Source organism: Kitasatospora sp. NPDC093679 (assembly GCF_040683455.1).
Lineage (GTDB): Bacteria > Actinomycetota > Actinomycetes > Streptomycetales > Streptomycetaceae > Kitasatospora > Kitasatospora arboriphila.
Window position 1 is genome coordinate 1 of the sequence record NZ_JBFBDW010000030.1, and the last position, 53,455, is coordinate 53,455.

At 75.9% G+C, this 53,455-nt stretch carries 56 protein-coding genes, 1 tRNA gene and 2 pseudogenes (1 of these 59 cut by a window edge); 28 read left to right on the forward strand and 31 right to left on the reverse strand.

Going from position 1 to position 53,455, the window contains the following annotated elements:
- Positions 1 to 276: 276 nt before the first annotated feature.
- Positions 277 to 744, forward strand: coding sequence for a nuclear transport factor 2 family protein (locus AB0O09_RS23510; RefSeq protein ID WP_363544111.1), 468 nt, complete (start codon positions 277 to 279; stop codon positions 742 to 744).
- A gap of 19 nt (positions 745 to 763) precedes the next feature.
- Here AB0O09_RS23510 and AB0O09_RS23515 read toward each other — a convergent pair whose 3' ends face one another.
- Entirely contained in the window at positions 764 to 1,330 is a 567-nt protein-coding gene (locus AB0O09_RS23515) for a TetR/AcrR family transcriptional regulator (RefSeq protein WP_363544113.1), read from the reverse strand.
- A gap of 175 nt (positions 1,331 to 1,505) precedes the next feature.
- Between AB0O09_RS23515 and AB0O09_RS23520 the strand changes: the two genes are divergently transcribed.
- Positions 1,506 to 2,228: a (2Fe-2S)-binding protein gene (locus AB0O09_RS23520; protein ID WP_363544115.1), complete on the forward strand. Its 723-nt coding sequence runs from the start codon at positions 1,506 to 1,508 to the stop codon at positions 2,226 to 2,228.
- 24 nt (positions 2,229 to 2,252) lie between these two features.
- Here AB0O09_RS23520 and AB0O09_RS23525 read toward each other — a convergent pair whose 3' ends face one another.
- The gene (locus AB0O09_RS23525; protein WP_363544116.1) at positions 2,253 to 3,047 is read right to left on the reverse strand and encodes a helical backbone metal receptor; all 795 of its coding nucleotides are present in this window, start codon (positions 3,045 to 3,047) and stop codon (positions 2,253 to 2,255) included.
- Positions 3,048 to 3,130: 83 nt separating this feature from the next.
- The gene (locus tag AB0O09_RS23530) at positions 3,131 to 3,775 is read right to left on the reverse strand and encodes a TetR/AcrR family transcriptional regulator (protein WP_363544118.1); all 645 of its coding nucleotides are present in this window, start codon (positions 3,773 to 3,775) and stop codon (positions 3,131 to 3,133) included.
- Positions 3,776 to 3,867: 92 nt separating this feature from the next.
- Between AB0O09_RS23530 and AB0O09_RS23535 the strand changes: the two genes are divergently transcribed.
- The 3 genes from AB0O09_RS23535 (at position 3,868) to AB0O09_RS23545 (ending at position 5,729) form a co-directional block, all read left to right on the forward strand.
- Positions 3,868 to 4,812, forward strand: coding sequence for a beta-ketoacyl-ACP synthase III (locus tag AB0O09_RS23535; protein WP_363544120.1), 945 nt, complete (start codon positions 3,868 to 3,870; stop codon positions 4,810 to 4,812).
- Between the two features lie 73 nt (positions 4,813 to 4,885).
- Positions 4,886 to 4,962 (forward strand) — tRNA-Met (locus tag AB0O09_RS23540).
- 92 nt (positions 4,963 to 5,054) lie between these two features.
- Positions 5,055 to 5,729 carry an SUMF1/EgtB/PvdO family nonheme iron enzyme gene (locus tag AB0O09_RS23545; RefSeq protein WP_363544122.1) on the forward strand — a complete coding sequence of 225 codons (675 nt, stop codon included), beginning with the start codon at positions 5,055 to 5,057 and terminating at the stop codon, positions 5,727 to 5,729.
- A 38-nt stretch (positions 5,730 to 5,767) separates the two neighbouring features.
- On the opposite strand, the gene AB0O09_RS23550 is transcribed toward AB0O09_RS23545, so the two are convergent.
- The gene (locus AB0O09_RS23550) at positions 5,768 to 6,358 is read right to left on the reverse strand and encodes a MarR family transcriptional regulator (RefSeq protein WP_363544123.1); all 591 of its coding nucleotides are present in this window, start codon (positions 6,356 to 6,358) and stop codon (positions 5,768 to 5,770) included.
- Between the two features lie 110 nt (positions 6,359 to 6,468).
- Here AB0O09_RS23550 and AB0O09_RS23555 point away from each other — a divergent pair, with 110 nt between their 5' ends.
- The 3 genes from AB0O09_RS23555 (at position 6,469) to AB0O09_RS23565 (ending at position 9,047) form a co-directional block, all read left to right on the forward strand.
- Positions 6,469 to 7,362 carry a DUF1028 domain-containing protein gene (locus AB0O09_RS23555; protein WP_363544125.1) on the forward strand — a complete coding sequence of 298 codons (894 nt, stop codon included), beginning with the start codon at positions 6,469 to 6,471 and terminating at the stop codon, positions 7,360 to 7,362.
- 298 nt (positions 7,363 to 7,660) lie between these two features.
- Positions 7,661 to 8,440 (forward strand): phosphatase PAP2 family protein, encoded by a 780-nt coding sequence (locus tag AB0O09_RS23560; RefSeq protein WP_363544127.1) that lies wholly within the window; start codon positions 7,661 to 7,663, stop codon positions 8,438 to 8,440.
- Positions 8,441 to 8,480: 40 nt separating this feature from the next.
- On the forward strand, positions 8,481 to 9,047 hold the full coding sequence (locus tag AB0O09_RS23565; RefSeq protein ID WP_363544129.1) for a hypothetical protein: 567 nt from the start codon (positions 8,481 to 8,483) through the stop codon (positions 9,045 to 9,047).
- A 160-nt stretch (positions 9,048 to 9,207) separates the two neighbouring features.
- On the opposite strand, the gene AB0O09_RS23570 is transcribed toward AB0O09_RS23565, so the two are convergent.
- Complete coding sequence (locus tag AB0O09_RS23570; protein ID WP_363544131.1) at positions 9,208 to 9,852, reverse strand: TetR/AcrR family transcriptional regulator; 645 nt, start codon at positions 9,850 to 9,852, stop codon at positions 9,208 to 9,210.
- Positions 9,853 to 9,936: 84 nt separating this feature from the next.
- Here AB0O09_RS23570 and AB0O09_RS23575 point away from each other — a divergent pair, with 84 nt between their 5' ends.
- Together AB0O09_RS23575 and AB0O09_RS23580 are read left to right on the forward strand one after the other, a co-directional pair.
- Positions 9,937 to 10,602, forward strand: a complete 666-nt coding sequence (locus AB0O09_RS23575; RefSeq protein ID WP_363544133.1) for a methyltransferase domain-containing protein — start codon at positions 9,937 to 9,939, stop codon at positions 10,600 to 10,602.
- Positions 10,599 to 10,823, forward strand: coding sequence for a hypothetical protein (locus tag AB0O09_RS23580; protein ID WP_363544135.1), 225 nt, complete (start codon positions 10,599 to 10,601; stop codon positions 10,821 to 10,823). Before AB0O09_RS23575 ends, AB0O09_RS23580 begins: the two co-directional genes overlap by 4 nt.
- Before the next feature lie 39 nt (positions 10,824 to 10,862).
- Here the strand turns inward: AB0O09_RS23580 and AB0O09_RS23585 are convergent, their stop codons facing one another.
- The 4 genes from AB0O09_RS23585 to AB0O09_RS23600 all read right to left on the reverse strand — a co-directional run bounded on the left by AB0O09_RS23585 (position 10,863) and on the right by AB0O09_RS23600 (position 13,682).
- The gene (locus AB0O09_RS23585) at positions 10,863 to 11,090 is read right to left on the reverse strand and encodes a hypothetical protein (protein ID WP_363544137.1); all 228 of its coding nucleotides are present in this window, start codon (positions 11,088 to 11,090) and stop codon (positions 10,863 to 10,865) included.
- 170 nt (positions 11,091 to 11,260) lie between these two features.
- Positions 11,261 to 12,217 (reverse strand): M56 family metallopeptidase, encoded by a 957-nt coding sequence (locus AB0O09_RS23590; protein WP_363544139.1) that lies wholly within the window; start codon positions 12,215 to 12,217, stop codon positions 11,261 to 11,263.
- Positions 12,214 to 12,600 carry a BlaI/MecI/CopY family transcriptional regulator gene (locus AB0O09_RS23595; RefSeq protein WP_344628152.1) on the reverse strand — a complete coding sequence of 129 codons (387 nt, stop codon included), beginning with the start codon at positions 12,598 to 12,600 and terminating at the stop codon, positions 12,214 to 12,216. The genes AB0O09_RS23590 and AB0O09_RS23595 overlap by 4 nt, the downstream gene beginning before the upstream one ends.
- Before the next feature lie 245 nt (positions 12,601 to 12,845).
- Positions 12,846 to 13,682 carry an undecaprenyl-diphosphate phosphatase gene (locus AB0O09_RS23600; protein ID WP_363544140.1) on the reverse strand — a complete coding sequence of 279 codons (837 nt, stop codon included), beginning with the start codon at positions 13,680 to 13,682 and terminating at the stop codon, positions 12,846 to 12,848.
- A gap of 477 nt (positions 13,683 to 14,159) precedes the next feature.
- Here AB0O09_RS23600 and AB0O09_RS23605 point away from each other — a divergent pair, with 477 nt between their 5' ends.
- A complete protein-coding gene (locus AB0O09_RS23605) occupies positions 14,160 to 15,401 on the forward strand; it encodes a geranylgeranyl reductase family protein (protein ID WP_363544261.1) in 1,242 nt (413 codons plus the stop codon).
- 115 nt (positions 15,402 to 15,516) lie between these two features.
- On the opposite strand, the gene AB0O09_RS23610 is transcribed toward AB0O09_RS23605, so the two are convergent.
- The 3 genes from AB0O09_RS23610 to AB0O09_RS23620 all read right to left on the reverse strand — a co-directional run bounded on the left by AB0O09_RS23610 (position 15,517) and on the right by AB0O09_RS23620 (position 17,631).
- Positions 15,517 to 16,422, reverse strand: coding sequence for a squalene/phytoene synthase family protein (locus tag AB0O09_RS23610; protein ID WP_363544142.1), 906 nt, complete (start codon positions 16,420 to 16,422; stop codon positions 15,517 to 15,519).
- Positions 16,423 to 16,630: 208 nt separating this feature from the next.
- Positions 16,631 to 16,831 carry a hypothetical protein gene (locus tag AB0O09_RS23615; RefSeq protein WP_363544144.1) on the reverse strand — a complete coding sequence of 67 codons (201 nt, stop codon included), beginning with the start codon at positions 16,829 to 16,831 and terminating at the stop codon, positions 16,631 to 16,633.
- 104 nt (positions 16,832 to 16,935) lie between these two features.
- The gene (locus AB0O09_RS23620) at positions 16,936 to 17,631 is read right to left on the reverse strand and encodes a ribonuclease H (protein ID WP_363544146.1); all 696 of its coding nucleotides are present in this window, start codon (positions 17,629 to 17,631) and stop codon (positions 16,936 to 16,938) included.
- A gap of 576 nt (positions 17,632 to 18,207) precedes the next feature.
- Between AB0O09_RS23620 and AB0O09_RS23625 the strand changes: the two are divergent.
- Together AB0O09_RS23625 and AB0O09_RS23630 are read left to right on the forward strand one after the other, a co-directional pair.
- Positions 18,208 to 18,645, forward strand: a pseudogene (locus tag AB0O09_RS23625) (serine protease); the annotation flags it as partial.
- Between the two features lie 210 nt (positions 18,646 to 18,855).
- A pseudogene (locus AB0O09_RS23630) lies at positions 18,856 to 19,575 on the forward strand (putative Ig domain-containing protein); the annotation flags it as partial.
- Between the two features lie 133 nt (positions 19,576 to 19,708).
- Here the strand turns inward: AB0O09_RS23630 and AB0O09_RS23635 are convergent.
- Positions 19,709 to 21,274, reverse strand: coding sequence for a PEP/pyruvate-binding domain-containing protein (locus tag AB0O09_RS23635; RefSeq protein WP_363544148.1), 1,566 nt, complete (start codon positions 21,272 to 21,274; stop codon positions 19,709 to 19,711).
- A 17-nt stretch (positions 21,275 to 21,291) separates the two neighbouring features.
- Here AB0O09_RS23635 and AB0O09_RS23640 point away from each other — a divergent pair, with 17 nt between their 5' ends.
- Positions 21,292 to 21,918, forward strand: a complete 627-nt coding sequence (locus AB0O09_RS23640; RefSeq protein ID WP_363544150.1) for a transcriptional regulator — start codon at positions 21,292 to 21,294, stop codon at positions 21,916 to 21,918.
- Between the two features lie 25 nt (positions 21,919 to 21,943).
- Here AB0O09_RS23640 and AB0O09_RS23645 read toward each other — a convergent pair whose 3' ends face one another.
- The 3 genes from AB0O09_RS23645 to AB0O09_RS23655 all read right to left on the reverse strand — a co-directional run bounded on the left by AB0O09_RS23645 (position 21,944) and on the right by AB0O09_RS23655 (position 26,207).
- Entirely contained in the window at positions 21,944 to 22,318 is a 375-nt protein-coding gene (locus AB0O09_RS23645) for a hypothetical protein (RefSeq protein ID WP_344626293.1), read from the reverse strand.
- Between the two features lie 147 nt (positions 22,319 to 22,465).
- A complete protein-coding gene (locus AB0O09_RS23650; protein WP_363544151.1) occupies positions 22,466 to 24,955 on the reverse strand; it encodes an RICIN domain-containing protein in 2,490 nt (829 codons plus the stop codon).
- 325 nt (positions 24,956 to 25,280) lie between these two features.
- Entirely contained in the window at positions 25,281 to 26,207 is a 927-nt protein-coding gene (locus AB0O09_RS23655; RefSeq protein ID WP_363544153.1) for an SDR family oxidoreductase, read from the reverse strand.
- 285 nt (positions 26,208 to 26,492) lie between these two features.
- On the opposite strand from AB0O09_RS23655, the gene AB0O09_RS23660 reads away from it, so the two are divergent.
- Together AB0O09_RS23660 and AB0O09_RS23665 are read left to right on the forward strand one after the other, a co-directional pair.
- A complete protein-coding gene (locus tag AB0O09_RS23660) occupies positions 26,493 to 26,888 on the forward strand; it encodes a VOC family protein (protein WP_363544154.1) in 396 nt (131 codons plus the stop codon).
- Between the two features lie 179 nt (positions 26,889 to 27,067).
- A complete protein-coding gene (locus AB0O09_RS23665; RefSeq protein ID WP_363544155.1) occupies positions 27,068 to 28,450 on the forward strand; it encodes a diaminopimelate decarboxylase in 1,383 nt (460 codons plus the stop codon).
- A gap of 13 nt (positions 28,451 to 28,463) precedes the next feature.
- On the opposite strand, the gene AB0O09_RS23670 is transcribed toward AB0O09_RS23665, so the two are convergent.
- On the reverse strand, positions 28,464 to 28,955 hold the full coding sequence (locus tag AB0O09_RS23670) for a DUF1269 domain-containing protein (RefSeq protein ID WP_363544157.1): 492 nt from the start codon (positions 28,953 to 28,955) through the stop codon (positions 28,464 to 28,466).
- A gap of 200 nt (positions 28,956 to 29,155) precedes the next feature.
- On the opposite strand from AB0O09_RS23670, the gene AB0O09_RS23675 reads away from it, so the two are divergent.
- Entirely contained in the window at positions 29,156 to 29,563 is a 408-nt protein-coding gene (locus AB0O09_RS23675) for a hypothetical protein (RefSeq protein ID WP_363544159.1), read from the forward strand.
- A gap of 81 nt (positions 29,564 to 29,644) precedes the next feature.
- Complete coding sequence (locus AB0O09_RS23680; RefSeq protein WP_363544161.1) at positions 29,645 to 30,409, forward strand: dienelactone hydrolase family protein; 765 nt, start codon at positions 29,645 to 29,647, stop codon at positions 30,407 to 30,409.
- A gap of 18 nt (positions 30,410 to 30,427) precedes the next feature.
- Here the strand turns inward: AB0O09_RS23680 and AB0O09_RS23685 are convergent, their stop codons facing one another.
- From AB0O09_RS23685 to AB0O09_RS23695, 3 genes are all read right to left on the reverse strand, one after another.
- The gene (locus AB0O09_RS23685; RefSeq protein ID WP_363544162.1) at positions 30,428 to 30,691 is read right to left on the reverse strand and encodes a hypothetical protein; all 264 of its coding nucleotides are present in this window, start codon (positions 30,689 to 30,691) and stop codon (positions 30,428 to 30,430) included.
- Between the two features lie 89 nt (positions 30,692 to 30,780).
- Entirely contained in the window at positions 30,781 to 31,191 is a 411-nt protein-coding gene (locus tag AB0O09_RS23690; RefSeq protein ID WP_363544164.1) for a GNAT family protein, read from the reverse strand.
- 243 nt (positions 31,192 to 31,434) lie between these two features.
- Positions 31,435 to 32,382, reverse strand: a complete 948-nt coding sequence (locus AB0O09_RS23695; protein WP_363544166.1) for an EamA family transporter — start codon at positions 32,380 to 32,382, stop codon at positions 31,435 to 31,437.
- Positions 32,383 to 32,427: 45 nt separating this feature from the next.
- Here AB0O09_RS23695 and AB0O09_RS23700 point away from each other — a divergent pair, with 45 nt between their 5' ends.
- A complete protein-coding gene (locus AB0O09_RS23700; protein ID WP_363544168.1) occupies positions 32,428 to 32,925 on the forward strand; it encodes a MarR family transcriptional regulator in 498 nt (165 codons plus the stop codon).
- 234 nt (positions 32,926 to 33,159) lie between these two features.
- Positions 33,160 to 34,350: a hypothetical protein gene (locus AB0O09_RS23705; RefSeq protein ID WP_363544170.1), complete on the forward strand. Its 1,191-nt coding sequence runs from the start codon at positions 33,160 to 33,162 to the stop codon at positions 34,348 to 34,350.
- 106 nt (positions 34,351 to 34,456) lie between these two features.
- On the opposite strand, the gene AB0O09_RS23710 is transcribed toward AB0O09_RS23705, so the two are convergent.
- From AB0O09_RS23710 to AB0O09_RS23730, 5 genes are all read right to left on the reverse strand, one after another.
- Complete coding sequence (locus AB0O09_RS23710; protein WP_363544171.1) at positions 34,457 to 35,185, reverse strand: VOC family protein; 729 nt, start codon at positions 35,183 to 35,185, stop codon at positions 34,457 to 34,459.
- A gap of 118 nt (positions 35,186 to 35,303) precedes the next feature.
- Positions 35,304 to 36,068: a maleylpyruvate isomerase family mycothiol-dependent enzyme gene (locus AB0O09_RS23715; protein WP_363544173.1), complete on the reverse strand. Its 765-nt coding sequence runs from the start codon at positions 36,066 to 36,068 to the stop codon at positions 35,304 to 35,306.
- 46 nt (positions 36,069 to 36,114) lie between these two features.
- The gene (locus AB0O09_RS23720; protein ID WP_363544174.1) at positions 36,115 to 36,888 is read right to left on the reverse strand and encodes an alpha/beta hydrolase; all 774 of its coding nucleotides are present in this window, start codon (positions 36,886 to 36,888) and stop codon (positions 36,115 to 36,117) included.
- A gap of 84 nt (positions 36,889 to 36,972) precedes the next feature.
- A complete protein-coding gene (locus AB0O09_RS23725; RefSeq protein ID WP_363544176.1) occupies positions 36,973 to 37,425 on the reverse strand; it encodes an SRPBCC domain-containing protein in 453 nt (150 codons plus the stop codon).
- The gene (locus AB0O09_RS23730; RefSeq protein WP_344626274.1) at positions 37,422 to 37,790 is read right to left on the reverse strand and encodes a metalloregulator ArsR/SmtB family transcription factor; all 369 of its coding nucleotides are present in this window, start codon (positions 37,788 to 37,790) and stop codon (positions 37,422 to 37,424) included. The genes AB0O09_RS23725 and AB0O09_RS23730 overlap by 4 nt, the downstream gene beginning before the upstream one ends.
- Positions 37,791 to 37,900: 110 nt before the next feature.
- Between AB0O09_RS23730 and AB0O09_RS23735 the strand changes: the two genes are divergently transcribed.
- The 3 genes from AB0O09_RS23735 to AB0O09_RS23745 all read left to right on the forward strand — a co-directional run bounded on the left by AB0O09_RS23735 (position 37,901) and on the right by AB0O09_RS23745 (position 42,550).
- A complete protein-coding gene (locus tag AB0O09_RS23735; protein ID WP_363544178.1) occupies positions 37,901 to 39,748 on the forward strand; it encodes a GDSL-type esterase/lipase family protein in 1,848 nt (615 codons plus the stop codon).
- A 46-nt stretch (positions 39,749 to 39,794) separates the two neighbouring features.
- Positions 39,795 to 40,316, forward strand: a complete 522-nt coding sequence (locus tag AB0O09_RS23740) for a nucleoside 2-deoxyribosyltransferase domain-containing protein (protein ID WP_363544180.1) — start codon at positions 39,795 to 39,797, stop codon at positions 40,314 to 40,316.
- Positions 40,317 to 40,477: 161 nt separating this feature from the next.
- The gene (locus tag AB0O09_RS23745) at positions 40,478 to 42,550 is read left to right on the forward strand and encodes a family 20 glycosylhydrolase (RefSeq protein ID WP_363544182.1); all 2,073 of its coding nucleotides are present in this window, start codon (positions 40,478 to 40,480) and stop codon (positions 42,548 to 42,550) included.
- On the opposite strand, the gene AB0O09_RS23750 is transcribed toward AB0O09_RS23745, so the two are convergent.
- On the reverse strand, positions 42,505 to 42,957 hold the full coding sequence (locus AB0O09_RS23750; RefSeq protein ID WP_363544184.1) for a DUF4253 domain-containing protein: 453 nt from the start codon (positions 42,955 to 42,957) through the stop codon (positions 42,505 to 42,507). The genes AB0O09_RS23745 and AB0O09_RS23750 overlap by 46 nt on opposite strands.
- 142 nt (positions 42,958 to 43,099) lie before the next feature.
- Here AB0O09_RS23750 and AB0O09_RS23755 point away from each other — a divergent pair, with 142 nt between their 5' ends.
- The 3 genes from AB0O09_RS23755 (at position 43,100) to AB0O09_RS23765 (ending at position 46,583) form a co-directional block, all read left to right on the forward strand.
- Positions 43,100 to 43,807, forward strand: coding sequence for an N-acyl homoserine lactonase family protein (locus AB0O09_RS23755; protein WP_363544185.1), 708 nt, complete (start codon positions 43,100 to 43,102; stop codon positions 43,805 to 43,807).
- Between the two features lie 64 nt (positions 43,808 to 43,871).
- Positions 43,872 to 44,036 (forward strand): hypothetical protein, encoded by a 165-nt coding sequence (locus tag AB0O09_RS23760; protein WP_363544186.1) that lies wholly within the window; start codon positions 43,872 to 43,874, stop codon positions 44,034 to 44,036.
- Between the two features lie 141 nt (positions 44,037 to 44,177).
- Positions 44,178 to 46,583, forward strand: coding sequence for a SpoIIE family protein phosphatase (locus AB0O09_RS23765; RefSeq protein ID WP_363544187.1), 2,406 nt, complete (start codon positions 44,178 to 44,180; stop codon positions 46,581 to 46,583).
- Between the two features lie 107 nt (positions 46,584 to 46,690).
- Here AB0O09_RS23765 and AB0O09_RS23770 read toward each other — a convergent pair whose 3' ends face one another.
- A complete protein-coding gene (locus tag AB0O09_RS23770; RefSeq protein WP_363544189.1) occupies positions 46,691 to 48,046 on the reverse strand; it encodes a PHB depolymerase family esterase in 1,356 nt (451 codons plus the stop codon).
- 523 nt (positions 48,047 to 48,569) lie between these two features.
- On the opposite strand from AB0O09_RS23770, the gene AB0O09_RS23775 reads away from it, so the two are divergent.
- Positions 48,570 to 49,262, forward strand: coding sequence for a helix-turn-helix domain-containing protein (locus AB0O09_RS23775; RefSeq protein ID WP_363544191.1), 693 nt, complete (start codon positions 48,570 to 48,572; stop codon positions 49,260 to 49,262).
- Positions 49,263 to 49,371: 109 nt separating this feature from the next.
- Here AB0O09_RS23775 and AB0O09_RS23780 read toward each other — a convergent pair whose 3' ends face one another.
- The gene (locus AB0O09_RS23780; RefSeq protein ID WP_363544193.1) at positions 49,372 to 50,328 is read right to left on the reverse strand and encodes an alpha/beta hydrolase; all 957 of its coding nucleotides are present in this window, start codon (positions 50,326 to 50,328) and stop codon (positions 49,372 to 49,374) included.
- 229 nt (positions 50,329 to 50,557) lie between these two features.
- Positions 50,558 to 51,379: an NAD(P)H-binding protein gene (locus AB0O09_RS23785; RefSeq protein ID WP_363544195.1), complete on the reverse strand. Its 822-nt coding sequence runs from the start codon at positions 51,377 to 51,379 to the stop codon at positions 50,558 to 50,560.
- A gap of 99 nt (positions 51,380 to 51,478) precedes the next feature.
- Between AB0O09_RS23785 and AB0O09_RS23790 the strand changes: the two genes are divergently transcribed.
- Positions 51,479 to 52,075, forward strand: a complete 597-nt coding sequence (locus AB0O09_RS23790) for a TetR/AcrR family transcriptional regulator (protein ID WP_363544197.1) — start codon at positions 51,479 to 51,481, stop codon at positions 52,073 to 52,075.
- A 26-nt stretch (positions 52,076 to 52,101) separates the two neighbouring features.
- Here the strand turns inward: AB0O09_RS23790 and AB0O09_RS23795 are convergent, their stop codons facing one another.
- Both AB0O09_RS23795 and AB0O09_RS23800 read right to left on the reverse strand, forming a co-directional pair.
- Entirely contained in the window at positions 52,102 to 52,488 is a 387-nt protein-coding gene (locus AB0O09_RS23795; protein WP_363544198.1) for a three-helix bundle dimerization domain-containing protein, read from the reverse strand.
- Positions 52,489 to 52,928: 440 nt separating this feature from the next.
- Positions 52,929 to 53,455, reverse strand: the final stretch of a protein-coding gene (locus AB0O09_RS23800; protein ID WP_363544200.1) for a lytic transglycosylase domain-containing protein. 748 nt of this gene lie beyond the right edge of the window; only the last 527 of its 1,275 coding nucleotides appear in the window; the start codon falls outside the window, past its right edge; its stop codon occupies positions 52,929 to 52,931.

Consider the following 53,455-nt stretch of genomic DNA (forward strand, 5'->3'; position numbering starts at 1 on the left):
CCGAGCCGGCGTGGTCCTCGCCGCGCTGATCCTGTGGCTGCGAGCCGAGGAGCAATGACTCACACCAACAAGATCAATTATGAGACACGGCCTAGCACGTGCGCTCGGCGGCGGTGCCGGCCGCGGAGGGCATCGCGCAGCCGTCCCGGCGGGCGCCCGTCGGGCGGGTGACGGCAGGCCCGCGTTTGCGGGAGAGCGATCGTTCTCCTAGGGTGGGGCCATCGGGAGAACGGTCGTTCTCTCGACTGGACGAGCCCGCGCGGCCGGAGGATCCCCATGAGCAAGCGCCCGCCCCTGCCGCCGTTCACCGAGCAGAGCGCGATCGAGAAGGTCCGCCTCGCCGAGGATGGCTGGAACACCCGTGACCCCGAGCGGGTCGCCCTCGCCTACACCGTCGACTCGCGCTGGCGGAACCGCTCCGAGTTCGCCACCGGCCGCGACGAGATCGTCGCGTTCCTGACCCGCAAGTGGGCGCACGAGCACGAGTACCGCCTCGTCAAGGAGCTGTGGGCGTACGGGGAGCGGCGCATCGCGGTGCGGTTCGCCTACGAGTGGCACGACGACTCGGGCCGGTGGTACCGCTCGTACGGCAACGAGAACTGGGAGTTCGACGAGGGCGGGCTGATGCGGGTGCGCCACGCCAGCATCAACGACCTGCCGATCGCGGAGGCCGACCGCAAGTACCGCTGGCCGCTCGGCCGCCGGCCCGACGACCACCCCGGTCTGAGCGAGCTGGGGCTCTGAGACGCTCCCCGTCGGGGTGTCAGGCGGCGGCCGGTGCGGCGGACGCCAGCAGCGCGGCCGCCGCGTCGCGGGCCCGCAGGGCCACCTCGGGGGAGCCGGTGATCGCGGCGGTCGTCATGGCGCCCTCGGCCAGCAGGAACACCGGGTCGAGCAGGGACTGCGGCCGACCGGCCAGCCGCAGCAGCCCGCCGAGGTAGTCGCGCAGCGCGCCCTTGTGGGCCCGGACGGCCTCGGCGGCCGCCGGGTCGGTCGCGCCGAGTTCGCCGAAGGCGTTGACGAAGGCGCAGCCGCGGAAGTCCGGCTCGCCGAACCAGGCGTGCAGCCAGTCGAAGACCGCCAGGATCCGTTCGTCGCCCGCCGGCCGGGCGTCGGCGTACCCGGTGAGGGAGGCCAGCCAGCGGGTGTCCCGCCGCTGCAGGTAGGCCAGCACCAGATCGGACTTGGACGGGAAGACCTGGTACAGCCGCTTGAGCGAGACGCCCGAGGCGGTGCGGATCTGGTCCACGCCGACGGCCTGGATGCCGCGCTCGTAGAAGAGCCGCTCGGCGGCGTCCAGCAGGCGCGTCCGGGCCTCGGCCTGGTCCATGGATCCCCCAGCGGTGTCGGAGAACGTTCGCTCTCCGACGAGCTTACGCCGTGGACCGCGCTGGTGTGCGAATGCGCCGCGGGAGCCGTCCCCGCCGGGTGCGGCGAACCCCGATTGCGCCGCTTCCGCGGTCCCTGGTTGGCTTGCCGCGCAGGCCGGGAGGGAGAAGGTGGCGATGGGGGTGTCCGAGGTGTGGGCGGCGGTCGGCCGGGTCGGGCCGTACTTCGCGGTCCGGACGGGCGAGGCGCCGCCGGCCGGGTTCCGGCCGCTGCGGGAGCTGTACGCCGCGGGGCCCGACGGGCCGCTCGCCGCGCGGATCGGGCAGGCCGCGCGCCAGATGGGCACCCGGGAGCCGCGGGTGGCGGCCTCGGTGGTGCACCTCGGCCTCGCCTCCCGGCTCTGGTCGGTGGCACTCGGCGCCGCCGCGCTCGGCGGCGTCGTCCCGGACCTGCACCCCGACCGCGCCCACGGGGCGCTGCCGGCCCTGGGAACCTTCGAGCTGTGGCTGCCGGACCGGCCGGCCGCCGCGGACGGACCGCTCGCCGACGGCCTCCGGCAGGCCGTGGCGGTGGAGAACCTCGCCCCGCTGGCCGCGGCCGTCCGCTCGGTCGCGCCGGTGGCGGAACGCCTGCTCGACGGCAACGCCGCCTCGGCCCTGGTCGGTGCCGGCCGGGTGCTGGCCGCCGCGCCGTCCGTCCGGCACACCGGGGCCGCGCGCCGCACCGAGGCACTCGTCCGGGACCTGCTGGACACCCCGCCGCTGGAGGGCACCGGGAGCGTCACCGCCCCGGACCGCCCGCTCGCCTTCCGGCGCAGCTCCTGCTGCCTCTACTACCGGGTGCCGGGCGGCGGGGTCTGCGGCGACTGCGTCTTCGACCGCCCGCCCGGCGCCCGCTGACACCCCCGGCGGACCGCCGGCGGCTCAGGACGGGGTCGCGGCGGCGAGAGCGGCGGTGAGGAGGGCGGGCGCCTCGGCCAGCGAGGGGCCGTACCAGGTGAGGTGGCGACCGCTGACCAGGGCGGCCGGGACGCCGGGGAAGGCCTCCGGCCCGTCGGTCGCAGTGAAGCGGTAGGGCTCGTCCGGCAGGACCACCAACTCCGCCCCGGCGGCCTGCAGTTCGTCCAGCGGAACGGCCGGGTAGCGCTCGGCGTGGTCGGTGTACAGCTGATGCACGCCGAGGCGGCGCAGCAGGTCGCCGGCGAAGGTGTCGCGGCCGAGCACCATCCACGGCCGCCGCCAGATCGGCACCACCGCGCGGCGCGGCGGCCCCGCCGGGGCGGGCAGGTCGCGCCAGGCCCGCTGCGCCTCGTCGAGCCAGGCCGGCCGGGGCAGGCCGCAGGCGGTGGTGAGCAGCCGGTCGAGCGAGGCGAAGGCCTCGTCGAGGGTGCGGACCCGGGTGACCCAGACGGCGAGTCCTGCGTCGCGGAGCGCCGCGAGGTCGGGGGCGCGGTTCTCCTCCTCGTTGGCGATCACCAGGTCGGGGCGCAGCGCCGCGATCCGGGCGGTGTCCGGGTTCTTGGTGCCGCGGATCCGGGCCACGTCCAGCCCGGCCGGGTGGCTGCACCAGTCCGTGGCGCCGACCAGCAGCCCCGGGCGGGTCGCGGCGACCGCCTCGGTGAGCGAGGGCACCAGCGACACCACCCGGGAGACCGGGCCGAGCCGGACCGGCGTGCCCAGGTCGTCGCTGACGGTCCGTTCGGCGGAGGGAAGATCCATGCCGTCCACGGTAGCGGGGGCACGGCCCGGGCCTGCGCGCCGCCGGTACCCGCGTCCCGGCCGCAGCCCGGGGCGGTGCCGGCTCAGGAGGCGCGGGAGGTGAGGGTCGGGTCCGCCGGGGCGCCCGGGCCGAGCAGGCGGTCCAGGCCGCGGCGGGTGCGCTCGGCGGCGCCGGGGGCGCCGAAGAGCTGGAGCTCCTGGTTCAGCGCCAGGTAGAGGCCGCCCAACTCGTAGACGAGCTGCTCCGCGTCGGTGCCGGCCGGCAGCTCGCCCTCGGCGACTGCGGTGCGCACCTCCGCGGCCAGCCGGCGGCGCCAGACCCGCAGCAGCCGCCCGACCGCGTCGCGCACCGGCCCGCTGCGGGCGTCGAACTCGACGGCGGCGGTGGTGAACAGGCACCCGCCGGGGAAGGTGTCCCGGTCCGTCTCCAGGTAGGTGATCCACGCCTCGCAGACGGCCCGCAGCCGGGCCAGGCCGGGCGGCCGGTGCTCGGCGGGTGCCCACACCGTGCGGGAGAAGATCGCCGCCGCGCCGTCCAGCGCGGCGAGCTGCAGCGCCTCCTTGGTGCCGAAGTGGCCGAGCACGCCGGCCTTGCTCATGCCCAGGTCGGTGGCGAGGCGGCCGATGGTCAGCCCGTCCAGCCCGTCGACGGAGGCGATCGCGATGCCGTGCTCCAGGATGCGGTCCCTCGTTCTTCGGGCCTCGGCGACGGACTTGCGTGGACTCATGCCGTCATCGTATCCAGCCGCCTCCCGCTTAGCGTCCGACCGATCGGTTGCTATATTCCCGGGAACCGTCGCCGAGCCGAGGAGAAACCGGCATGCAGGGCAGTCGCATCACCGCACTCGGGCACTACCAGCCCGCCCGCGTCCTGACCAACGACGACCTCGCCGCGATGGTCGACACCAGCGACGAATGGATCCGCCGCCGCACCGGCATCGCCACCCGCCGGATCGCCGCCCCCGAGGAGACCGTCGCCGACATGGCCGCCGCCGCGGCCGAGAAGGCCCTCGCCGCGGCCGGCCTGGAACCCGCCGACATCGGCCTGATCACCGTCGCCACCTGCAGCGCGATCGACCGCTGCCCCTCCACCGCCGCCCAGGTCGCCGCCCGGCTTGCGATCCCCTCCGCCGTCGCCTTCGACCTCAACAACGGCTGCGCGGGCTTCTGCACCGCCCTCGCCACCGCCGACCACAGCCTGCGGGCCGGCGCCGCCCGGCACGCCCTGGTCATCGGCGCCGAGAAGATGTCAGACGTCACCGACTGGACCGACCGCAGCACCTGCGTCCTGCTCGGCGACGGCGCCGGCGCGGCCGTGCTCAGCGCCTCCGACACCGCCGGCATCGGCCCGGTCGCCTGGGGCTCCGACCCCTCCCGCGGCGGCGCCGTCCGGCTCGTCGACGACTGGCAGCCGCGGTTCGCCCAGGAGGGCCAGTCGGTGTTCCGCTGGGTCACCGGCGAACTGCCCGCCATCGCCCGCGAGGCCTGCGAACGCGCCGGCATCGCCCCGTCCGAGCTCACCGGCGTGGTCACCCACCAGGCCAACCTGCGGATCATCGAGGCCCTCGTCCGCCAGCTCGACCTGCCGTCGCACGTCCTGATCGCCCAGGACGTCGTCGAGTCCGGCAACACCTCGGCCGCCTCCGTGCCGCTCGCCCTCTCCAAGCTCACCGAGCGCGGCGAACTGCCCTCCGGCGCCCGCGTGCTGCTCCTCGCCTTCGGCGGCGGCCTCTCCTGGGCCGGACAGGTCGTCACCTGCCCCTGACGGGGGATCCACCAGCCCCGCAAGGAAAATGATTTCCCGTCAGCCAGAGCCCGCCGGTACGGTGAACACCCATCGCCGGATGGAGCAGCTCGGTAGCTCGCTGGGCTCATAACCCAGAGGTCGTCGGTTCGAATCCGACTCCGGCCACCATGCCCGAGGGCCCGGCAGGCACCCCTGCCGGGCCCTCGGCGCGACCGGAGAGAGCACCCGCGGCGCCGTCGTCGACCCTAGGATGGTCGATCATGGACCTGAGCGCGCACCACACGATGATCGCCGTCCCCGCCGGTGAGGTCGTGCTCACCGACCGGCGCACGCAGCGCAGTTGGAGCGTCCGGCCGGCCCCGTACGAGCTCGCCGACGTGCCCGTCACCCGGGCCCTCTACGCCGAGGTCACCGGGCGGCGGCCGGGCCCGGCCCGTGGCGACCGGCTGCCCGTCGAGGGCGTCTCCTGGTGGGACGCCGTCCGGTTCTGCAACGCCCTCTCCGCCCGCGCGGGGCTGCGGCCCGCCTACCGGCTGCACGAGGACGGCGAGGGCATCGACCGGGATGCCTCCGCCGACGGCTACCGGCTGCCGACCGAGGCCGAGTGGGAGCACGCCTGCCGCGCCGGCACCGACGGACCGCACTACGGGCCGCTCGACGAGATCGCCTGGTACCGCGGCAATTCGGGGGAGCGCCCGCACGAGGTGGGCGGCAAGCGGCCCAACGCCTGGGGCTTCCACGACATGCTCGGCAACGTCTGGGACTGGTGCTGGGACCTCTACGACGCCGAGGTCTACGGCAGCTACCGGGTGCTGCGCGGCGGCGGATGGTTCGACGAGCACTGGAGCTGCCGCGCCTCCGCCCGCCGCCGCAGCCACCCCACCTTCGCCGTCGACGACGTGGGCTTCCGCCTCGCCCGGTCCCTCCCCTCCTGACCTGACCCGACGCCTCGGCGCCCCGTCGCCCCGGCGGGTCAGGGGGTCGGCGGCCCCGCGGGGGTACCGGCCAGGTGTTCCTCCAGGCGGCGCTGGTTGTCGACCAGGCGCAGGCACAGGTGCCGGAAGACGGCGAGGTCCTCCGGTGTGAAGCCCCGGAAGACGGCGGCCATGGCGCGCTGCGTCGGACCGCGGAAGGCCTCCAGCCAGGCCCGGCCCTCCGCCGTCAGGACCACCCGGACCGACCGCCGGTCCGCCGTGTCCCGGACCCGCCGCACCAGCCCGTCGCCCTCCAGCGTGTCGACCAGGCCGGTGACGTTGCGGGAACTGACCCCGCCGGACCGGGCGAGCTCCCCGACGGTCAGGCCCGCCCCGTCCCCGTCCCCCTCTGCCGCGGCCAGCCGGACGAGGACGTCCAGCGCCCCCGTGCTCAACCCGCGGCCGCCCGCGCCCAGTGCTCGCAGGCGGTCCACCGCCTGGGTGGCGGAGCGCAGCGCCGCCGCCGTCTCCAGGGCCCGGGTGTCGCCGTCCCCCGCGAACGCCGCCATCGCGGCCCGGACCCCCGCATCGTAGAACCGGCCGTCGACATCGGCCGACAGCTCCCCCGGAATATGTACGTCCTTCATCATGAAGCAGCACTCTAATTCGGAAGCGGGGCGGACGGAAGGCCCACTGGTGGGTTCCGGCCGGAAGGCGGAGGATCTGAGCGGTGGGCGCAACCCGGGGGCGGGAGGCCGCAATGACGTACTCGATCGTGGCGCGCGACCCCGAGACCGGCGAGCTCGGCGTCGCCGTCCAGTCGGCGGCACTCGCCGTCGGCACGCTCGTCCCCTGGGCCCGGCCCGGCGTCGGGGCGGTCGCCACCCAGGGCTTCACCGAGACCTCCCACGGCCCCCGCTGCCTCGACGGACTCGCCGCCGGGATGCCCGCCCCCGACACCCTCGCCGACGCCGTCGCCACCGACCCGGCCGCCGAGATGCGGCAGGTCGCCGTCGTCTCCGCCGACGGCACCCTCGCCGCCCGCACCGGCGCGCTCTGCGTCGACCACGCCGGCCACCTCATCGAGGACGGCTGCGCCGTCCAGGCCAACATGGCCGCCACCGACCGGGTCTGGCCCGCCATGGCCGAGGCCTACACCGCCGCCCGCGGACCCTTCCCGCACCGCCTGCTCACCGCGCTGCGCGCCGCCGAGGCCGCCGGCGGCGACGCCCGCGGCCGGATGTCCGCCGCCCTGCTGGTGGTGTCCGGCACCCGCGGCGAGCCCTGGCAGGGCCGGCTGGTCGACCTGCGGACGGACCGCTCCACCGACCCGCTCGGCGACCTCGCGCGGCTGCTCACCGCCGCCGACGCCTACCGGGGGTTCGACCGGGCCGTGGAGTCGCTGTACGGCGGCGACCCGGACGGCGCCCTCCGGACGATCGACACCGCCCTGGCCGCCCTGCCCGGCGAACAGGGCCTGCGCTTCCTGCGGGCCGGAGCCCTGATGGCCCGCGGTGAGGCCGCCGCCGCCACCGACGAACTGCACGCCCTGCTCGCGGACCACCCCGGCTGGGAGACCGTGCTGCGCGGCTTCGCCGCCAAGGGCCTGCTGCCGCTGCCGCCCGGCACCACCGCCGACGACCTGCTGGAGTGAGCCCGGCCGCCGCCTTCCCGGCCGGTCGCCGCCGGACCCCGAGTCGCCGTCCGGGTGGTCCACCTGTGACGGGCGGGCGGGGCGGTGCGAGGCGGCCGCACCTGTCGTCTACATTGATGTAGACGAGGTGCGGCGCTCCGCCGTCCCCGCGGCACCCCCGGAGAGGCGTGGCCTGAATGTCGTCCCCTGCCGTCCTGGTACCGGACGCCTGCGGCGCGCCCGGCTCCCCGGTGCCGACCGCCGGCCGTTCGGACATCGGTCGTCCGGCCGGCGGTCGCCGCAGCACCGAGGGCGGCCGGTGAGCGCCGTGGCCGACGCGGACCGGGCCGCCGCCCGCCCCGCCCGCGGGGAGCAGCCGACCGGGACGGACGCCCCGGCGGCGCGGCGCGGTGGCCGTACCGCCCTGGCCGTCCTGGTGGGAGCCTGGGCCGGATTCACCGCGCTGGCCGTGCTCTTCGCCGTCCACGGCACGGCACCGTTCGGCTGGGAACGGGACGCGGTCCAGTGGTCCGGCAACCACCGGCCCGGCGCGGCCCGCGTCGCGGCCTCCCTGGTCACGTCCTTCGGCAGCGCCCTCGTCCCGTACGCGGCGGCGATCGGGGCCGGTCTGCTCACGGCACGCCGCGTCCCGGCCGGACCGCGGAGACTGCTCGTCGCCCTCGCCCCGCTCGGATGGCTGGGTGTCGGCCAACTGCTGCGGACCCTGATCATGCACGGCTCCGGCCGGCCCCGCCCCCCGGCCTCCGGATGGGCCGTGTCGGCGAGCGGCTTCTCCTTCCCGTCCGGCCACACCTTCACCTCGGCCACCGCCTTCGGCCTGCTCGCCTGGGCGATCAGCCGGCACCTCGCGGCAACCGGCCGCCCACCCGCCACCCGCCGCCGGTGGGCCGCCGTGCTCCTCGGCCTCGCCGCCCTGGTGGGCCTGAGCCGGGTCTACCTCGCCGTGCACTGGCCGCTGGACGTCCTCGGCGGCTGGCTCCTCGCCGCCGGCTGGCTCGCCCTCGGGGCGCTGCTCGCCCGCCGCGTCCCGTGGTGGCCGTCGGGTCCGCCGCACCGGGCGGGGGCGGACGGGCCGTAGGGGTCGTGCCGATCGGCACCGGGTAGGCGATCATCGGGCCGTGAACGTCGACCCTTGGGCACCGCTGGACGATTCCGAACGGGACCGGTGGGGGTACGCCCCCCGCCGGACCGTCGGGCCGCTGAGCTTCGGCATGGAGCGCGCCGATGCCGTCGCCGTCATGGCGGGGTGCGGCTTCACGGCGGAGCAGCGCGACATCGGGGCGTGGCAGGCGACGCACCGCTCCCAGTGGCGCGTCGCGTTCGGCAAGGAGGGGCTCCGCTGGAGCCGGTGGCCCGCGGTGACCTGCTACTTCGTCGAAGGCGCGGGTCTGACGTGCGTGCTCGTCGACGGCCTGACCGGGCCGCAGGTCACCCATGAGGGCATCCGGCTGATCGGCCGCGTCCCGTCGGAGCTCTCCGCGGAGATGGAGGCATTCGCGATCGAGCGCGACGTGAGGATCCTGGCCTGCCTCGGGGGCGACCTGAGCTGCGAAGGCTTCGAGCTCGAACTGGGCGCGCAGCGCGCCGGCGACGCCGTCGTCAGCTGGGCCCTGTTCTTCGACACCGGAGAGATCGCGGGTACCTCCTGGGACATCGCCCCGGCCGAGGTCTGGCACCACTTCTAGGACGTTCCGAACCGCGGCGGAGGCGTCCTCCGGCCCGGCCGTGCGGTCACGCCGGACCGCGTCGGCAAGGGGGTAAGGCGCCTGCCCGACGGGAACGCCCGGTCGCCGTTGCCGGCCCGGTACGGAGGCCGGCCGTACCCCCGGTTCTTCGAGCGATCCGTCAGGGGGCGGGGGAGTCGCCCACCAGCAACCGCAGGGTCAGCGCGCTGAGGGCGGTTTCGGTGTGCGCGGGGTCGGGGGCGACGGTCTGGCGGAAGTGCTGCGACGAGAGCAGGGAGATCAGCCACCAGGCGCCGGCGGCGGGGTCGACGTCGGGGCGGAGGCTGCCGTCGGCGCGGCCCTGTTCGAGCAGGTCGGTGAGGGTGCGGGCGAGGGTCTGATTGCCGCGGCGGGCCGCGTCGAGGACCTCGGGTTCGCTGGTGAGGGTCATGGCGTCCTCGAAGAGCACGCCGACGGTGCCCCGGGCGTGCACCTGGGCGAGGTGCTCGGGGGCGAGGAGTTCGGCGAGCCAGGCTCCGACGGTGGGGCAGCGGCCCGCCCAGGAGCGGAGTCCGTCCGACATGAGCGCGGCCGCGTGGTCGAGGACGGCCGCGAAGACGGCGGCCTTGGAGCCGAAGTTCTGGAACACGACCGGCTCGCTGACCCCGACCCGGCGGGCCACCTCGGACATCTTGCCGCGCTGGTAGCCGAGTTCGGAGAAGACCTCGGTGGCGGCGTCGAGGATCGACGCCCGGCGGTCCTCCGCGCTCAGGCGCGGGCGCCGGGCCTTCTGGGTGGCCTTCTGGGCGGGCTGGGGGGCGGGCACACCGGCATCCTATCGGCCCCTTGCCAGATAACTTAGTGGCGACTAAGTTGAAGTTGCTTAGTCGCCACTAAGAAAGGTTCCGGCATGGAACTCGCACGCTTCCTGCACGGCACGGCGGACTCCCGCACGGCCGGCCAGACCATCGGCCACGCCCGCGCCTACGAGGCCTTCGGCGCGGTGTTCTTCGGCGGACGCCGCCGCCGCGTCTACACCCGCCTCGCCGAGCTGTCCGGCGCCCGGCCCGGGGACCGCGCCCTGGACGTCGGCTGCGGCACCGGCTACCTCACGCTGCGCCTCGCCGACGCCGTCACCCCGACAGGCCGCGCGGTCGGCGTGGACCCGTCCGCCGAGGTCCTCGCCCACGCCCGGCGCAGCGCCGCCGACCGCCGCCACTGCACCTTCACCGACGGCATCGCCGAGGAACTCCCGGCGGGCGACGGCGAGTTCGACGTGGTGGCCAGCAGCCTGACGGTCCACCACCTGCCCGAGGACGTCCGCGAGCGGGCCGTCGCCGAGATGCGCCGCGTGCTGCGGCCCGGCGGGCGGCTGCTGCTCGCCGACTTCCGCCCGCCGACGGGTCGGGTCGCCCGCCACCTGGTCGGTGCCGTCACCGGGCCGGTGATGGAGCACAACCCCGTCCACCTGCTGCGGCCGCTGGTGGAGCAGGCCGGCTTCACCGAGGTCCGGACGGGCGACCTGCGCCCCTGGATCCACTACGTGCAGGCGGTCAACCCGGCGTCGTCCGCATGACGGCCGCCGTGCGGACGGGCGGTGCCCTGCGGGCGAACCGGGCGCTGCGGATCGGGGCGGTCGCCCTGGTCGCCGGCGGCCTCGGGTTCCACCTGTGGCTCGGCACCAAGGTCCCGCTGGCCGCCGTCCCGGTCGGTCTGGCCTGCCACCTCGCCGCCGGGGTGGCGGCCCGCCGGGTGCTGCGCGCCCGGGCGCGCCCGTACCGGTCGGGGAACGGGTAGCGGGCAGTCGGGCCCGGGGCCGGGCCCCGGCCCGGGAGGTCAGCCGTCCGTGGGGCCGGCGAGGACGTGGACGTTGAAGGGGGCCATGTCGTCGTCGTGTTCCCGGACGGTGGAGCCCGCGCTCGTCAGGCCGGCGAGGAGGGCCGTGCACATGGCCGCGTGCGTCCCGCCGGAGCGCCCGACCGCCGGATGTTCGAGGTCGTTGCGCATCATCGCGGCGACCATGTCGGCCCGCGGCTGCGGGCTCGTCCACCAGGTGACGACCACCTCGGGTGCCAGGCCGGAGAAGTGCCGGTTCCAGCTGTCGACCCGGACCCGGGCGCCGCGGCGGGCTCCTCGTCCGGGCCGGGGTCGACCACCGGCAGGCCCGCCGCGGTGAGGGCGTCGCGGACGCGCCGGGCGAGTCGCTCGGCCGCGTCCGGCGGGTCGGTCACCGGTCACCGGTCGGCCGGGGCGGCGGGGGAGGTGGTGGCCTGGCCCTGTTCGACGTACTCGTGGAGGTCGTAGGCGGAGCCGAGGCCGGTGGCGGCGGTGGTGCCGACGACGGCGAGCAGACCGGCCACGACCAGGTGGAGGAGGCGGCCCCGGGGGCCCCGCGGGGCGGGGGCCAGCAGCGCGGCGACGCGGACCGGGACCGGTCCGGTGTGGGCGGCGGGGAGGGCGGCCCCGCGCGGTGCCCGGCGGCCGGAGGCTGCGGCGAGGGCGCCGCGGGCGACGGCGCGGGCGGCGAGCGGGCGGTCGCCGACGGCCCGGGCGGCCTCCTCGTCGGCCCAGCGCTCCAGGTGGAGGTCGAGCGGGGCGCGCAGTGCGCGCAGTGCGGGGTGTACCGCGCCCGCGACCTGGACGGCGCGGGAGAAGAGGTGGTGGCGGCCGGTCAGGTGGGCACGCTCGTGGGCGATCAGGACGTGGCGTTCGCGGGCGTCCAGGGCGGTGAGCATGCCGGAGGTCACGACGACCAGCCCCGGTCGGCCGGGCAGTGCGAAGGCCTCGGCGGAGGCGTCCGGCACCACGACGGTGCCGTCCTCCACGGCGAGGCCGGCCACCGCGCGGCGGGCCGCGGCGAGCTGGGCGCGCTGCGCGGCCAGGGCCCGGCCGGCCGCGGTCACGACGGCGGCGAGCAGCAGGCCCGCGGCCGCGGCCACCGGTACCGCGGCGGGGGAGGTCGCGGCGAGCCAGGCGAGCGGCAGGCGTCCGGCGGCGGCCAGCCACGGCAGGTGCAGCAGCCCGGCCAGGAGCAGCACGGACAGGCCGACCGCCGTACCGGCGGCGAGCAGCGCGGTGCAGCAGGTGACCGCGAGGGCCGCCCAGCGCGGGGTGAGCCGGGCGGCGAGCGCCCGGACGGCGGGGGCGGCGAGCCAGGGCAGCAGGAGGGCGGCCAGGGCGGGCGTGTTCACGCCCGCTCCGGGGTGCCGCCGGCGTCGGCGAGCAGGCTGCGCAGCAGGGCCTCGTCGCCCGGGCCGAGCGCGGAGACGAAGTGCCGCAGCACGCTGTCGCGGTCGGCACCCTTGCTGAGCTCGGTGTGCATCCGGGAGGCGACCATGCCGGAGGCGTCCTGGGCGGCGGCGTACACGTAGCCGCGACCGGCCCGCTCGCGGTGGACGAGGTCCTTCTCGTGGAGCCGGGTCAGGATCGTGGTGACGGTGGTGCGGGCGAGGGCGCTGCCGAGTGCGTCGTTGACCTCGCCCGGACTGAGCGGCCGGTCGGCCTCCCAGAGGACGGCGAGGACGTCGGACTCCAGCTGCCCGTGCGGGCGCCTCGTCGCTGCGGCGTCGGACATTCCCGGTGTTCCCCTCTCCCCGTCGGACCGCGCCCGGGGCCGTGGCGGCGGCCCGGTCTCCAGGCTACGCGGCGGTGTGCGCGGCCGGGGGCGCGGTGCGGTCGGGGGTGCGTGCGGTCGACGGTGTCGACCGGGCGGACGGACGGAGGCGCTGCGGGCCGGATCCGGTGCGGCGCGCAGCCGGTGCGGACACGGCGCGGGCGGCCGCCCGGATGGTGGGCGGCCGCCCGTTGCGGCGGTGCGGATCAGGCGTTCAGGACGCCGGTGCCGAGCAGGCCGAGCAGCAGCACGCCGACGACGATCCGGTAGGCCACGAAGGCGTTGAAGGAGTGCTTGGCGACGTACTTCAGCAGCCAGGCGATCGAGGCGTACGCGACGACGAAGGAGACCGCCGTGCCGACGATCAGCGGCAGCGGGTCGACGCCGGCGCCGAGGGCGTCCTTGAGCTCGTACAGGCCGGCGCCGGTGAGGGCCGGGATGCCGAGGAAGAAGGAGAGCCGGGTGGCGGCGACCCGCTCCAGGTCGAGCATCAGACCGGCCGACATGGTCGCGCCGGAGCGGGAGAAGCCCGGGAAGAGCAGGGCGAGGATCTGGGCGGAGCCGACGATCATGGCGTCCTTGAGGCCGGTGTCGTCCTCGCCGCGCTTGAGGCGGCTCATCTGGTCGGCCGCCCACATGACGCCGCTGCCGACGATCAGCGAGCCGGCGACCACCCACAGGGAGGCGAGCGGGCCCTCGATCAGCGGCTTGGCGGCGAGGCCGACGACCACGATCGGGATGGTCGCGTAGATCACCCACCACGCGAACTTGTAGTCGTGGTGGTACCGCTCCTCCTTGTTCACCAGACCGCGGCCCCAGGCGCCGACGATCCGGGTGATGTCCTTGAGGAAGTAGAGCAGCACGGCCGCGATCGCGCCGACCTGGATGACGGCGGTGAAGCCGACCACCGACGTGTCGTCGACCGGGATGCCCATCAGGCCCTCGGTGATCTTCAGGTGGCCGGTGGAGGAGATCGGCAGGAACTCCGTCACTCCCTCCACCACGCCGAGGACGACGGCTTGACCGACGGTGATCACGCTCACGTGGGACCCTTCCCGGATCTCGACCCTGCGGGCGGCCACCGCCCGCACGTCTACGAGAATGTAGACGTCCTGGGTCGCGGAGGTCCACCCGGGTCGGCGTGGCGCGCGCCCGGCCTCCGCGGGCGGCGCGCGGGCCACCCGTCCGGCCCGCGGACGGGTGCCGCCGCCGGGGCGCGGCCCGCCGTCGACCGGCCGCGCCTGCCGCCCCGCACCCCCGCCGCCGTGCCACGATCGTGTGGTGAGGATCACAGCCGACGGCGCGGCGCCCCCGGTGGGTAGGGATCAGGCATTCGCACGGTGCACAGGCGCACTCAGGAGGAGACCGTGAGGCCACCGGCGCAGAACCCGCCGACACCGCAGGACCCCGAGACACCGCAGAACCCCGACCCCGCGACCGCCGCCGGGGCCCCCGAGCCCCGGACGTCGCCCGACACCCCCGACGCCCACGAACCGCCCGAGGGCGAGGAGGCCCAGGTCATCGTGGTGGGCGCCGGCCCCGCCGGCGCGTCCACCGCCGTCCACCTCGCCCGCGCCGGCGTCGACGTCCTGCTGCTGGAGAAGAGCCGCTTCCCGCGCGACAAGGTCTGCGGCGACGGCCTGACCCCCCGCGGCGTCCACCAGCTCCTGCGGATGGGCGTCGACATCGACGGCCCCGGCTGGATGCGCTCCCGCGGCATGCGCTGGGTCTGCGCAGGCCGCCAGGTCACCATCGACTGGCCCGACCTCGGCCGCTACCCCGACTTCGGCCTCACCCGCAGCCGCCACGACTTCGACGACATCCTCGCCCGGCACGCCGAGGCCTCCGGCGCCCGGCTCCGGCTCGGCGTCAAGGCCACCGGCCCGGTCACCGACCGCGCCGGACGGATCACCGGCGTCACCGCCACCGGACCGGACGGCAGACCCGTCACCTACCGCGCACTACTGGTCGTCGCCGCCGAGGGCGCCTCCGCCCGCACCGCCATCGCCATGGGCCTGGAGCGCGACCCCCGGCGCGCCCTCGCCACCGCCGCCCGCCGCTACTACCGCAGCCCCGAACTCTCCAAGGACGAGTACCTGGAGCTCTGGGCCGACCTGCGCTGCGCCCGCACCGGCCGCGACCTGCCCGGCTACGGCTGGATCTTCCCGCTCGGCGACGGACGGGTCAACGTCGGCCTCGGTGCGCTCCCGCACCGCGACCACGGCACCATCGACCTCCGCGCCACCCTCGACCAGTGGCTCGCCCGGCTGCCCCGCCACTGGGGCCTCAACGAGCAGAACGCCGACTCGCCGCTGCGCAGCGCCGCCCTGCCGATGGGCTTCAACCGCCACCCCCAGTACAGCCGCGGCCTGCTGCTGGTCGGCGACAGCGCCGGGATGATCAGCCCCTGGAGCGGCGAGGGCATCGCCCAGGCCATGGAGGCCGCCGAGGTCGCCGCCGAGGCCGTCGTCCTCGCGCTCACCCGACCCGTCGGGCCCCGCCGCGACCAGGCACTGCAGCGCTACCCCGCCGAGATCCGGCGCCGCTGGGGCCGGTACTACCGGCTCGGCAACACCGCCGGCGACCTGGTGTTCAGCCGCTTCGGCTACCGGCCGATCCTCAACGGGCAGGTCATGTCCCGGCCCGGCCTGCTGGCCTCGCTCGCCCGGCTGCTCACCCACCTGATGGAGGACCCGCCGCGGGACACCGCGGACCACGTCCTGAACGCCCTGGTCAAGGCCGTTCCGCTGCGCCGCCGCTGACGCGGCGCGGGCGGGGGCAGGGGCTCGACGCGGCGGGCCGCGCGCGGAGGGGCCGACGTGGCCGTTCCCGCGCGGCTCGGTCCCGCCCGGTCCGCCCGCAGGGCCGGGAGCGGGCTCAGCGGGCCAGGCGGTCGTGCTCCAGCTCGCGGGCGTCCGGGCGGCGGGCCGCGCCCAGCAGGGCCAGCAGGCCCGTGGCGGAGTCGCGGACGGGACCCTCGGCGACGCCCGAGCCGGCCCGGCGGACCGCCGCCAGCCGCCGGCGGGCCAGCCGCAGCGCCATCCGGCTCAGCGGCCGGTACTCCGCGGGCACCTCCAGGATCGCGTCCGCCTGCAGCAGCGCCTTCCCGGCCAGGTCCGCGAGGTCCGCCACCAGGTGCTCGACGCCGTCCGTGCGGCGCCCGGCCGCCAGGTCCTCCCGGGTCACCCGGTGGTCAGCGAGGCTCTGCTCGGGCAGGTACAGTCGGCCCCCGCGCAGGTCCTCGGCCAGGTCGATCAGGAAGTCCAGCCGCTGCCACGCGTCGGCGAGCGCCCGGCCGGCCGCGGCGTACCGCTCGTCCCCGCCGCCGACGTGCACCAGCCCGGCGGTCAGCATGGTGAACGGCCAGGACAGCCGGTCGACGTACGCCTGGTAGTCGGCCTCGGTCGCGAAACCGGTGAAGTCCAGGTCGGCCCGCGCACCGGCGAGGTAGTCCTCGATCCAGTGCCGGGGCAGCCCGCGCAGCCGCACCGAGTGCGCGAAGGCCCGCGCCAGCGGCTGTCCGCACTCCTCACCGGCCAGCGCCGCACCGACCTGGTCCCGCCAGTGCGCGAACCGCTCGGCCCGGACCTGCGGCGCCCCCTGGTCGCACAGGTCGTCGGTGTAGCAGGCGAACGCGTAGCCGGCGACGGCGTGCGGCTGGTACGCCGCGACACCGAGCAGCCGCACCGCGGCGAACAGCGCGGGCTCGCGACGGCGCAGGAACCGGGCGGCCTCCCCGTAGTCCCGGGCCAGCGCAGCACCGTCCGCTCCGGAACCGCTCACTCCGGCCGCTCCGGTCACCCCGGCCTCGACGAGACACCGCCGCCACGAATACACCCGGACACCTCTCCACCCACCGCACAGGAACGCATCCATGATCGGTGACGCCCTGCGGCCGGGCCGCACCGGGCCACCCGCCTGCGGTTTCCCCGCCGTCCGGGCGCGCCCCGGCGCGCCCCCGACCGGACGGGGCGGGGCGCTGCGGTGCCGCTCAGTCCGGCTCGTCGTCCTTGGTCGGCGGATGCGGGTACACGGCGGACGACGGACCCATCAGGTCGTCGTCGCCGCCGTACTGGGCCGCGTCCTGCCGGCGCGCGGCGGACTCGCGGTGGTGGGGAGGCGAGGCATCGAGGGCGGACCACTCCGGGTCCGTCACGTCGGCCGGCCGGTGCTGTGCGGGATTGCTGCTCATCGGACTCTCCGCCCCTGCTGGTCCCGATGCTCCCGATGCTCCCGATGCTACGCCGCGCCCGGGGCCGGGGCCCCGGACGCCGTACACGCCGGGGCCGGCGGCCGTCACACGCAGTCCGGGTGCCCCCAGCTCTCGCCGACCCGGGTGATCCGCTCGCCCTTGCCGTACCCGCGCCCGCACGGGCAGGTGCCGGGGAAGCGGGCGGCGAGGGTCCGCCGGGCCCCGCCGGACGACGCGGCCGCACCGGAGGCGTCGGAGGCCGGGCGGGAGGTGCGGGGGCGGCGGGCCGGGCGGGCCGGCCGTTCGGCGACCGGGTCGGGCACCGGCAGGTCCTCGGCGCTGCCGTCGCCGCCCTGCTGGGTGCGGGCGGCGTCGCTGGCCGCCTTGTCGGCGATCGCGTTGAGCGGGTCGCCGTCGACCCGGTGCGCGGCGACGTGGACGAAGGAGACCTCGCGGTCCGCCAGCAGCGCGTCGATCCGCTGGATCAGCTCCTGGTTGGCGACCGGCGAGCCCGAGGCCGTCCGCCAGCCGTTCCGCTTCCAGCCCGGCAGCCACTTGGTGACCGCGTCCCGGGTGTAGGTGCTGTCCAGTCGCACCTCCAGCGGCACCGCCGGGTCCGTGGCGGCCAGCAGCCGCTCCAGCGCGGTGAGTTCGCCGATGTTGTTGGTGCTCCGGCCCAGCGCACCGGACTGCCAGCGCTGCGGGGCACCCGCGGCGTCCGCCAGGACCCAGGCCCATCCGGCCGGGCCGGGATTGCCCTTGGCGGCACCGTCGCAGGCTGCAATGACTCGTTCGACCATGCCCCGATCCTTTCATCGGTCGGGCCGTGCTCCGTGCCGCCGGGCGGAGGTCGGCAGGTTCCGACCGCGTGATCGATTTCCGGTCAATCTTGTCGCGCACGGCAGGGTCTGGACCTCTGCGCGACCGGCCGCCCGTGCGGAGCAGGGCGAAGTCCGGTGGGCCGGCACCGGCCCGCCGGTGCGCGCCGCGGCGGGAGGCGCCCGCTTGCGGGGGCTGGGCGGGAGTCGTCCGGATTTGGCCGTGGCCACTTCGCGCGGTTCGGGCGCGGCCGGGTGCCGTCGGTGAACGGCCTTTTCCGCCGGGGTGGTTGACCCTCTTGAAGCGGCCATGGCAGTTTCGTGCGGCCCGCGTGCGCAACCGGTCGCGCGTCGGCACATCCCCCACAAGGAGACCCCATGTTCAAGGGACTCGCCGCCGGAATGGGCGCGGTCGCGATCGCCGCAGGCACGGTGACCGCGGCGGCCGTGCCCGCGCACGCCGTCCAGGCGGGCGATCTGACGGCCACCATCGCGCTGAGCAACTGTTCCGCCTCGCTCGTCCGGTACCCCGCATCGGTCGACACCGACCGGGCGATGATGCTCACCAACGGCCACTGCCTGCCGACCATGCCCGCCTCGGGCGTGGTGATCCAGAACCAGACCGCCAGCCGCAGCGGCACCCTGCTCAGCCCCTCCGGCTCCTCGCTCGGCACCGTCTCGGCCGACAAGGTGCTGTACGCCACCATGACCGGCACCGACGTGGCGCTGTACCAGCTGACCGACACCTTCTCGTCGATCCTCAGCAAGTACGGCGTCACCGCGCTGACCATCAGCGACACCCACCCGGTCGACGGCTCGGCGATGTTCATCCCGTCCTCGTACTGGAAGCAGACCTGGAACTGCTCCATCAACGGGTTCGTCCCGACCCTGCGCGAGGACGAGTGGACCTGGCACGACTCGCTCCGCTACAGCGCCGGCTGCAACACCACGCACGGCACCTCCGGTTCGCCGATCGTCGACGCCGCCTCCAAGAAGGTCGTCGGCATCAACAACACCGGCAACGACGACGGCGCGATGTGCACCCTCAACAACCCGTGCGAGGTGGCCGCCGACGGCACCACCACCGCCACCAAGGGCCAGAGCTACGGCGAAGAGACCTACTGGTTCACCACCTGCCTCGGCGCCGGGCGGGCCATCGACCTCAACGTCGCGGGCTGCCTGCTCACCAAGCCCGCCGGCAGCGGCACCGTCACGGTGACCAACCCCGGCAACCAGACCACCGCGCTGAACGGCACCGCCGACCTGCAGATCGCGGCCTCCGGCGGCACCGCCCCGCTCACCTTCAGCGCCACCGGCCTGCCGACCGGTCTGTCGATCAGCAGCTCCGGCAGGATCACCGGCACCGCCACCGCGGCCGGCACCTACAACGTGACCGTCACCGCCAAGGACGCCGCCAACAAGACCGGCTCCACCGCCTTCACCTGGACGGTCTCCGGCAGCATCAGCTGCGTCCCGGCCCAGCTGCTCGGCAACGCCGGCTTCGAGACCGGCACCGCCGCCCCCTGGACGACCACCGGCGGCGTCGTCGACAACAGCGCCTCCCAGGCCGCCCACTCCGGCTCCTGGAAGGCCTGGCTGAACGGCTACGGCTCCTCCCACACGGACAGCGCCGCACAGACCGTCAGCATCCCGGCCGGCTGCAAGGCCACGCTCAGCTACTGGCTGCACATCGACACGGCGGAGACCAGCACCACCACCGCCTACGACAAGCTGACCGTCACGGTCAACGGCACCACGGTGGCCACCTGGTCCAACCTCAACAAGAACACCGGGTACGGCCAGAAGACGGTCGACCTGTCCCCGTACGCGGGCCAGTCGGTCACCGTGAAGTTCAACGGCGTCGAGGACTCCTCGCTGCAGACGAGCTTCGTGGTCGACGACACCGCGATCCAGACCGGCCCCTGACCGGCGCCCGACCGGCCCATAGGCGTACGGATGCCTCATGGGGCTCCTGAGTCGACCTCCGTCGAAGGCGTCTCCTTGCCCCCGGGCCCGGCCGCAGCAGCGGCCGGGCCCGGTCCGTCCGCGGCCCGGGCCCTCAGGATCCGGCGGCGGCCTCGTCGGCCCAGGCGAGGAAGCGGCGCAGGTACGGGTCGTCCGCGGCCGCCGCGACCGGCGGCGAGCCGAGGACGGCCAGGCCCAGGCCGCCGTCGAGGGTGACGACCGTGCCCTCCGGCACCGTCCGGGCGCCGACCCGCAGAGTGCCGCCCGCGACGTCCACCGCCAGGCCCGCCGCGCCGACCACCGCCGGCCGGCCCATCGCCCGGGCGACGACCGCCGCGTGGCTCGCCGGCCCGCCGAGCGCGGTCAGCACGCCCGCGGCGGCGGCCAGGCCGTGCAGGTCCAGCGGAGAGGTCTGCGGCCGCACCAGTACGACCGGCCCGTCCGCAGCCATCCGGACGGCAGCGTCGGCCGTCAGCGCCACCCGGCCACCTGCCACCCCCGGCGAGGCACCGAGACCGCGGACGAGGAGGTCCGTGTCGTCGGCGAGCGCGATCCGCGGGGTGGCGGCGTCCCGCAGTCGGCCGGGGGAGACCCGGCGCAGCGCCTCGTCCCGGGAGATCACCCCGCGGTCGGCGAGGTCGACCGCCACCCTCGCGCCGGCCGCGCCGGCGAACCGGCCGGCTCGCAGCTGCAGCAGCCACAACCGGCCGGCCTCGAAGGTGAACTCCAGGTAGCAGGCGTCGCGGCAGTGCCGCTCTCCGAGCTCCAGCGCCTCCAGCAGGCCGGCCATGACCCGCGGCTCCTGCGCGGCGAGGTCGGCGAGCGGGCGGACGGCGGCGCCGCCGGAGACGACGTCCTCGCCCTGACGGCCGAACAGGACGTCGCCGCGGGGCACCGGTTCACCGGTGGCCGGGTCCCGGCTGAACGCCACCCCGGTGCCGCTGTGCCGCCCGCGGTTGCCGAACACCATCGCCTGCACGGTGACGGCGGTGCCGAGCCCGTCCGGAATGCCGTTCAGCGCGCGGTAGGTGCGTGCCCGCGGTGAGTCCCAGGACCGGAACACGGCGGCGACGGACTGCGCCAACTGCTCCCGCGCGTCGTCGAGCACCGGCTCGCCGAGGTGCCGGCGCACCGCCTCCGCGGCCGCCGCGAGCCGCTCCCCGTCGCTGCCCCCGGAGCCCCCGGAGCCCGCGGGGTCGGCGGGGTCGGCGGGCCGGCCCGTGACGGCGGCGACGAGCCCGGTGAGCAGGCGCAGCCGGGAGTCGCGGACGAACTCCGGTTCACCCGTTTCGGCGACCAGCGCCTCGGCGGCTCCGCCGGTCAGGCCGACGTCGAGCACGGTCGCCATCATGCCGGGCATCGGGACGGCGGCGCCCGAGCGGACGGCCACCAGCAGCGGCCGCCGCCCGTCGAACCGCCGCCCGCCGAACCGCCGGTCGGTGGCGGCCTCCAGCGCGGTGACCGCGGCGGCGAGCTCCTCGGTCAGGCCGTCCGGCAGCCGTCCGTCCCGCAGGAAGGCCCGGCAGGCCGCGGTGCCGATCACGAAGCCCGGCGGCACCGGCAGCCCCAGCCGCAGCAGCGCCACCAGGCCGTGCGCCTTGCCGCCGAGGACGTCCGCCGGCTCCCGGAGGTCCGCCGACAGCGGGTGGATCCACCTCACCGCTGTAGCATACGGGCGTGCCCGAGCTGCCCCACCGCACCAGCCCCGACCTGCTGGTTCTCCACACCCTGCGCTGCACCGGATTCGCCGAACTCGCCCGGGCGGCCGAGGCCGCGGGCCTCCCCGAGGCCGACGTGGAGTCCGAGCTGATCGACCTGGCGGTGGCCGGGCTGGTCACCCGGATCTCCGGCCCCTTCGGCGGTTGGGGCCTGACCGAGGCCGGCCGCGCCGCCGACGTCGAACGGATCGCCGCCGAACTCGCGGCCTCCGCGTCCCGGAAGCCCGTCGCCGAGGCCTACGAGCGCTTCCTCGTCCTCAACCCGGAACTCCTCGACCTCTGCACGGCCTGGCAGACCCGCCCGGTCGACGGCGCGATGGCCCTCAACGACCACGCCGACACCACCTACGACACCCTCGTGCTGACCCGGCTGACCGACCTCGACCGCCGGGCCGCCGAGGTCTGCGCCGAGCTGTCGGCCGTCCTGCACCGCTTCGCCCGCTACCGGGAGCGGCTGGCCGGCGCGCTCGGCCGCGCCCACGCGGGCGAGCAGGGCGCCGTCACCGAGAGCACCGATTCGTACCACGCCGTCTGGTTCCAGCTGCACGAGGACCTGCTGACCACCCTCGGCATCCCCCGCCACTGAGCCGCCCGGCGGCCCGCTGCGCCGTTCAGCGGTCGTCGGACCAGTCCGCGTCGACCGGCGGGACACCGGTGGCCAGCACGTGGCCGACGATCCGCAGGCCCTCCGGGAGCGGCACGGTCTCCGTGTCGGGGTACTCGTCGTGCTGACCGTTCGTCAGGACGAAACCGGTGCTGCGGCCGGCGGCCAGCGGATCCACGGCGTGCCCGCCCGGGTCGCCCTCGGGATCGAGCAGCAGCACCATCGCGCGCTCGCCGTTGCTGACGACGCCCAGCGACCGGCCGGAGGAGGCGGCCAGCCAGGTCTCCAACCGTCCCGCGGCGATCCGACCGCGCAGCAGGTCGAGCGCCGCCTCGACCGTCGCCGGAGCGGTGCCGTCGTCGAAGACCCAGGACTCGCCCATGTCTTCGACCCTCTCACAGCAGGCTCCGGCCCGCGCCGCCCGCACGGCCCGCACGGCCCGCATCGCCCCGGGCAACGGCGGTGCTCGGCCGCGGACACCGACAGGGCCCGCGGTCGACCTCCCCGCGGGGCCCTGCGGACCGTCCGGTCAGCCGACCGTCCAGCGCTGCAGCGCCGAGCCGGTGTCCGCCTGCTGGGTCACCGCCGCGCCGTCCGCGGTGGAGGCGGTGGTGAGCAGCAGGCCGCTCTTCTGCGAGCTGATCCGGTAACCGCCGCTCACGGCGGTCACCACCCAGCGCTGGTTGCTGCCGCCGGTGCAGGTCCACTGGATGACCTGGGCGCCGGCCGCGGTCGAGCCGCCGCTGACGTCCATGCAGAGGTTCGACTCGCCGTTGGTGATCTGGTAGCTGCCGTCCGCCTGTCCGGTGAAGACCCAGGTCTGGTTCGGGCCGCCGTTCGGTGCCCAGGTCACCAACCGGGTGCCGGCCGCGGTCGAGTGGTTCGGGTCGTCGAGCGCCTTGCCGGAGGCGGTCAGCGTGTGGCTGCCCGCGAGCGCCGGGTTGACGGCCCAGGTGAAGGTGGTCGAGCCGGCGGCCGTCCCGGAGGAGGCGGTGACCGTCACCGTCGACGATCCGGTGGCCGTGGGCGTCCCGGTGATCAGACCGCCCGCGCCGATCGTCAGACCGGCGGGCAGGCCGGTCGCCGAGAAGGCGAGCGTCTTGTTCGCGGAGTCGCTGCCGGCGAGCTGCAGGGAGACCGCGGTGTTCACCTTGGTGGACTGGTCGCCCGGGTCGGTGACGGTGACGGTCTCGGCCGCCGCGCCGACGGCCGTCAGCGTCAGTGCCTGCTCGTCCGCGCTGCGCCCGCCGCCGACGCCGCTGCCGCCGGTGTCCGTCCAGCTGCGGACGGGCGTGGTCTCGGCGAGCCGGCCGGCCGCCGGGGTCAGGCCGAGGACGAGGCCGCTGTAGCGGTTGACCAGCTTGACGGTGCCGGTGGCCGTGCCGGAGGCGGTGGTGCCCGGGATCACCCACCACTGCTGGCCGACGGTGGGCCCGTTCGCGGGGGCCGCGGTGGCGGTGGGCAGCGCGCCCCAGGCCCGGCCGGCGACGGCGCCGGAGTCCACGCCGAGCAGCCGGCCGGTGGAGCCGTTGGCGATCCGGTAGGAGCCGTCGCCGTTGGCGGCGAAGGTCCACGACTCCAGGGCGGAGCCGGTGGCGGAGGCCAGCGAGGTGGTCGCCGAGCCGCCGGAGACCTGGGCGAGGACCCGGCCGTTGGCGCCGGCGATCCGGTAGGACCTGGACGGGTCGACGGGCGGCGCGGCGGCGGCCGAGGCGCCGACGGTGACGTCCACGTACTGGCCGGAGGCCCCTCCGGAGCAGCCGAACGCGCAGTACGAGCGGAAGGTCCGGCCGGTGATCGTGGAACTGGTGCGGTTGGCGCCGTCGAGGAACCAGCGGTACCAGGACGCGGTGCGGTAGCTGCCGGTGTCGCCGAGCAGGAACCACTTCTGGGTGGCGAGGTCGGCGGTGGCGTAGAACTGCTGCGGTGCGTTGCCGCTCTGGTCGACGGCCTGCGGTTCGCCGATGTAGAGGCCGAGGTGGGCGTTCCAGGTGACGTCCATGACGAACAGCGGCGAGGTCGCGGGCATCGTCCCGGCGGCGATCTGCTGGGCCGCGGTGCCGGTGTTCGCCGGGTCGTACTCGCCCGTCACCGGGGTGTACCCGGTGGTGCCGGACGGGCCGACGGGCACCATGTTGCTCTCCCGGCCGCCCACCCCGGGCTGCGACCAGGCGCCGTCGTACCACTTCTGCCAACTGCCGGGCGCCATCTTGGCGGAGAGCGGGGCGCGCGCCGCGTGCTCGTAGAAGGCCTTCCAGCCACCGGACTTGTCGACCACGCGCGAGCCGTAGAAGACGTAGAAGTACCCGGAGGCGGTGTCGACGAACAGCCGCTGGTCGCCGTCGCCGTAGGAGTACGTCTGGTGGGGGAAGGCCGTGGTGTCGCCGCGGGCGGTGCTGTACGGCGAGGTGATGACGTGGTCCCGGATCGTCCAGGTCCTCCCCTGGTCGGTGGAGACGGCGTAGTCGATGGCGTCGAAGTGCAGGCCGTCGCCGAACGGTTGCGGGGTGAACTCGTTGTGCACCAGCCCGTACCAGTCGCCGGTGTCCGGGTCGACCCAGACGCCCGCGAGGTCGCAGTAGTTCTTGTGCGCGTAGCTGCCGGAGCCGGCCGCGGCCGTCGCCGTCCGGCCCGTCGGGCTGTTGTCGCACCGCCAGGTGGTGTCGTCGTTCCGGTCGTCGGAGTTGGCCGGGTTCACGGCGTTGCTGACGGTGGACGAGCGGGTGGCGGTGTCGAAGTCGGTGCCGGTGAAGAAGTCCCAGTAGCGCGGGTCGTTCGCGCCATACAGCGCGGCGGACTGCTGGAACCAGAAGGTGCCGTCCTTGTCGACGTACGGCGCCGCCGGGGTGTCGGTGGGGTGGCCGTACGTCGCCGGTGCGCCGACCGAGACGCTGTAGGTGGTTCCGGCGGGCTGTGCGGCGGCGGGGTCGGCCGCGGCCGTCGGTGCGCCGGCGACGGCCAGTGCCAGGGCGGCAGCGGCCAGCCCGGCCGTGAGGATGCTGCGCAGGGGTGTGGGCACGGAGGCTCCTTCCGTGGCGGTGCACGGTGGTGGGGGGATCGGTGGGGGTCGGCGCCGGGGCCCACCCACGGCGCCGCCGAGCGCACTCATGCTCGAAGATGCTCATTAGGGCTCACTTGAAAGCAGCTTCGAGCACACCGTGGCAGCGTGCCGACAAGGGTGTCAAGGGTCGCGCCGCAGCCGTCCGCAGAGCTCCCCGAAACCCGACCCACCAGCGACAAAAGTCCAAGTCCCGGCCCACGGCTGTCCTTTGACACCGCCGCCCGGCCCGGCCAGACTCCGTGGCCGGGTGACGCCACCGGTCACCGGGCGGCGTACGGGAGGCTCAGCGGTATCCGGTGGCGTCGGCGGGGCGGCCCGGGTCCTGGACCTCCACCATGTACCGCCAGGCGTCGGGCCGGCTGCCGTCGCGGTCGGTGAAGCCGTAGACCCGGGCGAGGCCGCCGCTGGACAGGGACCGGCCGTTCCAGCGGCCCACCTCAGGGTCGGCGGCCAGCGCGGCGACGGCCCGGCCGACGAAGAACGGGGTCTCCGAGATGCAGAAGTGCGGCTCGACCCGGAGGGCGTCGCGCCAGTTCTCCTCCGTCACCCCGAAGTGGCCGAGCATGATCTCCGAGCGCATCCAGCCCGGCGTCAGCGCGACCGCGGTCGCGCCGCGCGGCCCGAGCTCCTCGCCGAGCGCGAAGCCCATCCGCAGCACCGAGGTCTTGGCGAGGTCGTAGAAGAACGAGACCCGGTAGGTGTCGCGGTTGTACTCGGCGGTGCCGTCGGTCACTTCGACGACGAGGCCGCCGGGGTGACGCAGCAGCAGGGGCAGCGCGTGGTGGCTGGTGATCGCATGGGTCTCCACCGCGAGGCGCAGCAGGCGCAGCCCGTTGTCCAGGTCGTGCTCCCACACCGGGGTGTCCCACTGGAAGAGGTTCTCGCCGCCCCAGATGTCGTTCACCAGGACGTCGAGCCGGCCCTGTTCGGCGTCGATGCGGTCCACCAGGCTGCGGACCTGAGCGGGCACCAGGTGGTCGGTGGGGACGGCGATGCCGTGCCCGCCCGCCGCGGTCACCAGGTCGGCGGTGTCCTCGACGGTCTCGGGGCGGTCGTACTCGGACCGCTGCGCGCGGGTGCTGCGGCCGGTCACGTACACCGTGGCGCCCGCCGCACCGAGTTCCACCGCGATGCCGCGCCCCGCGCCCCGGGTCGCCCCCGCGACCAGGGCGACCCTGCCCTTCAACGCTCCGTCCGACGCACCGGTCATGTCCGGAGTCTACGGAGTGCGGGCGGTGGGTCGCGGGGTGAAACGCGGACCGTCCGCCCACCGCCGAAAGGGCGTTGCCCGGTCGGCGGGCGGCCGCTAGGGTCGGTCGGGTGACTGCCGGGTCGGCCATGGGCCACACACGGAACGGGCACCCGGCCTCGGCTTGAGCACGAGGCGGGGCAGGGCCCCGCCGTTCTCTCCACGTCGTCGCAGTGCCCCTGCGAGCGCACCGCTGCGAGCACATCGCCGTGCGCCGCGTTCCACGACCGGAGAGAAGGACCAGCCATGTCTTCCGTCATCACCGTCCAGCTCAACCACACCGCCGTGTACGCCCGGGACCGGCGGGTGTCCGCCGCGTTCCTCGCCGGCATCCTCGGCCTGGAGGTCGGCGCCCCGTTCGGGCCCTTCCTGCCGGTCGACCTCGGCAACGGCGTCACCCTCGACTACTACGAGAAGCGCGACGAGCCGATCCAGTCCCAGCACTACGCGTTCCTCGTCCCCGACGAGGACTTCCAGGCCATGATCGACCGCCTGGAGGCCGCCGCGGTGACCTACTACGCCGATCCCGGCCACACCGCGCCCGGTCGGACCAACGACTGGTTCGGCGGCCGCGGCGCCTACTTCGAGGACCCGGACGGCCACAACATGGAGATCATGACCAGGCCGTACGTCCGCCCCTGACCACGGGCCCCGGCCCCGCACCGGCCCTGCCGGGAGGGTGCGGGCCGGGCGACCCGGGTGACGTTTCCCGGCAGATCCATGCCGAACGGCCGCGGTGTCCCGATGCTGGAGGTGACGGAGCCGCGTGCCACAGGGCGGCGGCGGGCCCGCGAGGCGGCGAGGGCGAGGAGCACGGCACGGTGGAGAGCGCACCCGAGCACGACCGGCGGCAGTGGATCGACGCCGGCAGGCGCGACCGCGTCGTCCGGGCGGCGGCCACCGCCGGCCTGGTCGGCGCCCGGCACGCCGCGGCGGGCTTCCTGGACGTCGACGGGGTGCGCCGGACGGTCACCGGCCTGCACGCCGCCTTCGGCCCGGACGTGCCGGTGCTGCACACCTTCGCGGCCAAGGCGGCCGCCCTGGTGCCCGTGCTGCGGCTGGTCGCCGACGCCGGCATGGGCTGCGAGGTGGCCAGCCCCGGCGAACTCGCGCTCGCCCGCGCGGCCGGCGTCCCGGCCGACCGGATCGTGCTGGACTCCCCGGCCAAGACCGCGGCCGAGCTCGCCCGGGCCGTGGACCTCGGCATCGCCGTCAACGCCGACAACCTCCAGGAACTGGAACGGATCGCCGCCCTGCCGGCCCCCGGCCGCAGCGGCTCCGTGCTCGGGCTGCGGGTCAACCCGCAGGTGGGCACGGGCACGATCGGGGCGATGAGCACGGCCTCCGCGCAGTCCAAGTTCGGGGTGCCGCTGCGCGACCCGGGCGCCCGCGACCGGGTGCTCGACGCCTTCGACCGGTACCCCTGGCTCAGCCGGCTGCACGTCCACGTCGGCTCGCAGGGCTGTTCGCTCGACCTCATCGCGTCCGGCGTCCGCGCCACCTGGGAGCTCGCCGAGGAGATCAACCGCCGGGCCGGCCGCCGGCAGGTCGACTCGCTCGACCTCGGCGGCGGACTGCCCGTCAACTTCGACGACGACGAGGTGCGGCCGACGTTCGCCGCGTACGCGGCCCACCTGCGGGCCGCCGTCCCCGCCCTGTTCGCCGGCGGCTACGCGCTGGTCACCGAGTTCGGCCGGTCGGTGGTCGCGAAGAACGGCTTCACCGCAGCCCGCGTCGAGTACACCAAGGAGGTCGGCGGCCGCCGCATCGCGCTCACCCACGCCGGCGCCCACCTCGCCACCCGGACGGTGTTCATGCCCGAGGCCTGGCCGCTCCGGGTGGGTGTGCACCGGCCGGACGGCACCCGGCGCGAGGGCCCCGAGGAGATCCAGGACGTCGCCGGGCCCTGCTGCTTCTCCGGCGACGTGGTGGCCCGTGGCCGGGCCCTGCCCCGCATCGAGCCGGGCGACCTGGTCGTGCTGCACGACACCGGCGGCTACTACACCTCCGCCCCGTGGGCCTACAACAGCCTGGCCAGGCCCGCCGTGCACGGCTTCAGCACGGCGGGCGGCCCCGTCAGGTTCGCCACGATCCGGCCGGAGCAGACCCTCGCCGAGATCGCCGCCGAATCCGGAGCCGCCCACGCCGACGCCCTGACCGCGCTCACCGCCCGTTCCAAGGACCCGGACGGTGCGGCCGGCTGATCGTGCGGGGGAGTCACTCGTCCTCGGCGAAGGTCTCCCGCAGCACCTTCTCCTGCTCGTCGGACAGGTTGGTCTGGATGAGCTCCGCGTGCTGCCCCTGGAAGGCGGGGGCCACCTTGTCCAGCACGGCGTGCGAGGTGAGCAGGAACAGCGCCGAGGTGCCGGGGGTCACCTTGTCGCGCACCTCCTGGATGAACTCGTCGTCGATCCCGACGTGCGTGAAGTGACCGGAGACGGCGCCGGTCGCGGCGCCCACCGCCATGCCGAGGAGCGGCACGAAGAAGATCATGCCGAGCAGCAGGCCCCAGAAGGTGCCGCCGATCGCGCCCAGCCCGGTCAGGTTGCTCAGCTGCTTCGTCCTGGGCTTCTTCTTGTCCTCGGGCCAGCTCACCACCGCACCGTCCTGGACGACGATCAACCCCTGGTGCTGCAGGTCCTTCAGGACCTCCAGGGCGTCCTGCGCCCCCTCCGGGGTGGGAAAACGCCACACGGTCAGGCTCGCCATCACCGGCTCCGATCTCCTGCGGACAGACTTTGCCCTCATCCTCGGCCCGCGCCGCCCCGGCTGCCACGCACACCCCGCCGGAGGGGTGAGTACCGGCGTGTCGCCGCACGTCCGGGCGCTGCGGCGGGCAGGGATCGGGGCGAGGATCGACACGGTCCGGTCGTCGAGGAGACCGACCGGTACGGAATCGAGGCGCACCCATGGCAGAAGCAGTGAACGGCCGACGCGGCACCGACAGCGCGGCGAGCGGCGTGGTGGCCGTCGCCGCCGTCCTGCTGCTCGTCTCCGGTGTGCTCAACCTGCTGCGCGCCGTCATGGCGCTGGCCGGCGACCCGGTGTTCGTGATCGTCCCGAAGTACACCTTCCGGTTCACGCTGACGAGCTGGGGCTGGATCCACCTCGTCCTGGGGGTGCTGGCAATCCTGATCGGCCTGGCCCTCTTCCGGCTCGCCCTGTGGGCCCGGATCGCCGGGGTGGCCGTCGCCTGTCTGGTGATCGTCGCCAACTTCCTGTCGATCCCGTACTACCCGCTCTGGTCGCTCGTCGTGATCGCCGCCTGCACCGTCGTCATCTGGGGCCTGTGCACCGTCCGCCACACCCCGGCCTGAGGCCCGCGCCCTTCGACTGATCATCCGTCAATTCTGCTCCGCGGTACGGGTTAGACTCCGATCGACCACGAAGGGGGAGCGATGGCGGACAGCACGACGACAGCACGGTGGATCCCGCTCGGCGAGGGCGAGGGCGGTGGCCCGGAGGGGCTGCTCGTCCTGCCGGACGAACGGCCGGCCCACGGATCGGTGGTGGTGGCCGGGGAGTTCTTCGGCGTCACCGGCCACCTGAAGGCGGTCTGCGAACGGCTCGCCGCGGCCGGGTACGCCGTCCTGGCACCCGACTTCTACTGGCGCAACGCCCGGCGCGCCGGCTTCGGCCACGACGAGGCGGGCCGCGCCGAGGGCCGCCGGCTGATGACCGCACTGCGCCGGGACGAGGTGCTCGCCGACCTGACGGCCGCCCGGTCCACCGTCCGGGAGTTCGGCGGGCAGGGCGGCACCGCGATGCTCGGCTTCAGCCTGGGCGGGCACATCGCCGTCCTCGGCGCCACGGCGCTGCCGTTCGACCTGGTCGTCAGCTACTACGGCGGCTGGCTGCTCGACGGCGGCATCCCGCTGGCCGAGCCCCGGCCCCCGGTTGCCGACAGTGCCGCGATCGCGAAGAACACCGGCTTCCTGCTGGGCTTCTTCGGCGCCGACGACTTCGTGATGTCCCTCGACGAGTGGCACCGCGTCGGCGAGCACCTGCACGCGGCCGGCGTCCGCCACGAACAGGTCACCTACCAGGGCGTGGGCCACGGCTTCTTCAACGACGAACGCCCCGACACCTACGACGAGAAGTCCGCCGCCGACGCCTGGCGGCGCACCCTCGACGCCCTCGCCGAGCACCTCCGCCGCGGCTGAACCGCGCCCGCGGGCCGGCTACGCCTCGAGGTGGCCGCCGAGCTGGTACTCCAGCCCCGCTCGGAACTCGAGGCGGGGGACGGCTGCCCGCATCGCCTCGTACAGCTCGGGCGGCACCACGTACACGGCGGTCGCCAGCAGGTCGTCCTCACGGCCGGGGAAGAAGTCCCGGACGCTCAGGATCTCGTCCCGCGTGAGGTCGTCGGTGACGTGGGCCGCGACGTCCTCGGCGTCCCAGCCGATGAGCTCCCAGGCAAGGGTTTCGGCAGCATTGTCGATCATGCTTCCCACCGTAGCGAGGGCGTCCGGCGGCTTCACGCGGATTCCCCGGGGCGGGTGGGCGGCGGGCCGGTGCGGCGGGGTCGCCCCCGTCACCCGGCTGCGGCGGTCCGTTCGGTGGCGAGGTGCTCGCGGGCGAGGACGCCCGTCTGGACGTGGTCCTGCCGGCGGCCGTGGCGGAAGGCGGCCTCGCGGCGGCAGCCCTCCTCGGTGAAACCGGCCTTGCGGGAGGCGGCGAGGGCGGGCAGGTCCTCGCCGAGGACGGTCAGTTCGATGCGGTGCAGGCCGAGTTCGGCGAAGCCGTAGTCGAGCAGGGTGCGGACGGCGTCGGTGCCGAGGCCGCGGCCCTGGTGGGGTGCGCCGACGATGACGGCGGGGGTGGCGCAGCGGTCCTCGGGGTCGGCGCCGTAGAGCGTGACGTGGCCGACGGTCTCGTCGCCGTCGAGGGTGACGACGGTGAGGCCGACGTTGCAGCCGGTGTTCTGGCTCCACGAGCGGAACATGGCGGCGATCTCGGCGCCGGGCCGGGGGTGGACTGGGGGTGGACCGGGCCGGTGACCTGGCGGACGGCGGTGGCCGGGTCGTTCCACCGGGTGACGAGTCGGTCGAGGTCCTCCTCGCGGAGTTCGCGCAGGCGGACGAGCCGGCCGGTGAGCGGCGGGGGAGCCACGGGGCCTCCTGGTGGCCCTAGGTGATCTTCTTCGCGGGATGGTAGCCGTCCAGGGCACAGCCGAAGCCGGGGACGGTCAGTCGTCGGTGCGGCTGCCGGTGAACTCGGCGGGTCGGACGGCCTGTTCTGCGGTCGGCGCGGCGGCCGGTGCGGCCGGTGGGGCGGCGGGCCGGTGGCGCAGTTGGGCGAGGACGACCGAGCCGATCGCGAGCAGGGCGCCGAGCAGTTGCAGGGCGGTGAGTCCCTGGCCGAGCACCAGCCATCCGAGGGCGGTGGCGACCAGCGGGCTCAGCAGTCCGAGGAAGGTGACCTGGGTGGGGGAGAGGGCGCTGATGCCGCGGAACCACAGGGTGTAGGCCACGGCGGCGCCGATGATCCCGAGGTAGGCGTACCCGCCGAGGTTGCGGGCGGTGAGGTCGGCGGGCGGCGGGCCCTCGGCGAGCAGGGCGACGGGCAGGAGCAGCAGTCCGCCGGCGACGAGCTGCCAGCCGGTGACGGCGAGCAGTCCTGCGGGCGGGGCCCAGCGCTTGCTGAGCACCACGCCGGAGGCCATCACGGCGGCGCCGCCGAGGGCGGCGGCGATGCCGACGGCGTCCGGCCGGGCCTCGGCGCGCAGCACCATGAGGGTGACGCCGGCGATGCCGCCGACGGCGGCGGCCACCGTGCGGGCGGTGAGGCGTTCGCCGAGGAGGAGGGCGGAGAGTCCGGCGACCAGCAGCGGCTGGACGGAGCCGACGGTGGCGGCGAGTCCGCCGGGCAGCCGGTAGGCGGCGACGAACAGCAGCGCGAGGAAGACGCCGATGTTGAGGGAGCCGAGCACGAGCGAGCGCCACCACCAACTGCCGCTCGGCAGGCGGCGGGTGAGCAGGACGAGTAACAGGCCGGCGGGCAGCGCGCGGAGCATGGCGGCGGTCAGCGGCCGGTCGGGCGGCAGGAACTCGGTGGTGACGAGGTAGGTGGAGCCCCAGACGGCCGGGGCGAGCGCGGTCAGCAGGAGGACGGTCAGCCGTCGATTTCTTAGCACTAAGGCAATGTATCTCACTGCTAAGAGATCCGCTAGGCTGTTTCCATGGCAGACCACGTCGACACCGTCCTCGCCCAGTGGGCCCGGCAGCGCCCGGACCTGGACGTCTCCCCGATGGCCGTGATCGGCCGGCTCAAGCGGGTCGTGGCGGCCCTGGAGCCCGAGATGCGGCGCACCTTCGCCGCGCACGGCCTCGACGCGGCCTCCTTCGACGTCCTCGCCACCCTGCGGCGCAACGGCCCGGACCATCCGCTCACCCCCGCCGAACTGATGCGCTCCGCGATGGTCACCTCCGGCGCCGTCACCCAGCGGCTCGACCGGCTCCAGGCCAACGGCCTCGTCACCCGCAGCCCCAGCCCCACCGACGGCCGGGTCGTCCTGGTCTCCCTCACCGACAAGGGACTCGCCCTCATCGACGGTGCCCTGCCCGACCATCTCGCCACCGAGGAACGCCTGCTCGCCGCACTCGACCCCGCCGCCCGGGACGGCCTGGCGGCCACCCTGCGCACCCTGCTGGAGACCCTGGAGGACCCGCACCGCTGAGCGGCCCGCCCGCCCGCCTCCCCGGGGGCCGGCCCTGCGCAGCATCGGCACCCCCGGTGCCGCGACGCACCGCATTCAATCATGATCGACCGGCTGTGCAAGGAGACTGACGGAGCGGCAGGAGCCGCAGGTCGGGCACGGAGTCCGGCGCTGCGGCGCGGCCCACGAGCACCGGCCCGCTGCGGAGCCGGGGCCCGGAGGGGCTCCGACGCCGACCGCCTAGAGTGACGGACCATGTCGACCGGCACCCTCCTCGTGGACACCGCCGTGGCCGGCTCCGTCGCGGTCGCCCTCCGGCAGGCCCCGCGGGTGCTGCGCCGCCCCGCACCGGCCGCACCGGGCACACCGGCCGGCGGCCGGCGCGGGGTCACCGCGGAGACCGCACTGGCCGCCGTCACCGCACTGATCCTCCTCAACCAGCTGCTGGTCACCGTCTACCTGCTGCGGGTGCACGACGGCGACGCCTCGTTCGTCGCCCGGCTGCTGCCGCCCGGCTGGTTCGACCTCGCCGACGGGCCGACCGCGCGGGCCCTCGCCGCCCACGTGCCGGCACCGGAACTGCTCGCACCGAGCCTGCTCCGCGTCCCGGCGCTGCTCGAACTGCCCTTCGTCCTGCTGGTGTTCCTGACCGTCCTGCGCCGACTCGACCCGGTGGCGTACCGGCAGGCCGCCCTGTCGCCGCTGCTCGGTCTCGCCGCGGCCTTCTGCACCGCCGTCTTCTGCACCGTCGAATGGCAGCTGCGCACCCCGTGGACGGAACAGGACATCGCGATCCGGCTGCTCTCCGCCGTGCTCACCCCGCCCGCCGTCGCCGCCGTCGTACGGCGCGACGCGCGGGCCGCCCGCACCCCGGCCGGGCCGCCGGGCACCGCGGGCCTGCTGCTCTTCGCCGTCGACCTCGCCGCGTTCGGCCACCTCGTGCTGACCGTCTACGACACGGCGCTGCTCTACAACCTCGGCCGCCTGCCCGACCGGCTCCCCGGCGCGGCCGCGGCGGTCGCCGTCCTCGCCGCCACCGCGCTGCTCCGCCGCCGGATCCCGGCCGGCCCGGCGGCGCGGCCGGCCACCGGGATGCTCGCGGACGGGCTGCGCCGGTCACTGGTGCTGTTCTTCGTCCCGGCCCTGGCGATCCGGTACGGCGTCACCTTCGGGACCCCGCCGCTCGCCGCCGCGGCCGGGCTCCTCGTCCTCCTCGCGGCCGCCGTCCCCGTCCTGGCCGCCCGCCCCCGTGTCGCGGCACTCGCCCTGCTGCCTGCCGTGCTCGCGGCCCTGCTCGCGGGCGCCGCCGCCGGACGTCTGACGGCGGGCGCCCACTACGAGACGGCACTGCTCGGCGCGGCCGTCGCCGCCCTCACCGCGGCCGTGCTGACCTGCGCCCTCGCCGACCGGCTCACCACGGCGGCGGTCGCAAACGGGCGGCGCTAGGACGTGTCTTCAGAGGCGTACGGATGCCACATGGGGGCGCCCCCAGGCGCCCCTGGATCGACCGCCCGAGCGCCCTTTGAAGACAACTCCTGGGCCTTCGCGGGCGTCAGCCCAGGGCGCCGGTGTGCGGGTCGCGGGCGGTGAGGCAGTAGGTGCCGCCGGCCGGGTCGCGCATCACCGTCCAGTGGCTGTGCTCGGCGACGAAGACCGCGCCGAGGTCCTCGTGGGCGCGCCGGGCGGCCGCGCGGTCGGCGCAGGCGAAGTCCAGGTGGGCGCCGGTCGGCCGGGGGTCGTCCAGTCGGTGCAGCAGGATCCGGACGGGCAGCTCCGCCGGCGACTTGGCCACCCGGAACTCCGGCCGCGAGCCGGTCAGCACCGGCCAGCCGGTCAACCCGCCCCAGAACGCCGTCTCGGCCTCGAACGCCCCGCCCGGGACGTCGACGGCGAGCTGGTCCAGCCGGGTGCCCGCGTGGACCTCCGGACGGCGGGACTCGCCGCGCCAGGGCACCGCGCAGAACGACTGCCCGGCGGGGGAGGCGAGGACCACCAGGTCGTCGCCCTCGTCCGCCAGTACCGAGGCGCCCAGTTCGACGGCGCGGCCGGCGAGCGCCCGGACGTCCTCGACCGCCAGGTCCAGGTGCGCGCCGCCGGCGCCGCCGGCCACGCCCTGGAGCTTCAGACAGGCGTCCGTCCCCTCGCTCAGCAGGGTCGCGAACTCGCCGTCCGCACCACGGCGTTGTGACAGCGACGTGCCGGTCGCCGCCGTCCAGAACCCGGCGGCCTGCGCGAACCGCTCCCGCGGCCGGTCCACGAACGCGTACACCCAGCGGATCATCCCTGCTCCCGTCACCTGATGGCCGTGCCGACCGGCCGTGCGGGGACATCGTGCTGGCCGGGGGCGGCCGCGCACAAACGGGTCGGCCGACCGGCAGCCCTCCGGCCCCCGCCGGGGGTCACTGGGTGGCGGTGACGATGCAGCGCTTGAGCTCCGCGACGGCGTCGGGATCGCCCTCGACGGTCAGACCGGGCGCCGGATCGCCGTCCTGACGGTTCCACACCCAGCGCAGCACGGCCGCCGGCGGACCGCTCACCACGGCGTCCGCCGGGCCGCGGCCCGCCCCGTCCTCGACCGTGAACACCCCCGGGCCGGTCCGCAGCCGCCAGGCGGCGCCCTCGGTCCGCACCTCGTAGCCGCGGCCGGGGGAGTCCGCCAGGATCCCGGTGAAGTAGTCGCCCCACTCCTCGACGCCGTACGCCACGAAGACCTTCAGCAGTTCGTCGATGCCGTCCACCGCGAGATCGGCCGGGACGGGCGCGACCCGCTGCCCGGTGCCGAGCTCGGCGTCGATCCGGTGGATCACCGTCTCCTGCGCCATCCGCCGGATCCAGAAACCCACCGACCTGTCCGGCGCGTACCAGGAGCCGGCCGGGTCCTCGGGGCGGCGGGCGGCGAACTCGGCCAGCAGGCCCCGGTAGGCCCGGTCGAGGAGCGCGATCGGCTCCTCCTCGTCCAGCCCCTTCGGCGGCCACTGCTCGGGTTCGGCGCCCTCCCGCATCGCCGCGATCTTGTGCAGGTACACGGCGCCGACGTGCCGGGCCAGGTCGGTGACCGTCCACCCCGGGCAGGTCGGCACGGCCGCGGCGGGTGCGAGCGGCACCACGGACCGCAGCCGGGCGAAGTCGGCCGCGAGGCATTCCAGGTATCGGGCGTTGTCCATGACGCCAGTTCAGCACGGACCGCCGCCGCACCGGCCCCGATCGGCCTCAGCCGAGGAAGAACCCCGCGAGGACGGGCGCCAGCGCCTCCGCCGCCACGTCGTGCGTCTGGCCCTCCAGAACGCGGTGCACCGCACCGGGCAGCGCCTCCGCGGCCGCCCGGGCGGCCTCTTGCAGCACCGGCGGACTCGCACCGCCCGCCAGGACGAGCGCCGGCACGCCGACCCGCCGCGCCAGGTCGCGCGGCACGGAGCCGTCGGCCAGCACCGCGTCGTCGTACCCCAGCGTCGGGGCGATCGCCTCGAACGCCGGCCAGTGCGGCTGCGTCCGCATCCCCGCCACCGCCTGCGCGGGGACCCCGGCGTGCGTCATGAACAGCGCCACCGCATCGCCCCGGCGGCCGGCGGCGAGCAGCTCGTGCAGCCGCGCCGAGTACTCCTTCGCCTCCGCGGCCAGGCCGGCCTCGGCGACGAACGGCGGCTCGTAGAGGGAGATCCGGGTGATCCCCGGCTCGGCCGCCGCCGACCGGAGGACGAGCGCGGCCCCGGAGGAGGTCCCGTGCACGGCCGCCCGGCCCCCGGCGGCCGCGACCACCGCCCGCAGGTCCTCGACCTCGCGGTCCACCGCGTAGGGCGGGGTGTCCCCGCTGTCGCCGCGGCCCCGGCGGTCGTAGGCGTACACGGTGAAGTCCCGTTCCAGCAGCGCGGCCAGCGGGCGGGCCGAACGGTGGCACAGCGCACCGTCGACCAGGACGAGCGCCGGTCCGGCGCCGCCGTACTCGTAGGCGATGCGGGTGCCGTCGGTGGAGGTGAGGACGGGCATGGTGACTCCCTGCCTTCCATGGAGATCGGTGCTGCACGCAGACCGGTGCCGCGGCGGCCCCCGGGGGGACCGGCGCCGGCGGGCTCAGCCGTGGCCGGCGTCCAGGCCCGCGACGTACGCCTCGAAGCGGTCGAGGCCGGTGGCGAAGCCGGCCTGCGCCGCGGCGCTCAGGTACGCGGCCGGGACGTTGGTCTGATGGGTGACCACCTCCGTCCGGCCGTCGTGCAGGTCGGTGAAGGTGACGGTGGTCCGCATGCCGCCCTCGACGTCGGCCTCGACCCAGACCAGCCGGTCGGGCCGGCTGACCTCCGCGTACACCGCCCGCATGGTGTGGGTGCTGCCGTCGGCGTCGCTGACCATGGTGGTCTCGAAGGCGCCGCCCGGCCGGAGGTCGACCACGATGCCGTCCAGCGGGGTGGTCGTGCCGGTCGGGCCCCAGAAGCGGGCCAGGTGCTCCGGGGTGGTCATGCAGTCGAAGAGCAGCTCGGGCGTGGCCCGGTGGATGCGCCGGTAGGTGAGTTCGCCGGTGGTGGTCATGGGGTGCTCGTCTCCTCGGCGCCGCCGTCGCGCTGCTCCGCGCCCAGCGCGGCCAGGTGTGCGTCGAGGCGGTCGTGGCGGTCGGCCCAGACGCGGCGGTGCCGGCCGATCCAGTCGGTGGCCGCGTCCAGGTTGGTCGGCTCCAGCACGCACGGGCGGGACTGCGCCGCCCGGGTGCGGGAGATCAGGCGGGCCTGCTCCAGCACCTTCAGGTGCTTGGAGACCGCCTGCTGGCTCATCGCGAACGGCTCGGCCAGCTCGCCCACGGTGGCGCTGCCGGCGGCGAGCCGCTCGAGTATCGCCCGCCTGGTCGGATCGGCCAGCGCGGCGAACACCAGGCTCAACTCGTCCTCGACGACCGTCATGACGCCAGCCTATGCACAACCAGCCGTTTGCACAACCAAAAGGTTGTGGACGGGTTCCGCTGCCGGGGCGGTGGACGGACCGCGGACCTACAGTGACGTCGAGGGATGCCGTGAACCGCCTCCGGGTGCGTCCGGCTGCCGGCCCGACGGTCGCGTTGACCGTCCTGGCGGTGGTGGGCGCCCATCTGCTGTCCCCGGGTGCCGCGCCGCCGGGCGCCGCCGCCGAGGGCGCTGCCCCCTTGGCCGCGCTCTACGACAACACCGCCGTCACCGCCGGGAGCGCCCCCGCCGGGGACCTGGACGGGAGGGGCGGCAGCCTCGCCGAGGCCGACCTGGCGGCGGCCGGGTGGGCACGGGGCGCGCGGATCACCGTCAACGGCACGACCTACACCCGCGCCGACGTGGCACCCGGCCGGCCCGACAACGTCCTCGCGGCGGGCCAGGACGTGGCCCTCTCGGGCCGCGGCAGCGCCTTGGGCTTCCTCGCCACCGCCACCGGCGGCCCGGCCACCGGCACCGGCACGGTGCGCTACGCCGACGGCACCAGCAGCAGCTACGAACTCACCGTCGGGGACTGGGCGGCCGGGAGCACCGCGGCGGCGGCGCTGACCCTGCCGCACCGCCACACCCCGGCCGGCACCGTGCCGGAGCAGGCGCGGCTCTACACGGCGGCCGTCCCGATCGACCGCGGCAAGGCGGTCGTCGCGGTGACCCTGCCCCGGCTCCGCGACGACCGCGACGACCGCGCCCCGGCACTGCACGTCTTCGACCTCGCCGTCCGCAACACCACGGACGCGCCGGGCGGCCGGGTCTGGGAGGCCGCCTGGACGGCGTCCCCGGGCACCGCGTCCGCCGTTCCGGAGCCCGACGGCTGGACGGACCGCACGCTGCGGATGGTCGTCCACCCGAACCTGGCCGGGCGGACGGTCCGGATCAGGCTGACCAACGCCCTCTCGCCCGTGCCGGTCACCTTCGGCCGGGTGACGCTCGCCGTCCGGGCCGACCACGGCACCGCCCGGGCGGCGCCCGTCCCGGTGACCTTCGCCGGCCGGACGCGGACGACCGTCCCGGCCGGCGGCGACGCCTACGGCGACCCGGTCGACCTCCCGGTCGCCGAGGGAGACGAACTGCTGGTGAGCATCCACCTGCCGGGCCGCGTCCTGGTCGCGCCCCGCCACGTGTGGGCGCTGAGCACCTCCTACACCACCGCGGCCGGCGCGGGCGACCACAGCACCGACACCGGCGGCGCCGCGTTCACCCGGCCGATCCCGTACTGGGCCTTCCTCACCGGCGTCGACCTCGCCACCGCGGACGGCCGCGGCACCGTCGTCGCCCTCGGCGACTCGCAGACCGACGGCGCCCACACCCGACCCGACGCCGACCACCGCTGGCCCGACCTCTGCGCCGCGGACCTGCGCCGCACCGCCCCCGGCACCGGCATGGCCAACGCCGGGCTGTCCGCCAACTCCCTGCTGACCGACAGCACCGGCGCCGCCGGGCCCGCCGCGCTCAACCGCCTCGACCGCGACGTCCTCGCCCAGCCGGACGCCCGGACCCTCGTCCTCTACGAGGGCATCAACGACATCACCCTGCACGACGCCTCCGCCCGGGACCTGATCGCGGGCATCCGGCGGATCACCGCCCTGGCGCACGCCCACGGCCTGCGGGTGGTCGTCGCGACGATCCCGCCCTTCGGCGGCAGCACCCTCTGGACGGAGGAACGGGAGGAGGTCCGACAGCAGGTCAACTCCTGGATCCGGTCCTCCCGCGACATCGACGCCCGCACCGACTTCGACCTCGCGGCACGCGACCCCGCCGCCCCGGAACGGCTGCGCGACGGCGTCCACGACCCACGCGACCACCTGCACTTCAACGACGCCGGCACCCGGCTGCTCGCCGACACCCTCGCGCCCGCCCTCGCCGGGGTGCTCACCCGCGGCGCCCCCTCCGGCCGGTAGTCTCGCCCCGCACGGGCGAGCGCGGAACGGCGGCGGAGGGACAACGATGACGGGCACCGTCCGACAGGTGTGGGCGCGCGAGGAGATCCCGTCCGGCCCGAGCGTCTTCCTCGCCGGGCCGACGCCGCGGGCGGCACGGGTGGCGTCCTGGCGGCCGCAGGCCGTCGACCTGCTCGCCGAGCGGTGGGACGGGCCGCAGCCGCTGACGGTGCTGCTCCCGGAGGACCGCGGCGGCTTCCGCGCCGCCGACTACGACCACCAGTTCGCCTGGGAGACCGCCGCCCGGGCCGGCGCCACCGCGATCCTCTTCTGGATCCCGCGGGACCTGCGCACCCTGCCGGGCTTCACCACCAACGTCGAGTTCGGACACGACGTCACCACCGGGCGGACGGTGCTCGGCTGCCCGCCCGACTGCCCGAACCCCGAGCGCAACCGCTACCTGCTGCACCTCGCCCGGCACTACGGCGCACCCGTCCGCGAGACCCTCCCGGAGACGGTGGCGGCGGCCCTCGCCCTGGTGGCGGCCGCCGCCGGGGCCGATGCGTCCGCGGCCGAACGACGCCGGTGACCCGCCGCGCCGGGCCGCAGCCGCTGCCATAGGGTGATGCCGTCGCAGGCCCGGTGCCGACCGAACGGGACATCCCTGCGGCCGGGCCGCGGCCCGTCCCACGGTGCGTCAGGACCGCACCCGCGGGCACGTCAGGGCCCGGACCAGCAACGGAGGACGCCATGCCCCGCTCCGCGCCCCGCCGTCGGCAGCCCGCGCGCAGCGGCACCCCGCACCGGCGGCCGTCGGCAGTGGCGCTCGCGGCGGCCGCCCTGGCACTGACCGTGCTCGGGCTGCCCGCACCGACCGGCCCACGGGCCGCGCAGGCCCCGGCCGCGGCCGCGGCCACGATGGGCAGCGGCCTCGTGCCCCGGCCCGTCCTGGTGCAGCCGGACCCGGCGACCGGCTACCCGCTCACCGCGCAGACGGCGATCACCACCGAGGCCGGCTCCGCCGAGGCCGCACGGATCGGCACCCGGCTGGCGGAGCTGCTGCGCCCGGCCACCGGCTATCCGCTGACCGTCCGGACGGCCGCGTCGGCGGCCGCGCCCGCCGACGGGATCGCCCTGCTGCTGACGGGCGCCGACCCGTCCGTCGGCCCCGAGGGCTACCAGCTGGACGTCACCGCCACCGGCGTGGTGATCCGGGCCGCACAGCCGCAGGGCCTGTTCAACGGGGTGCAGACGCTGCGCCAGCTGCTGCCCGCACCGATCGAGTCGGCCACCGTGCAGCCCGGCCCGTGGACCGTCCCCGGCGGGCACATCGTGGACCACCCCCGCTACCCGTACCGCGGCGCGATGCTCGACGTGGCCCGGCACTTCTTCACCGTCGCCCAGGTCGAGCGCCACATCGACGGCCTCGCCCGCTACAAGATCAACCACCTGCACCTGCACCTGACGGACGACCAGGGCTGGCGGATCGCCGTGGCCGGCCGGCCCGAACTGACCTCGATCGGCGGCTCCACCCAGGTGGGCGGCGGCCCCGGCGGCCACTACACCCAGGACGACTACCGGGCGATCGTCGCGTACGCCGCCGCGCAGAACATCACCGTCGTCCCCGAGGTCGACCTGCCCGGCCACATCAACGCGGCCCTCGCCGCCACCCCGGAGCTGAACTGCGACGGCCAGGCCCCGCCGCCCTACACCGGCACCGACGTCGGCTTCAGCTCGCTCTGCCTGAGCACCCCGGCAGGGCGGGCGGCCGCCGAGGAGTTCGTCGACGACGTCGTCGATCAGCTCGCCGACCTCACCCCCGGCCCCTACCTCGCCATCGGCGGCGACGAGGCGCACACCACCGATCCCGCCCAGTACGCCGACTTCATGACCTGGGTGCAGCAGGACGTCGCCCGGCACGGCAAGACCGCCGCCGCCTGGAACCAGATCACCGGCGCGACCCTGCAGCCGTCCACCCTCGTCGAGGACTGGGACACCACCGGCGACGACCCCGACCTCGCCGCGGCGGCCGCCGCCGGCACCGGCCTGATCATGGCCCCGGCCCGGTTCGCCTACCTCGACCAGAAGTACACCGCCGACACCGTCCTCGGACAGCGCTGGGCCACCCCCTCCGGCCTGGAGGTCCGCACCGCCTACGACTGGGACCCGGACGGCTACCTCCAGGGCGCGCCCGCCTCCGCCGTCCGCGGCGTCGAAGCCCCGCTGTGGACGGAGACGGCCGCCACCCCGCAGGACCTCGACCACCTCAGCCACCCCCGGCTGCCCGCCCTCGCCGAGCTCGGCTGGTCGCCCGCCGCCGCCCACGACTTCACCGACTTCGCCCGCCGGATCGCCACCCACGGCCCGCGCTGGGAACTGCTCGGCATCCGCTACTACCGCTCGCCGCAGATCCCCTGGCCCGCCACCCCGGCCGGCCCCACCGGCCCCACCGGGCCGGTGACCGCCGGAGCGGGCCGCACCTGCCTCGCCGTCACCGGCGGCCGGACCGCCGACGGCACCCCGGTCGACAGCCGGACCGCCTGCGACGCAACCCCCGCCCAGACCTGGACGCTCGGCGACGACGGCACCCTGCGCGCCCTCGGCAAGTGTCTCGACGCCACCGGCGGCGGCACCGCCAACGGGACCTCCGTCCGGCTCTGGACCTGCAACGGCACCGGCGCCCAGACCTGGCAGTGGAGCTTCGGCGCGGGGCCCGCGCTGCTCAACCCCGCCTCGGGGCGCTGTCTCGACGCCACCGCCTCCGGCAGTCTCCGCCTCTACGACTGCGGCAGCACCGCGGCCCAGGTCTGGCACCTGCCCTGACCCGCGACCGGCTCGCCCACGGCGGCGCCGGACACCACGGCGGTTTCGGGCGCCATGACGGTGCCGGGATGCCGGACGCCGTGGGGGTGTCGGACACCGTCCCGGCGGAACGACCAGTGGTGCGCGCCGACGAGGTGCTCCGCGTGGGCCGCGAGGGTGCCCGGGCCGCCCGGTCGGAGCAGGACGGTGTCGAGGCAGAGGGCCGCGTGCCCGGCCGCCACCGGCAGCGCCGCGGCGAGATCGGCCGGCGGCGCAGCGACGCTCAGGTCCAGCGTGTCCGAGCCGACCAGCCGACCCGGCGGCAGCCCGCCGGCCGGCGGCGACGGATCGGCCAGGACCGACGGATCGGCCGGGCCGAACGGGACGGGACGGCGCAGGTCGGCCGCCACCGAGGGCAGTTCGCCCATGCGGACATCCTGCGGGCCGCCGCTGACACCCCGTCGACGGCCCGGGGCCGGGTCCGAGTCCTGGGCTGTGTCCGGGGTCGGGGTCGCGTCCGCCGTCGGCGGACAGCCGGACCGGGGCGCGCCTGGCTGCCAGGCTGGCGGGATGGAGAACACCGTCGTCCACCGCCTCGACCTCGGGTACATCGTCCGTCCCGCGTCCGAGACCGGCGGCCCGCAGCCGCGGGTCGAACCCGTGCTCGCCTACCTGCTGCGCCACGGCGGGGAGCTGATCCTCTTCGACACCGGCATCGGGGCAGCCGGCCCGGAGACCGAGGCCCACTACCGGCCCCGGCGGCGGCCGCTGCAGGCCGCCCTCGAAGGCGTCGGCGCCCGCCCGGAGGACGTCTCCCTGGTCGTCAACTGTCACCTGCACTTCGACCACTGCGGCGGGAACCCGCTGCTGCCCGGCCGGCCGATCCTGGTGCAGTCCGCGGAGCTGGCCGCCGCCCGCGCCGGCGGCCACACCGTCGACGAGCTCGTCGACTTCCCCGAGGTGCGGTACGAGGAGCTCGCGGGCGAGGCCGAGATCCGGCCCGGCCTCCTCGTCGTCCCCACCCCCGGGCACACCGAGGGCCACCAGTCGCTGGTGGTCCGCAAGGGCGACGGGACGGTGGTGCTCGCCGGCCAGGCGCACGACTTCGCCTCCGGATTCTCCTCCGACCACCTCGCCCGCCGGGCGGCCCTCGACGGCGTGCAGCCGCCGCTCCCGGGCCACCGGCCCTGGCTGGACAGGCTGCTGGAGCTCGACCCGCGACGCGTGCTCTTCGCCCACGACAGCTCCGTCTGGGAACCGCCCGGACACGCCGGGTGACCCCGGGCGGCCGGTCGCGGGCCCGCCCCGTCCGTTGTCAGTGGTGACGCATAGTGTCGTCGACATGAGCCCGACCACCCTCGCCGCCCACCGTTCCGCCACCTCCGCCGAGCTGCCCGCGCTGCTCGCCGACCGGCCCGCACCCCGGCCCGCAGCCGGTGCCCGCGTACTGCCGCTGTGGGCCTCGCCGCTGGCCGCCACCGGCGTCCGGCCCCGGGCCACCGCCTGAGCCGCCGCTCCCGCTCCCGACCGCTCCCGCTCCCGCCCTCACCGACCGTAGTCGATCCGGCGCGCGAACAGTGCGCCGACTCGCGCCGCAGTGGGAATACCCATACTGGAGGAAGCGGTCCGTGACCTGTGGAGGAGCAGGATGGGCGATGCGGGAGGCCTCAACGGCGGAGGGGTCCTCGACGACGTCGTGACGGCCGTGATCGACGCGCAGGGGACGGTTCTCGCCTGGTCGGCCGCGGCGGAGGAGCTCACCGGCCGCACGGCCCGGCAGACCTGCGGACGGCCGTTCGCGGAGCAGCTCGCCGCCCCGCAGCCGTCCGACCCCGCTGCCGCCGTCACCACGGGTGACGAACTGCCCGCCGTCGGCGTACTGCACCTGATCGGGCCGGCCGGCGAGGCCGTCCCCGTGCACTGCCGCCTGCTGCCGATGGAACACACCGGCGCCACCGGGACCCGCCTCCTCCTCGCCGTCCGCACCGACCTCGCGCAGGAGTTCGACCAGGGTGCCGCCCTGCTGCGCGCCCTCCTCGCCCAGAGCCGGATCGGATTCGTGCTGCGCGGCACCGACCTCGTGGTCGAGCGGACCAACACCGGCCCCGGCATGCCGACCCTGCCGGGCATGCCCACCCTGCCCGTCGGCAGCACCCTCGCCGAGGTGATCGCCGGCCCGGACGCCGTCGGCGCCGAGAACCAGCTGCGGACCGTCCTGGAGACCGGCCGGCCCCGGGCCGCCCGGCAGCAGCAGGTCCGCTCGCTCACCGACCCGGGCAAGGAGTGGTCCGTCCTCCTCTCCGCCGTACGGCTGGAGGACCGGAACGGCAAGCCCGCGGGCGTCGCCTCGCTGCTCACCGACGCCACCGCCCAGTGGCGGGCCGCCCGCCGCCTGGAACTGCGCCACCGCGCGGTGGCCGGCATCGGCGGCTCGCTGGACGTCGTCACCACCGCCCGGGAGATCGCCGAGGTCCTGGCGCCCGCCTTCGCCGACCTGGTCACCGTGGACCTCGCCGAGCCCGTCCTCACCGGCGACGAGCCGCCGAAGACCTCCGGCGGCGGCGACCTGCACCTGCGCCGCGTCGCCATGCACGCCGAGGGCGACACCGGCCCGCTCGGCGCGCTGCGCGACGGGGACGCCGTGCCGCGGCTGCCGAACCACCCACTGGTCCGCCGGCTCCAGGCCGGAGGCACGATCGTCCTCGACCGCGCGACCCTGCTGGCGGGGCTCGCCGAACCCGAGCTGGTCCGCCTGATCGTCCCCGAGCGGGCCCGCTGCCTCGCCGTGGCGCCGCTCTTCGCCCGCGGACTGGTCCTCGGCACCATCGCCGCCTGGCGGATCGACCGGCCCGAACCCTTCGACGACGCGGACGCCGCACTGCTCGCCGAGATCGCCGCGCACGCCTCGCTCAGCGTCGACAACGCCCGCCGCTACGCCCGCGAGCACCGCGCCGCCGTCGCCCTCCAGCAGCGGCTGCTGCCGCGTGCCGCGACCCGCACCTCCGCCCTCGAAACGGCAGGCCGCTACCTGCCCGCCACCGACGGAGTCGAGATCGGCGGCGACTGGTTCGACACCATCCTGCTGCCCTCGCTGCGGGTCGCCCTGGTCGTCGGCGACGTCATCGGCCACGGACTGCACGCCGCCGCCACGATGGGACGGCTGCGCACCGCCGTCCAGACCCTCGCCGACCTCGAACTGTCGCCCGACGAACTGCTCACCCGCCTCGACGAACTGGTCGCCCGGCTCGCCGCCGAGGCCGACCCGGCGCACCGCGACACCATCGGCGCGACCTGCCTCTTCGCGCTCTACGACCCCGTCGGCCGGCAGTGCACCCTGGCCAGCGCGGGCCACCCGCCCCCGGTCGTCGTCGACCCGGACGGCACCGCCCGCCCGCTGCCGGTCCGGCCCGGCCCGCTGCTCGGCGTCGGCGGCCTGCCGTTCGAGACCACCACCGTCGAGCTGGCCCCCGGCTCGCTGCTCGCCCTCTACACCGACGGCCTGCTCGTCCGGCAGGGCGGCGACCTCGACACCGCCGTCCACACCCTCGCCGACCGGCTCGCCGCGCTCGCCGCCACCGGCGGAAGCCTCGCCGCGATCGGCCGCGAACTGACCACCGGCCCCGCCGCGCCGGTCTCCGACGACACCGCCCTGCTGCTCGCCCGCATCCGCGCGCTCGGCACCGACGCCGTCGCCGAGTGGCAGTTCCCCGCCGACCCGGCCAGCGTCGCCGAGGCCCGCGCCGTCGTCGCCGCCCGCCTCTCGGACCTGGGGCTCGACCACCTCGCCTTCACCACCGAGCTGATCGTCAGCGAGCTGGTCACCAACGCCGTCCGCTACGCGGGCGGGCCGGTCGGCCTGCGGCTGATCCACGACACCGTCCTGATCTGCGAGGTCAGCGACCCGAGCAACACCCAGCCCCGGCTGCGCCGCGCCCGCACCACCGACGAGGGCGGCCGCGGCCTGTTCCTGGTCGCCCAGCTCAGCCACCGCTGGGGCAGCCGCTACGGGCCGTCCGGCAAGACCATCTGGTCCGAGCAGCAGCTGGAGGAGTGAACGCGGGCCGGGACGGCCGCCGTGTCCGCCGGGGACACGGCGCACCGCGGGGGGCGCGGGGGGACTCCGCAGTCCCCCGCGCCCCCCGCGGTGCGCCACCCACGGCGTCAGCCGAGGGCGCAGGGAGTGCCGTTGAGGGCGAAGGCGGTCGGGGCGGCGGTGTTGCCGGTGTGGGCGGCCTGGTAGCCGATCGACACCGAGGCGCCGGGTGCGATCGCCGCGTCGTACGGGGCGTTCCGCGCGGTCACCGCCCCCGAGGCCGGGCTGTACGCGGCGTTCCAGCCGGAGGTGATGGTCTGTCCGGTGGGCAGGGTGAAGGCCAGCGACCAGCCGTTCACCGTACTCCCGCCGGTGTTGGTGACGGTGACGGACGCGGTCAGGCCGGTGTTCCAGGCGTCGGCGGTGAACCCGACCCGGCAGGCCGCACCCGTGGGCGGGGTCGTCGGCGGCGTGGACGGGGGAGTGCTGGGCGGTGTGGGCGGCGGCGTGCTCGGGCCGGAGGCGTCCAGGCCGAAGAAGGCGATCGCCTGTGCCGCCATGCCCGCCGTCGGCAGGGTGTGGCCGGCGCCCTGCACGCTGACCGCCTCGACCGGCGGCCGGGTGTCGGCGCTGCCGTAGCGGGTGCGCGTCCAGCTGCTCTGCGGGTGGTCGGTGAGGACGGGGGCCGGGCTCACGCCCAGCACGTCCGTCCACTGCTTGATCTCCTCGCCGAAGTTCGGGTAGCGCAGGGTGGTGTCCTCGGTGCCGTGCCACAGCTGCATCCGCGGCCGCGGGCCGGTGTAGCCGGGATCCGCGGCGCGGACAAGGTCGCCCCACTGCGGCCCCGTCCGGCCGACCGTGCCGTTGGCGCACGCGCTGTTCCACGAGGAGCCGTCGGTGGTGGCGAAGCAGCCGAACGGCACGCCCATGAACGCGGCGCCGGCGCTGAACACGTCCGGGTAGTCGCCCAGCAGCACGTTGGTCATCATCGCGCCGGAGGAGGCGCCGGTGACGAAGATCCGGCCGCTGTCCACCGCGTAGTGCTGCTGCACCCAGCCGACCATCGACCGGATCCCCACCGGGTCGCTGCCGCCGTCCCGCCTCAGCGCCTGCGGCGAGGACACGTCGAAGCAGCCGCCGCTGCGGGTCGCCGACGGGTAGACCACGACGAAGCCGTACCGGTCGGCCAGCGAGGCGAACTCCGTGCCCGAGTAGAACGCCGGACCGGAGCCCGTGCAGTAGTGGACGGCGACCAGCACGGCGGGCCGCGGCGCCACGTTCGCCGGAACGTACAGGTACATCCGCAGGCCGCTGGGGTTGCTGCCGAAGCCGGTCACCTCGGTCAGGCCGGCGGCCCCGGCGGTCGGGGCCACCAGCAGCAGGGCGGCCAGCAGCGGGAGCACCGCCCCCAGCAGCAGGGCGGGCAGTGAGCGCAACCGCCGCAGGGGCGGGGCGGATCGGGCGTGCGGACGACTGTCGGGCATGTCCCTGTCCTTTCTAGACTGCGGGCTGTGAAGGGCTTGCTGCTGCGCTTGTCGGCCTTGGACCCGGATGCCGCCGCGGCCGTCCGGGTGATCGCGCACTACGAGGCGCTGCTCTCGGCGGGGGCGCTCGACGCCGCCGCCCTGGTGCGCTCCACCGCCGGACTCGCCGAGTGCCCGGCCGGCTGGCAGCCGGCCGGGGGCGAACCCGTGCGGTTCGCGGCCGACGGCGGTGAACTGGCCGGCCCGCCCGGGCGGACCTCCGCCGCCGCGGAACTCGGCACGGCGGGCCGGGTCTGGCTGGAACGCCCCGGCACGGCAGGGCCGTTGGACGACCTGGTGCTGGAGTGGATGGCGATCGCCGCCCGGGTGGTGGCCGGTGGCACCGGGGCGTGGCAGGTCGCCGACCCGGCGCTGGTGGAACTCGTGCTCTCCGGCCGGGAGGCGGTGGCCGACCGGGCCCGTGCACTGCGGTTGCTCGGCCTGGTGCCGGAACGACCGCTGCGGGTGGTCGCGGTGGCGGGCGATGCCGGCACGGACGCGGGGGCGGAGGCGGCGGCGCTGTTCGGGTACGGCACCGTGCCGGGGACGGTCCGGGTGGCGAGGCTCGGGGCGGTCGGCGCGGTGCTGCTCCAGCAGCCGGGTCCGGACGGTCCGACCCCACCGGCCGAACTGCTGCGCGCCGCACTGGCGGAACGCGGCCGCCGTGGTGGCGGACCGCGGCCGCACACGGGTGCACCGTCGAACGGGCGCGGCACCAGGGTCGGCGTCGGCGGCCCGGTGGACGCGCTGGCGGCCGGCGAATCGTGGCACCAGGCCCGAGCCGCCCTGCGGTTCGCCGTCGCGGGCAGTCCGGCCGAGGCGGTCGCCGACCACGAGGCGCTCGGCACCGTCGCCCTGCTCGCCGACCTCCCGTCCGGACAGGTCCTCCAGGGCCCGGACGTCCGGGCGGCTGCGCAGCCGCCCGCACGTCCGGGCCCTGGAGGACCTGTCCGGACGGGAGGAGGGCGCACCGGCGGTGGCGGCGCTCGCGGCCTTCTGCCGGACCGGCTCGCTGCGGCAGGCCGCGGCCGAACTCCACCTCCACCACAGCTCGGTGGCGGCCCGCCTGGCCAGGGTCGAGGAGGAGACCGGCTGGCGGCTGCGCGATCCGCAGGACCGCTTCCGGGCCCAACTCGCCTGGTACGCCTGGCGGCTCACCCGTTCCGCGGCCGACTGAACACGGGCAGGACGGGCACCGGCGGGCCGGGTGCCGGCCGACCGGTCGTGGCCCGACCCCGGCCGTCCGGGTGACAGCGGTCGGCAGGCGGGCGGTGCGTGCCGCCCGTTCACCGGCCGAGCGCCCGGCGCAGCACGGCGACCGCCTCGGCCCGGGCCCGGCGGACGACGCCGGCGTGGGCCACCATCCCGGCGCCGTGGAACGTCCCCGGCAGCAGGTGGAGTTCGGTGGGCACGCCGGCCGCGAGCAGTGCCCGGGCGTAGTCGATGCCCTCGTCCCGCAGCGGATCGAACTGCATCACCGTCACGTGCGCGGGCGGCAGCCCGACCAGGTCGGCCCTCGCCGCGCGGGCGGGTGCGGCGAACCGGTCGGGGGCCGCCCGGCGGTCACCGGGCCGGCCGGGGCCGAGGTAGGCGGCCCAGGAGAGTTCGGCGTTCCGCCGGTTCCACACCGGGGTGTCGGTGTACTCGACGGCGCTCGGCGTGGCCAACCGGTCGTCCAGCGCCGGGCTGTGCAGCTGCTGCAGCCGCACGGCGGGACCGCCGCCGTCCCGGGCGAGCATCGCCAGCGCGGCGACCAGCCCACCGCCGGCGCTGTCCCCGCGCAGTGCGAGGCGGCCCGGGTCGGCGTCCAACTCGGCTGCCCGCCCGACGAGTTCGCGGAGGCCGGCCCAGCAGTCGTCCAGGGCCGCCGGGTAGGGGTGCTCGGGGGCCAGCCGGTAGTCCACCGACACGACCAGGGCCTGCAACTCCCGGCAGAAGGACAGGTTCTCCTCGTGGTCGACCTCCGGCGAGCCGAGGACGAAGCCGCCGCCGTGCACGGTGTAGAGCACCGGCAGCGGCCCCGGGCGGTCCACCGGCCGGTAGGTCCGCAGCAGTACCTCCGGCGCGCCGGGCGGGCCCGGGACGAGGAGGTCCTCGACCTTCACCCCGGTGCTGTCGGCGCGCCCGTGGGCGGCCGCCAACTCGGCGGCCTGGGCGGCCCGGGCCGCGGCCAGGTCCGCGATGTCGACCGGCGCCCACAGCGCCAGCGCGGCGGCCAGCTCGGGGTCGAAGGCGTGGGCCATGCCGGTGCTCCCTCCGGGACGGGGACGGGGATCGGGCCGTGCGGCGACCGCGCGGTGCGGGCCCGGGCGGTGCGGGCGGCGCCCGCCGGAAACCCTCGTGATCCGGCGGGCGCCCGGGAAGAACCGTCCCACGCCCCGGCGGCACCGGGCATCCGACAGGCGTCGGAGGATCCGCCTCCGTCACCCGACACCCGCGCGGGGCCGGGCCGGGACGAGGCGGTGGGTGCGATCAGCGGAAGGCGGCGGCGTTGCGCAGGGCCCAGGCGGCGAAGGGCTGCGGTGCACGGCCGAGGACGCGTTCGACGTCGGGGCTGACGCGCTGTTCGTCGGCGGTGGGTGTGCCGAGGACGGCGAGGGTGCCCTCGACGACGGGTGGCGGCATGAAACGGGCCAACTCGGCGCGGGCCTGCTCGGCGGTCTGCTCGTGGAAGGCGACCGGCGCACCGATCGCCTCGGCGATCGCGGCCGCGCGGCTCCGGGGTGTGCTCGGCTCCGGCCCGGTGAGGACGTACGTGGCGCCGTGGTGGCCGTCCTCGCGCAGCACGGCCGCGGCGACCGCGGCGACGTCCTCGGGGTCGACGAACGGCAGGCCGACGTCGGCGAAGGGCCCGGCGGCCGCGCGGTGGGTGCGGATCGGCTCGGCCCAGGCGAAGGCGTTCGACGCGAGACCGCCGGAGCGCAGCACCGTCCACTCCGGTGCGCCGGCCGCCACCGCGGCCTCGAAGCGTGCGGCGTGCGCGTAGCCGTCCGGCCGGGTGGCGACGCCCTGCGAGGAGAGCAGGACGATCCTGCGCACCCCGGCGGCCCGGGCCCGGTCGACCAGGCCGGCCGGGTCCTCGCCCGCCACCAGCAGGAAGAGTGCCTCGGCCCCGTCCAGGGCCGCCCGGACGGCGGGCGGGTCGGCCAGGTCCGCGGCCACGTGCCGCACGCCCGGCGGCAGCGGGTCCTCGGGTCGGCGGCGGGACACCGCGGTGACCTGCTCGCCCGCCTCGACCAGGTGCCGGACCAGCGCCCGGCCGACGTTCCCGGTGGCACCCGTGACCACGATCATGGTGTCTCCCTCGTGACATGTGGAAGTGAGTCGACTGACTCACTCGGTGAACGGCTGCGAGCCTAGCCCGCGGCGAGCGGGCTGTCTATAGTCAGTCGGGTGACTGACTCACCCGGCCTGTCGAGGGCCGAAGCCGCCGCCGCCAAGCGTCGCCGCCTGACCGCCGCCGCCGCTGCCGTCCTGCACGAGAGGGGCGTCGAGCGCACCTCGATCGCGGACATCGCGCAGGTCGCCGAGGTGCCCGTCGGCAACGTCTACTACTACTTCAAGACCAAGGACGAGCTCGTCGAGGCGGCGCTAGCCGAACACGCCGGACGGTTGGAGGCGCTCACCGGCCGGCTCGACCTGCTGCCCGACCCGAGGGAGCGCCTCAAGGGCCTGGTGGCGGCCTGGGTCGAACAGCGCGAGACCGCCGCGCGCTACGGCTGCCCCACCGGGACGCTCGCCATGGAGGTCGACAAGCGCCAGCCCGGCGGACTGGACGAGTCCGCGGCCCGGGTGATCCGCCGTCTCCTCGACTGGGCCGCCGAGCAGTTCCGGCAGCTCGATGCCCCCGACCCGCACGGGCAGGCCGTCACGCTGGTCGGCGCCTACCAGGGCATGTCTCTGCTCGCCAACGCACTGCGCGACCCGGAGATCATGACCCGGGAGGGCGACCGGCTGCGCCGCTGGCTGGACACCATGCCCGCCGACTGAGCTTCGCGTCCGATGGGGGAGCGGACTCATGCGCCGTCGGGCAGGCCGTCGGGCGGGACGTGGCCGCGCGGATCCGCGGAGGGCGCGGCCGGCGCGGCACGGAGGCTGTCGACGGCGATGCGTTCCGCGAGGACGGGCACGAAGGCGCGGATCCGGCTGCCGTCGAAACGGTGGAGCGCTTCGTCCAGGGCCCGGTCCACCGCCGCGGTGCCCGCGGTCGCGTCGAAGCGCTGGTGCAGCCGGCGGCCGACCGCGGCCAGGTTCGCCCGCTCCTTGTCGTCGTTCGGGGCGGGCGGGTCGTTCGGGGCGGGCAGGTCGGGCTCCGGCTCCGCTTCCGGTTCCCGATCCGGGTCCGGCTGCGGATCGGGTGCGGCGGCCGCGGCTGGCGGGTCACCGGGGATCTGCGGGTCCATGACGGCCTCGCGGGGCGTGGGACGGGGCTGTCGGCAGGTCCCCGCGTCCCGTCCGCGCCGCGCGGCCGGTGTCGGCCGCGGCCGTGCAGGGCGGTACGACCGGTGCGGTGCGCACCGCCGCCGCGGGGATGCGGGGGCGGCCGGGGGACACGTGCCGTGCCGGGACGGTCGGAGACACCGGTGGCCGTCGCGCGGGCACGGCCGGACCGGGCCAGCAGGGCCGCGAGGACCGCGGTGCTCCCCCGGCACCTGTGTCGCTCATGGGTGCAGCCTTCGTCGGAGGCCGGGCGGATCGGGGCGCCGACGGCACCGCCCGGTGGGTGCGCCGACCCCTTGGTGCCAGCTTGGCACGCCCCGGCCCGCAGATCCTGTCGGCAGCACGCGGACTGCCGTACCGCCCCGGCCGGTGCAGCGTCTCCTGCACCGGCCGGGGCGTGCGATCAGTGCGCCGCCGCGGTGGCGGAGGCCGAGGGGCTCGCCGCGGCGGTCGGCGTCGGGCAGCCGCCCGGCACCGGCGCGGTCGGCGAGGGCGAGGCCGAAGCCGTCGCCGAACCCGTCGGCGTGGGCGTCCCGGTGGCGGTCCCGGTCGCGCCGGCGGTCGCGGTGGCTGCCGGGGTCGGCGACGGACCGGCGGACGGCGTCGCGGTCGCCGTGGCGCCGGGAGTCGCGCCGGGGGTCGCGCCGGGAGTGGCGCTCGGCACGGGCAGCGTCGGGCAGGCGGTCGGGCTCGGTGACGCACCGCCGGTCGGCGTGGCGGCCGGTGTGGGGCCGGGCTTCCCGGGCGTCGGCGACGGGCTCGCCCACGGCGAGGGAGTCGGCGAGGGCGACGGCGTGGGCCGTGCGGGCGGCGCGGTCGGCGACGGGGTCGGCCGCGGTGTCGGCGGGTGCGCCGGACGGGACGGGGCCGGGAGCGCGGTCAGCGGCGCGTCCGCCTCGGCCACCGTGCCGGAACGGTAGTTCGCCATCC

Excerpts from the sequence above, each read along its gene's own strand:
- AB0O09_RS23770 (WP_363544189.1), bottom strand. The coding sequence starts at position 48,046 with ATGCCCGACAGTCGTCCGCACGCCCGATCCGCCCCGCCCCTGCGGCGG.
- AB0O09_RS23555 (WP_363544125.1), top strand. The coding sequence starts at position 6,469 with ATGACGTACTCGATCGTGGCGCGCGACCCCGAGACCGGCGAGCTCGGC.
- AB0O09_RS23670 (WP_363544157.1), bottom strand. The coding sequence starts at position 28,955 with ATGGCGAGCCTGACCGTGTGGCGTTTTCCCACCCCGGAGGGGGCGCAG.
- AB0O09_RS23575 (WP_363544133.1), top strand. The coding sequence starts at position 9,937 with ATGGAACTCGCACGCTTCCTGCACGGCACGGCGGACTCCCGCACGGCC.
- AB0O09_RS23700 (WP_363544168.1), top strand. The coding sequence starts at position 32,428 with ATGGCAGACCACGTCGACACCGTCCTCGCCCAGTGGGCCCGGCAGCGC.
- AB0O09_RS23780 (WP_363544193.1), bottom strand. The coding sequence starts at position 50,328 with ATGGCCCACGCCTTCGACCCCGAGCTGGCCGCCGCGCTGGCGCTGTGG.
- AB0O09_RS23795 (WP_363544198.1), bottom strand. The coding sequence starts at position 52,488 with ATGGACCCGCAGATCCCCGGTGACCCGCCAGCCGCGGCCGCCGCACCC.
- AB0O09_RS23705 (WP_363544170.1), top strand. The coding sequence starts at position 33,160 with ATGTCGACCGGCACCCTCCTCGTGGACACCGCCGTGGCCGGCTCCGTC.
- AB0O09_RS23760 (WP_363544186.1), top strand. The coding sequence starts at position 43,872 with ATGAGCCCGACCACCCTCGCCGCCCACCGTTCCGCCACCTCCGCCGAG.
- AB0O09_RS23720 (WP_363544174.1), bottom strand. The coding sequence starts at position 36,888 with ATGCCCGTCCTCACCTCCACCGACGGCACCCGCATCGCCTACGAGTAC.
- AB0O09_RS23655 (WP_363544153.1), bottom strand. The coding sequence starts at position 26,207 with ATGACCGGTGCGTCGGACGGAGCGTTGAAGGGCAGGGTCGCCCTGGTC.
- AB0O09_RS23530 (WP_363544118.1), bottom strand. The coding sequence starts at position 3,775 with ATGAGTCCACGCAAGTCCGTCGCCGAGGCCCGAAGAACGAGGGACCGC.
- AB0O09_RS23685 (WP_363544162.1), bottom strand. The coding sequence starts at position 30,691 with ATGATCGACAATGCTGCCGAAACCCTTGCCTGGGAGCTCATCGGCTGG.
- AB0O09_RS23535 (WP_363544120.1), top strand. The coding sequence starts at position 3,868 with ATGCAGGGCAGTCGCATCACCGCACTCGGGCACTACCAGCCCGCCCGC.
- AB0O09_RS23520 (WP_363544115.1), top strand. The coding sequence starts at position 1,506 with ATGGGGGTGTCCGAGGTGTGGGCGGCGGTCGGCCGGGTCGGGCCGTAC.
- AB0O09_RS23775 (WP_363544191.1), top strand. The coding sequence starts at position 48,570 with ATGCCGGCACGGACGCGGGGGCGGAGGCGGCGGCGCTGTTCGGGTACG.
- AB0O09_RS23645 (WP_344626293.1), bottom strand. The coding sequence starts at position 22,318 with ATGGGCGAGTCCTGGGTCTTCGACGACGGCACCGCTCCGGCGACGGTC.
- AB0O09_RS23690 (WP_363544164.1), bottom strand. The coding sequence starts at position 31,191 with ATGTTCCGCTCGTGGAGCCAGAACACCGGCTGCAACGTCGGCCTCACC.
- AB0O09_RS23525 (WP_363544116.1), bottom strand. The coding sequence starts at position 3,047 with ATGGATCTTCCCTCCGCCGAACGGACCGTCAGCGACGACCTGGGCACG.
- AB0O09_RS23745 (WP_363544182.1), top strand. The coding sequence starts at position 40,478 with ATGCCCCGCTCCGCGCCCCGCCGTCGGCAGCCCGCGCGCAGCGGCACC.
- AB0O09_RS23510 (WP_363544111.1), top strand. The coding sequence starts at position 277 with ATGAGCAAGCGCCCGCCCCTGCCGCCGTTCACCGAGCAGAGCGCGATC.
- AB0O09_RS23615 (WP_363544144.1), bottom strand. The coding sequence starts at position 16,831 with ATGAGCAGCAATCCCGCACAGCACCGGCCGGCCGACGTGACGGACCCG.
- AB0O09_RS23680 (WP_363544161.1), top strand. The coding sequence starts at position 29,645 with ATGGCGGACAGCACGACGACAGCACGGTGGATCCCGCTCGGCGAGGGC.
- AB0O09_RS23660 (WP_363544154.1), top strand. The coding sequence starts at position 26,493 with ATGTCTTCCGTCATCACCGTCCAGCTCAACCACACCGCCGTGTACGCC.
- AB0O09_RS23550 (WP_363544123.1), bottom strand. The coding sequence starts at position 6,358 with ATGATGAAGGACGTACATATTCCGGGGGAGCTGTCGGCCGATGTCGAC.
- AB0O09_RS23595 (WP_344628152.1), bottom strand. The coding sequence starts at position 12,600 with ATGTCCGACGCCGCAGCGACGAGGCGCCCGCACGGGCAGCTGGAGTCC.
- AB0O09_RS23675 (WP_363544159.1), top strand. The coding sequence starts at position 29,156 with ATGGCAGAAGCAGTGAACGGCCGACGCGGCACCGACAGCGCGGCGAGC.
- AB0O09_RS23765 (WP_363544187.1), top strand. The coding sequence starts at position 44,178 with ATGGGCGATGCGGGAGGCCTCAACGGCGGAGGGGTCCTCGACGACGTC.
- AB0O09_RS23580 (WP_363544135.1), top strand. The coding sequence starts at position 10,599 with ATGACGGCCGCCGTGCGGACGGGCGGTGCCCTGCGGGCGAACCGGGCG.
- AB0O09_RS23515 (WP_363544113.1), bottom strand. The coding sequence starts at position 1,330 with ATGGACCAGGCCGAGGCCCGGACGCGCCTGCTGGACGCCGCCGAGCGG.
- AB0O09_RS23620 (WP_363544146.1), bottom strand. The coding sequence starts at position 17,631 with ATGGTCGAACGAGTCATTGCAGCCTGCGACGGTGCCGCCAAGGGCAAT.
- AB0O09_RS23545 (WP_363544122.1), top strand. The coding sequence starts at position 5,055 with ATGGACCTGAGCGCGCACCACACGATGATCGCCGTCCCCGCCGGTGAG.
- AB0O09_RS23715 (WP_363544173.1), bottom strand. The coding sequence starts at position 36,068 with ATGGACAACGCCCGATACCTGGAATGCCTCGCGGCCGACTTCGCCCGG.
- AB0O09_RS23755 (WP_363544185.1), top strand. The coding sequence starts at position 43,100 with ATGGAGAACACCGTCGTCCACCGCCTCGACCTCGGGTACATCGTCCGT.
- AB0O09_RS23785 (WP_363544195.1), bottom strand. The coding sequence starts at position 51,379 with ATGATCGTGGTCACGGGTGCCACCGGGAACGTCGGCCGGGCGCTGGTC.
- AB0O09_RS23740 (WP_363544180.1), top strand. The coding sequence starts at position 39,795 with ATGACGGGCACCGTCCGACAGGTGTGGGCGCGCGAGGAGATCCCGTCC.
- AB0O09_RS23750 (WP_363544184.1), bottom strand. The coding sequence starts at position 42,957 with ATGGGCGAACTGCCCTCGGTGGCGGCCGACCTGCGCCGTCCCGTCCCG.
- AB0O09_RS23730 (WP_344626274.1), bottom strand. The coding sequence starts at position 37,790 with ATGACGGTCGTCGAGGACGAGTTGAGCCTGGTGTTCGCCGCGCTGGCC.
- AB0O09_RS23725 (WP_363544176.1), bottom strand. The coding sequence starts at position 37,425 with ATGACCACCACCGGCGAACTCACCTACCGGCGCATCCACCGGGCCACG.
- AB0O09_RS23710 (WP_363544171.1), bottom strand. The coding sequence starts at position 35,185 with ATGATCCGCTGGGTGTACGCGTTCGTGGACCGGCCGCGGGAGCGGTTC.